This is a genomic window from Micromonospora sp. H61, assembly GCF_018070325.1.
GTDB classification, from domain to species: domain Bacteria; phylum Actinomycetota; class Actinomycetes; order Mycobacteriales; family Micromonosporaceae; genus Micromonospora; species Micromonospora salmantinae.
Map to the genome: position 1 here is coordinate 1 of NZ_JAGPXY010000054.1, position 45,344 is coordinate 45,344.

48 protein-coding genes, 1 tRNA gene and 1 pseudogene are annotated in these 45,344 nt (G+C 69.4%); 25 read left to right on the forward strand and 25 right to left on the reverse strand.

Going from position 1 to position 45,344, the window contains the following annotated elements; translation table 11 throughout:
• Positions 1-17 precede the first annotated feature (17 nt).
• Entirely contained in the window at positions 18-197 is a 180-nt protein-coding gene (locus KBX08_RS23390) for a DUF4236 domain-containing protein (protein ID WP_210785537.1), read from the reverse strand.
• 163 nt (positions 198-360) lie between these two features.
• On the opposite strand from KBX08_RS23390, the gene KBX08_RS33980 reads away from it, so the two are divergent.
• Positions 361-531 (forward strand): hypothetical protein, encoded by a 171-nt coding sequence (locus KBX08_RS33980; protein ID WP_247669924.1) that lies wholly within the window; start codon positions 361-363, stop codon positions 529-531.
• Positions 532-670: 139 nt separating this feature from the next.
• Here KBX08_RS33980 and KBX08_RS23400 read toward each other — a convergent pair whose 3' ends face one another.
• Together KBX08_RS23400 and KBX08_RS23405 are read right to left on the reverse strand one after the other, a co-directional pair.
• A complete protein-coding gene (locus KBX08_RS23400) occupies positions 671-1,126 on the reverse strand; it encodes an Rrf2 family transcriptional regulator (protein ID WP_210785538.1) in 456 nt (151 codons plus the stop codon).
• A 7-nt stretch (positions 1,127-1,133) separates the two neighbouring features.
• The gene (locus KBX08_RS23405) at positions 1,134-2,126 is read right to left on the reverse strand and encodes a helix-turn-helix transcriptional regulator (protein WP_210785539.1); all 993 of its coding nucleotides are present in this window, start codon (positions 2,124-2,126) and stop codon (positions 1,134-1,136) included.
• A gap of 202 nt (positions 2,127-2,328) precedes the next feature.
• Here KBX08_RS23405 and KBX08_RS23410 point away from each other — a divergent pair, with 202 nt between their 5' ends.
• The gene (locus tag KBX08_RS23410; RefSeq protein ID WP_210785540.1) at positions 2,329-3,105 is read left to right on the forward strand and encodes a glucose 1-dehydrogenase; all 777 of its coding nucleotides are present in this window, start codon (positions 2,329-2,331) and stop codon (positions 3,103-3,105) included.
• A gap of 113 nt (positions 3,106-3,218) precedes the next feature.
• Here KBX08_RS23410 and KBX08_RS23415 read toward each other — a convergent pair whose 3' ends face one another.
• Positions 3,219-3,650, reverse strand: a complete 432-nt coding sequence (locus KBX08_RS23415) for an SsgA family sporulation/cell division regulator (protein WP_007457244.1) — start codon at positions 3,648-3,650, stop codon at positions 3,219-3,221.
• Positions 3,651-3,944: 294 nt separating this feature from the next.
• Between KBX08_RS23415 and KBX08_RS23420 the strand changes: the two genes are divergently transcribed.
• From KBX08_RS23420 to KBX08_RS23435, 4 genes are all read left to right on the forward strand, one after another.
• Positions 3,945-4,595, forward strand: a complete 651-nt coding sequence (locus KBX08_RS23420; protein ID WP_374101966.1) for a TIGR02611 family protein — start codon at positions 3,945-3,947, stop codon at positions 4,593-4,595.
• 50 nt (positions 4,596-4,645) lie between these two features.
• A tRNA-Val gene (locus KBX08_RS23425) sits at positions 4,646-4,717 on the forward strand.
• 759 nt (positions 4,718-5,476) lie between these two features.
• Positions 5,477-6,361, forward strand: a complete 885-nt coding sequence (locus tag KBX08_RS23430; RefSeq protein WP_210785542.1) for a hypothetical protein — start codon at positions 5,477-5,479, stop codon at positions 6,359-6,361.
• Positions 6,362-6,747: 386 nt separating this feature from the next.
• Entirely contained in the window at positions 6,748-7,164 is a 417-nt protein-coding gene (locus KBX08_RS23435) for a hypothetical protein (protein ID WP_210785543.1), read from the forward strand.
• A 113-nt stretch (positions 7,165-7,277) separates the two neighbouring features.
• Here the strand turns inward: KBX08_RS23435 and KBX08_RS23440 are convergent, their stop codons facing one another.
• The 3 genes from KBX08_RS23440 to KBX08_RS23450 all read right to left on the reverse strand — a co-directional run bounded on the left by KBX08_RS23440 (position 7,278) and on the right by KBX08_RS23450 (position 10,578).
• The gene (locus tag KBX08_RS23440; RefSeq protein WP_210785544.1) at positions 7,278-7,673 is read right to left on the reverse strand and encodes a hypothetical protein; all 396 of its coding nucleotides are present in this window, start codon (positions 7,671-7,673) and stop codon (positions 7,278-7,280) included.
• Positions 7,674-7,704: 31 nt separating this feature from the next.
• Positions 7,705-9,714 (reverse strand): hypothetical protein, encoded by a 2,010-nt coding sequence (locus KBX08_RS23445; RefSeq protein WP_210785545.1) that lies wholly within the window; start codon positions 9,712-9,714, stop codon positions 7,705-7,707.
• 369 nt (positions 9,715-10,083) lie between these two features.
• Positions 10,084-10,578 (reverse strand): SMI1/KNR4 family protein, encoded by a 495-nt coding sequence (locus KBX08_RS23450; RefSeq protein WP_210785546.1) that lies wholly within the window; start codon positions 10,576-10,578, stop codon positions 10,084-10,086.
• Between the two features lie 158 nt (positions 10,579-10,736).
• Between KBX08_RS23450 and KBX08_RS23455 the strand changes: the two genes are divergently transcribed.
• The 3 genes from KBX08_RS23455 (at position 10,737) to KBX08_RS23460 (ending at position 12,767) form a co-directional block, all read left to right on the forward strand.
• A complete protein-coding gene (locus tag KBX08_RS23455; protein WP_210785547.1) occupies positions 10,737-11,948 on the forward strand; it encodes a transcriptional regulator in 1,212 nt (403 codons plus the stop codon).
• Positions 11,949-12,282: 334 nt separating this feature from the next.
• Positions 12,283-12,462 carry a hypothetical protein gene (locus KBX08_RS33985; RefSeq protein ID WP_307850618.1) on the forward strand — a complete coding sequence of 60 codons (180 nt, stop codon included), beginning with the start codon at positions 12,283-12,285 and terminating at the stop codon, positions 12,460-12,462.
• A complete protein-coding gene (locus tag KBX08_RS23460) occupies positions 12,459-12,767 on the forward strand; it encodes a hypothetical protein (protein WP_210785548.1) in 309 nt (102 codons plus the stop codon). The genes KBX08_RS33985 and KBX08_RS23460 overlap by 4 nt, the downstream gene beginning before the upstream one ends.
• Positions 12,768-13,279: 512 nt before the next feature.
• On the opposite strand, the gene KBX08_RS23465 is transcribed toward KBX08_RS23460, so the two are convergent.
• Complete coding sequence (locus KBX08_RS23465) at positions 13,280-13,864, reverse strand: hypothetical protein (protein ID WP_210785549.1); 585 nt, start codon at positions 13,862-13,864, stop codon at positions 13,280-13,282.
• A 116-nt stretch (positions 13,865-13,980) separates the two neighbouring features.
• On the opposite strand from KBX08_RS23465, the gene KBX08_RS23470 reads away from it, so the two are divergent.
• Entirely contained in the window at positions 13,981-14,388 is a 408-nt protein-coding gene (locus KBX08_RS23470) for a nitroreductase family deazaflavin-dependent oxidoreductase (RefSeq protein ID WP_210785550.1), read from the forward strand.
• A 236-nt stretch (positions 14,389-14,624) separates the two neighbouring features.
• Positions 14,625-15,314 (forward strand): hypothetical protein, encoded by a 690-nt coding sequence (locus tag KBX08_RS23475; protein WP_210785551.1) that lies wholly within the window; start codon positions 14,625-14,627, stop codon positions 15,312-15,314.
• A 166-nt stretch (positions 15,315-15,480) separates the two neighbouring features.
• Here KBX08_RS23475 and KBX08_RS23480 read toward each other — a convergent pair whose 3' ends face one another.
• A complete protein-coding gene (locus tag KBX08_RS23480; protein WP_210785552.1) occupies positions 15,481-16,308 on the reverse strand; it encodes an SAM-dependent methyltransferase in 828 nt (275 codons plus the stop codon).
• A gap of 202 nt (positions 16,309-16,510) precedes the next feature.
• Complete coding sequence (locus KBX08_RS23485) at positions 16,511-18,271, reverse strand: DUF1996 domain-containing protein (protein WP_210785553.1); 1,761 nt, start codon at positions 18,269-18,271, stop codon at positions 16,511-16,513.
• A gap of 194 nt (positions 18,272-18,465) precedes the next feature.
• Here KBX08_RS23485 and KBX08_RS23490 point away from each other — a divergent pair, with 194 nt between their 5' ends.
• Positions 18,466-19,656, forward strand: a complete 1,191-nt coding sequence (locus tag KBX08_RS23490; RefSeq protein WP_210785554.1) for a cellulose binding domain-containing protein — start codon at positions 18,466-18,468, stop codon at positions 19,654-19,656.
• A gap of 78 nt (positions 19,657-19,734) precedes the next feature.
• Positions 19,735-20,808: an arabinogalactan endo-beta-1,4-galactanase gene (locus KBX08_RS23495; RefSeq protein WP_372494840.1), complete on the forward strand. Its 1,074-nt coding sequence runs from the start codon at positions 19,735-19,737 to the stop codon at positions 20,806-20,808.
• A gap of 40 nt (positions 20,809-20,848) precedes the next feature.
• On the opposite strand, the gene KBX08_RS23500 is transcribed toward KBX08_RS23495, so the two are convergent.
• Positions 20,849-21,235 (reverse strand): hypothetical protein, encoded by a 387-nt coding sequence (locus tag KBX08_RS23500; RefSeq protein ID WP_210785555.1) that lies wholly within the window; start codon positions 21,233-21,235, stop codon positions 20,849-20,851.
• 239 nt (positions 21,236-21,474) lie between these two features.
• Between KBX08_RS23500 and KBX08_RS23505 the strand changes: the two genes are divergently transcribed.
• The gene (locus KBX08_RS23505) at positions 21,475-22,476 is read left to right on the forward strand and encodes an aldo/keto reductase (RefSeq protein WP_210785556.1); all 1,002 of its coding nucleotides are present in this window, start codon (positions 21,475-21,477) and stop codon (positions 22,474-22,476) included.
• A gap of 73 nt (positions 22,477-22,549) precedes the next feature.
• Positions 22,550-23,392, forward strand: coding sequence for a helix-turn-helix transcriptional regulator (locus tag KBX08_RS23510; RefSeq protein ID WP_210785557.1), 843 nt, complete (start codon positions 22,550-22,552; stop codon positions 23,390-23,392).
• An 18-nt stretch (positions 23,393-23,410) separates the two neighbouring features.
• On the opposite strand, the gene KBX08_RS23515 is transcribed toward KBX08_RS23510, so the two are convergent.
• Positions 23,411-24,358 (reverse strand): helix-turn-helix transcriptional regulator, encoded by a 948-nt coding sequence (locus KBX08_RS23515; RefSeq protein WP_210785558.1) that lies wholly within the window; start codon positions 24,356-24,358, stop codon positions 23,411-23,413.
• Between the two features lie 214 nt (positions 24,359-24,572).
• On the opposite strand from KBX08_RS23515, the gene KBX08_RS23520 reads away from it, so the two are divergent.
• On the forward strand, positions 24,573-25,772 hold the full coding sequence (locus KBX08_RS23520; RefSeq protein ID WP_210785559.1) for an MFS transporter: 1,200 nt from the start codon (positions 24,573-24,575) through the stop codon (positions 25,770-25,772).
• A gap of 188 nt (positions 25,773-25,960) precedes the next feature.
• Here KBX08_RS23520 and KBX08_RS23525 read toward each other — a convergent pair whose 3' ends face one another.
• The 5 genes and pseudogenes from KBX08_RS23525 to KBX08_RS34775 form a co-directional block, all read right to left on the reverse strand.
• Positions 25,961-27,256 (reverse strand): GAF domain-containing protein, encoded by a 1,296-nt coding sequence (locus tag KBX08_RS23525; protein WP_210785560.1) that lies wholly within the window; start codon positions 27,254-27,256, stop codon positions 25,961-25,963.
• 710 nt (positions 27,257-27,966) lie between these two features.
• A pseudogene (locus KBX08_RS23530) lies at positions 27,967-28,233 on the reverse strand (macro domain-containing protein); the annotation flags it as partial.
• 17 nt (positions 28,234-28,250) lie between these two features.
• Complete coding sequence (locus KBX08_RS23535; protein WP_210785561.1) at positions 28,251-29,114, reverse strand: TIGR03620 family F420-dependent LLM class oxidoreductase; 864 nt, start codon at positions 29,112-29,114, stop codon at positions 28,251-28,253.
• A gap of 116 nt (positions 29,115-29,230) precedes the next feature.
• Positions 29,231-29,878 carry a response regulator transcription factor gene (locus KBX08_RS23540; protein WP_210785562.1) on the reverse strand — a complete coding sequence of 216 codons (648 nt, stop codon included), beginning with the start codon at positions 29,876-29,878 and terminating at the stop codon, positions 29,231-29,233.
• The gene (locus KBX08_RS34775) at positions 29,875-30,981 is read right to left on the reverse strand and encodes a sensor histidine kinase (RefSeq protein WP_210785563.1); all 1,107 of its coding nucleotides are present in this window, start codon (positions 30,979-30,981) and stop codon (positions 29,875-29,877) included. The genes KBX08_RS23540 and KBX08_RS34775 overlap by 4 nt, the downstream gene beginning before the upstream one ends.
• Before the next feature lie 138 nt (positions 30,982-31,119).
• Between KBX08_RS34775 and KBX08_RS34780 the strand changes: the two genes are divergently transcribed.
• Positions 31,120-31,713, forward strand: a complete 594-nt coding sequence (locus KBX08_RS34780; RefSeq protein ID WP_210785564.1) for a CDP-alcohol phosphatidyltransferase family protein — start codon at positions 31,120-31,122, stop codon at positions 31,711-31,713.
• Positions 31,710-32,180: a VTT domain-containing protein gene (locus tag KBX08_RS23555; RefSeq protein WP_210785565.1), complete on the forward strand. Its 471-nt coding sequence runs from the start codon at positions 31,710-31,712 to the stop codon at positions 32,178-32,180. Before KBX08_RS34780 ends, KBX08_RS23555 begins: the two co-directional genes overlap by 4 nt.
• A gap of 13 nt (positions 32,181-32,193) precedes the next feature.
• Here KBX08_RS23555 and KBX08_RS23560 read toward each other — a convergent pair whose 3' ends face one another.
• Both KBX08_RS23560 and KBX08_RS23565 read right to left on the reverse strand, forming a co-directional pair.
• On the reverse strand, positions 32,194-32,856 hold the full coding sequence (locus KBX08_RS23560; RefSeq protein ID WP_210785566.1) for a response regulator transcription factor: 663 nt from the start codon (positions 32,854-32,856) through the stop codon (positions 32,194-32,196).
• On the reverse strand, positions 32,844-34,004 hold the full coding sequence (locus KBX08_RS23565) for a histidine kinase (RefSeq protein ID WP_307850621.1): 1,161 nt from the start codon (positions 34,002-34,004) through the stop codon (positions 32,844-32,846). The genes KBX08_RS23560 and KBX08_RS23565 overlap by 13 nt, the downstream gene beginning before the upstream one ends.
• A 131-nt stretch (positions 34,005-34,135) precedes the next feature.
• On the opposite strand from KBX08_RS23565, the gene KBX08_RS34000 reads away from it, so the two are divergent.
• Complete coding sequence (locus KBX08_RS34000) at positions 34,136-34,537, forward strand: DUF6069 family protein (RefSeq protein ID WP_247669928.1); 402 nt, start codon at positions 34,136-34,138, stop codon at positions 34,535-34,537.
• Positions 34,538-34,580: 43 nt separating this feature from the next.
• On the opposite strand, the gene KBX08_RS23575 is transcribed toward KBX08_RS34000, so the two are convergent.
• A complete protein-coding gene (locus KBX08_RS23575; protein WP_210785567.1) occupies positions 34,581-35,423 on the reverse strand; it encodes a LysR family transcriptional regulator in 843 nt (280 codons plus the stop codon).
• A 72-nt stretch (positions 35,424-35,495) separates the two neighbouring features.
• On the opposite strand from KBX08_RS23575, the gene KBX08_RS23580 reads away from it, so the two are divergent.
• On the forward strand, positions 35,496-36,674 hold the full coding sequence (locus tag KBX08_RS23580) for an MFS transporter (RefSeq protein WP_210785568.1): 1,179 nt from the start codon (positions 35,496-35,498) through the stop codon (positions 36,672-36,674).
• 57 nt (positions 36,675-36,731) lie between these two features.
• On the opposite strand, the gene KBX08_RS23585 is transcribed toward KBX08_RS23580, so the two are convergent.
• Positions 36,732-37,985 carry an MFS transporter gene (locus KBX08_RS23585; RefSeq protein ID WP_210785569.1) on the reverse strand — a complete coding sequence of 418 codons (1,254 nt, stop codon included), beginning with the start codon at positions 37,983-37,985 and terminating at the stop codon, positions 36,732-36,734.
• Between the two features lie 129 nt (positions 37,986-38,114).
• Entirely contained in the window at positions 38,115-38,984 is an 870-nt protein-coding gene (locus KBX08_RS23590; RefSeq protein WP_307850623.1) for a fructosamine kinase family protein, read from the reverse strand.
• A gap of 97 nt (positions 38,985-39,081) precedes the next feature.
• Between KBX08_RS23590 and KBX08_RS23595 the strand changes: the two genes are divergently transcribed.
• Complete coding sequence (locus tag KBX08_RS23595) at positions 39,082-40,119, forward strand: serine hydrolase (protein WP_210785570.1); 1,038 nt, start codon at positions 39,082-39,084, stop codon at positions 40,117-40,119.
• Between the two features lie 42 nt (positions 40,120-40,161).
• On the forward strand, positions 40,162-40,305 hold the full coding sequence (locus KBX08_RS23600; protein WP_210785571.1) for a hypothetical protein: 144 nt from the start codon (positions 40,162-40,164) through the stop codon (positions 40,303-40,305).
• A gap of 109 nt (positions 40,306-40,414) precedes the next feature.
• Here KBX08_RS23600 and KBX08_RS23605 read toward each other — a convergent pair whose 3' ends face one another.
• The 3 genes from KBX08_RS23605 to KBX08_RS23615 form a co-directional block, all read right to left on the reverse strand.
• Positions 40,415-41,005: a DinB family protein gene (locus KBX08_RS23605; RefSeq protein ID WP_210785572.1), complete on the reverse strand. Its 591-nt coding sequence runs from the start codon at positions 41,003-41,005 to the stop codon at positions 40,415-40,417.
• A 100-nt stretch (positions 41,006-41,105) separates the two neighbouring features.
• Positions 41,106-42,320 (reverse strand): cellulose binding domain-containing protein, encoded by a 1,215-nt coding sequence (locus KBX08_RS23610; protein ID WP_210785573.1) that lies wholly within the window; start codon positions 42,318-42,320, stop codon positions 41,106-41,108.
• A gap of 282 nt (positions 42,321-42,602) precedes the next feature.
• Positions 42,603-43,562, reverse strand: coding sequence for a PaaX family transcriptional regulator C-terminal domain-containing protein (locus KBX08_RS23615; RefSeq protein ID WP_210785574.1), 960 nt, complete (start codon positions 43,560-43,562; stop codon positions 42,603-42,605).
• A gap of 93 nt (positions 43,563-43,655) precedes the next feature.
• Between KBX08_RS23615 and KBX08_RS23620 the strand changes: the two genes are divergently transcribed.
• From KBX08_RS23620 to KBX08_RS23630, 3 genes are all read left to right on the forward strand, one after another.
• Positions 43,656-44,153 carry a YcxB family protein gene (locus KBX08_RS23620; protein ID WP_210785575.1) on the forward strand — a complete coding sequence of 166 codons (498 nt, stop codon included), beginning with the start codon at positions 43,656-43,658 and terminating at the stop codon, positions 44,151-44,153.
• A 180-nt stretch (positions 44,154-44,333) separates the two neighbouring features.
• Entirely contained in the window at positions 44,334-44,708 is a 375-nt protein-coding gene (locus tag KBX08_RS23625; protein WP_210785576.1) for a cupin domain-containing protein, read from the forward strand.
• A gap of 91 nt (positions 44,709-44,799) precedes the next feature.
• Positions 44,800-45,216 carry a VOC family protein gene (locus KBX08_RS23630; RefSeq protein WP_210785577.1) on the forward strand — a complete coding sequence of 139 codons (417 nt, stop codon included), beginning with the start codon at positions 44,800-44,802 and terminating at the stop codon, positions 45,214-45,216.
• The last annotated feature ends 128 nt before the right edge of the window (positions 45,217-45,344 follow it).

Here is a 45,344-nt window from a genome sequence, read left to right on the forward strand (position 1 = left end):
CTCGACTCCCGGGATGCTTACGACCGGGACTTGTCCAGCTTCCAGCTCAGCGGACCCGGCAGGTCGACCCGGTGCGCACGGGCCTTGGAGTTCCAGGACCAGCGACCGATCTTGATGCTCCACGAGGAGAAGCCGTTCTCGGTGAAGTTCAGGATGATCGGACCGTACTTCTTGCGCTTGCGAAACATGAGGCCCATCGGAGGTCTCCCCTCGTCACCGTTCCCTGCCGTGTCGAGATCGAACATGCCCGAACCGACAACTTTTGAAACCCTCTCGCTGTCCGCCCTGGACGGTCGTCCACCGGGCACCGCAATCTCTATCCACCAGATAGGTGCTGCGGCACGGTAAACACTGGTCGGGGTGCTCCCGGCCGGCGACCACACGCAGGTCCGCCACTGGCTGAGCGACAGTCCGTCCCGCGCCGGGCAGGCCCGCTTCAGCGCGACCCTCCAGATCGGTCACCTGCTGGTGGGCGTACGCGCCGCCGGGCTGGCCGCCGGCCCGATGGCCGGGTTCGACGCGGCGGGTTGACCCGCGAGTTCGTCCCCGGTAGCCGGCACGAGGCGCTGCTGATGCTCAACCTGGGCCGCCCGGCCCGGACGCCTGGGAGCGGCGGCTGCCCCGGCTCAACACCGAGGAGGTGGTGTGGACGCTGTGAGCCGACCCGAGGTCAGCGCGGCTCCCACGCGTCGGGCAGCGCGGTGAGCTTGCGGACGTGCGCGGGCAGTCGACCGCTGACGATCTCGGCGAGGCTCACCTCGTCGACGACCCGCCGCACGGCGGCGCGCACCGCCACCCACAGTCCGGGCAGGTTCTCCGCCGAGCCCTCGTACCGGGTCTCCTCGGGGCGCAGCCCGCGTACCCCGGCCAGTGGGCCCTCGACGGCGCGCAGCACCGCGCCGACGGTCACCTCGCGTGGTGGACGGGCCAGTGTGTAGCCGCCCTCGGCGCCGCGCTGGGCGCGGACAACGCCGGCCCGGCGCAGATCCGCCAGGACCGCCTCCAGGAACTTGCGGGGCATGTCCTGCTCCGCGGCGATGGCCTGGGTGGACAGCAGCGAGGGGTACGCGGTGGCGAGGCTCAACGCCGCCCGTACCGCGTAGTCGCCGCGCGCGGAGATCTGCACAGTGCCATCATGCCCGCCCGGTGCCGCCCGGCCCTCCGGTGGGCGGCCCGGGTCTCGTGGCGTGCCCGCCGTTTGCGGGTTCGCCCGGGGTGCCGGGGCGGAACCAGCCGCCGTTGACGCCCGTCGACTCGGCCGGCGGTCGAGGTCGGACCACCCGGCCGGCCACCGGTTGATCCCGGGCGGCCCGGAATGCGCCGGGGCTGACGCCGACCTCGCGGGTGAAGAAGCGCCCGAAGTTCGTGGGTTCGGAGAAGCCGAGCCGCCGGCCGATCTGGGCGATCGGCTGATCCGTCGCGGCCAGTAACCGGCCGGCCTGCAGCGCGACCCGCTCGTCGATGACCTGTTTGGCGCTGCGACCGGTGACGGCCAGGCAGGCCCGGGTCAGGGTCCGTACCGAGCAGCCGAGCTCGACCGCGTAGTCCTCCACCCGCCGGGTGTACGGGTAGCCGTGTTCCACCTCGCGGCGGAACCGGTGGAACGTCTCGTCCTCGGGGCGGGCCGGTGACCGGTCGTCGTGGGCCACGGCAAGCCGCAGCAGCAGCACTGCCAGTTGATGCCGGAGCAGCGCGCGGGCGATGGGGCCGTCGGGGTGCCGCCGGCAGTCCACCGCCAACTGGCTCACCTCGCTGATCACCGCGTCCTCGTCCTCACCGGCCAACTGCCGCCAGGTCGCTGTCGTGGTCAGGTCGACGTCGAAGCCGCGCAGCGTCTCGGCATCCCAGGCGACCACTGTGGCGTCGAACTGGGGGCCGGCGCAGCGCAGCACCTGGCCGGGGCGGACCCGCAGCAGTGTGCCGGGCCGGCACGGCAGCAGATGAAAGTCGAGTTCCGCGTCGCCGTGCCCACGCGTGGTGAGAATCAACAGCTCGCGCTCGACGATCACCGGCCGACGCCAGCCCGGGGCGCCGGCAAGATCGGCCAGCGCGAACGTGGCTATCTCGTCGGTGACGGGAGACGCCGTTCCGATCGATGGCGCGGGGGAGGGATCGGTGGAGACCATCGCCTGCGACGGTAGCCCGAACCGCAGGTCACCGCATCCCGATCGACGTTCGCAGCGGGAATCCGCGGCAAGCTGTGGGCTTGTCCCGGTCCCGACGGCCGGGCTACGTTACCCGGCGGTAGCGCCGTCGGTCGGCGATCCACCGGTATCCGCCGGCCACCCGACCGGCCGGCGGCACCCGCCGACTCGCGATGGGATGGGCATGACGCAGCTGTTCTCGGTCGAAGGTAAGACGGTTCTGGTCACCGGCGGCTCGCGGGGGATCGGGCTGATGATCGCCCAGGGCTTCGTCCGGGCCGGCGCACACGTGATCATCTCGTCCCGCAAGGCGGACGTCTGCGAGGCGGTCGCCACCACCCTGTCCGCCGAGGGGCGCTGCGAGGCAATCCCCGCCGACCTCAGCGACGACGCCGGCGCCGAGTCGCTGGCCGCCGCCGTACGCGAGCGCTTCGGCCACCTCGACGTGCTGGTCAACAACGCCGGCGCGACGTGGGGCGCACCGCTGGAGGACTACCCCGAGGCCGCGTTCGACAAGCTCTGGGCGGTGAACGTCAAGGCCGTCTTCCGGCTCACCACCGCGCTGCTGCCGGCGCTGCGCGCCGCCGCCAGCGCCGACGACCCGGCCCGCGTGATCAACATAGGGTCGATCGACGGCATCCGGGTGCCGATGATGGAGGTGTACGCGTACTCGGCCACCAAGGCGGCCGTGCACATGCTCACCCGCAGCCTCGCCCACCAGCTCGCCGGTGAGCAGATCACCGTCAACGCGATCGCGCCCGGCCCGTTCGAGAGCAAGATGATGGCGTTCGCGCTCGACGACCCGGCGAGCCGGGCCGCCATCGAGCAGCAGGTGCCGCTGGGCCGCATCGGGCGCCCCGAGGACATGGCCGGCACTGCCATCTACCTCTCGTCGCGCGCCGGCGCGTACCTCACCGGGGCGGTCATTCCCGTCGACGGCGGCATCACCACGCACGGCTGAGCACCGGCCGACCCAGGAACGCTGCCCGCGTACTCCCTGGGTGTGTGCCGGGGCCGCGCGGACTCGGCAGATCCGCGCGGCCCCGGTATGGCCGGTGTTGCAGGTTCGGGCGGTCAGCGACCGGCGAGCAGCCGGTTCACCGCCGTGTCGACGTCCAGGTGCTCGGCCTCACGGCCGCGCGGGACGACGACGTAGGTCCGTCGAAGGAAACGCACCAGGACGCTGCGCGGCACCTCGAAGAGGGCGTTGCCGTCCGGTGACGAGAGGGCCAGCGCGACGAAGTCGCCGCGCGGTGTGGCCCAGGGCCAGACCCGCACATCCCCAATGCCGGCCGGCTCGTCCAGGCCGGTGACCAGAAGTTCGCGAGCGAACGACCAACTCACCGCCTCGCCCCCTGCCGATTCGGCATGGAACAGGACATGGACCGCATACGGGTCAGCAGGGTCGTAACGCAGACTGGCACGCACCGGCAAGGCGGTGGCGTCAGGTGCGACGAGCCTTAGCGACGTCTCGACCTCTACGGTCGTCGGTCGGATGACACTCATGGACGTTCTCCCCCCGGCACCGCTGCGGAACGCGCGTGTCCCGCTTTTCCCATACTCAGGTGCTACTCCTGGCTACGCTCCGCCATACGCTGACTTCACCCAGTGGTGGGAAGGGGGACGGAAAGGCCGCGTGAATGTGAGCATTCATGTAGGATTTCCGGTTCTGCCCAGTGCGTGATCCCGCCCGGTATCGGGTGGCTCAGTCGTCGACTTACTCCGGTAACGTCCAGTCGGCCGTTGCAGTGACGGGCCCGAGCGACACTGGGGGGTGAAATGGTGACGAAGCAATCCTCAGTGGAGCCGGCGGCGGCGCCCGGCCCGCCGAAAGTCGCGGTCCGAGCAGCCGAAAAGCGGGGGTACGGAGTGCCGATGGAACAGCCCGAACGGGCCGGTCGGCCGGCGTCCGACGCCGGTCGTCCCGGTGATGATGGCGCCGGTCGTGGTGGCGACGCCGCCGTTGGTCGTGGTGGCGGCACCGGTGTTGGTGGCCGTGCCGGCGTCGACGCCGGCCGTGGTGGCGGAGTCGCCGTGCAGGAGCGGCCGCGTCGGCCCCGCTGGCGTGAGCGGATCTCGCTGACCCTCGACCTCATCCGCGCCAACCCCACCGGCCGGATCGCACTCAAGATCTTCATCACCATCGCCGGTGCGCTGGTGGTGACCATCGGCATCGCCCTCATCCCGCTCCCCGGGCCGGGATGGCTGCTGGTGATCGCCGGCCTGGGCATCTGGGCCGTCGAATACCACTGGGCGCGCCGGCTGCTCGGCTTCACCCGCCGCCACGTCCACGGATGGACACGCTGGGTAACGAAACAGTCGCTGCTGGTGCGAATCGTGCTCGGCTCCGTCGGCCTGGTCTTCGTGGCCACGGTGGTCTGGCTGTCCCTCAAGTACAGCCTCGGCATCGACGTGGTAGCCGCGGCAATGCACTACCTCGCGACCCACTGACCCCGGATTTCCGGTCCGGTTCCACGATCGGGTAGAGTCAGTGGCGCTGAGGGCGATTAGCTCAGTGGGAGAGCGCTTCGTTCACACCGAAGAGGTCGCTGGTTCGATACCAGCATCGCCCACTCTCAGATTGCGCAGGTCAGAAGCCCGTTACCGGAGTCATCGGTAACGGGCTTTGCGGTATATGCCCTCACATTGGCAGCAGCACGGCTGCTTCTCGATTCGGGCCGCCATGGACCTGCCCGGTTGAGTGACCCGGGTGCGGTCCCGATCGGGCCTGCTGGCTGGAGAAGTCCTACCGCTACCGACGCCCACCCTCACGAGCGGGTGTCCCCGCGCCGTGGCTCACGGGCTGAGTGATGGCCGCCGGTCCGGTGGTCCGCCCACTCGCCAGTCCCCATTGCGAGGTCGCGTAGGCCGCCCCAGCCCGCGAAGGTTGCGCTGGCCTGCAGTCGCCGTAGCGGGGCGATCGTCCGCGACGCTGTTTCGGTGGCCTGACGGCGCAGGGCGTCGTTCTCCGCGGCGAGATCGGCGATGACGGTGGCCGCGGCGTCATCCTGCGCCCCGATGCGGACTCACCACCTCAACAGCCCGATGCAACGGCGGCTTCCGCACCATCGGGGCTGTGCGGTGTCGGAAATCGGCGCCGCCCAGCTGTAGGCAGCACTTCCGATGGTGACATCGACGTGCTTCGGTAAGCACACCACCACCGCACTTCACTGGGAGTAGAGATGACCCGGACTGTTCGGGACGGCTTCTTGGTCAGTCTGACCGCTGGCGCCCTCACCGCAACGCTGGGCCTGCCCGGCGTTGCCACGGCCGAGCCGAAGCACCGGCCCGTCCCGGTCTGCGCGCTCCGACCACTGCACTTACCAGCGGACATGAATGGTCGAGCTCTGGCGGTCGACCCGACTGGTCGGTTCATCGCCGGTATCGGCTACCGAATCGATGACGAAGATTCGCAGCCGCTACTGCTGCTCTGGGCCGGGCCGCCGCGCCGACCCGGGCCTGGGGTGGGGGACGAACCCCGCCTCACCGTCGTCACCATAGGAGCGCCGGGGCAAGTCGAGAGCATCAATCGGTACGGCGTTGCCGTCGGCAATGCCTTCGTCGACAACGTCTACCGCCCCTGGCGCTACCGCAACGGGCGCCTGGAGTGGTTACCCGTCCTGCCGACGGTCTCCAACACCTTGGCGCTGGGGATCAACTCACGCGGCGACATCGTTGGCCAGGGCGCCGTTGAGCAGACCGAGACGTCCCTGCCGCTGCTCTGGCCCGCCGACCGGCCGGGCACCGTCGAGGTGATCGACGCCCCGTCCAACGCTAGCGCGAGGGAGATCCTCGACGACGGCACCATCATCGGTACCGCCGGCAGCTTCGGCTGGGTACGCCATCCCGACGCGAGGACGGACCGGCTCACCGCCCCCGGGGCCCGGTGGTCGGGGATCTCCGCGGCCCAGGGGACCTGGGCAGTTGGTCGCATCGGCACCGGCAGTGAGGACGGGGACAGCACCCTGGTGCGCTGGGACCTGCGGACTGACGTGGCATCCGCTGTGAACCCGGCGCTGGTATCGACGCAGGACGTCAACAGTCGGGGCACAGTGCTCGGCGACCGAGCCGTCGACCACGGCGACCGGCTCGTCGCCCTGGGCGGCGCCATCCCCGGTGTCCAAGACCCCTTCGGCTGGGGGATCGCCGATAACGGCCTCGTCGTAGGCTCGATCAACGGCTCCCGACTGCGCCCAGCGCGCTGGATCAACTGTTGAAAATAGTCGGCACCACGGCTTGTGTCTCCTCACGTCGGAGGCCATGGATGCGCCGAGGGGTCCTTAAGCACCGGCAGTCACGGAGGCGGCTCCAGTTAAGTGGGCGGGTGGGTCGCCAGGTGGGGCCGAATGGTCGGCTGCTGCGCGATCGTGGGATGGCCTTCGCCACCGTCCGACTCAGCCCCGTTGAGTAACCGGCCCCGGCGGACGTGGCCGAGGCGTTCACAGCATCAGAGTGCCGCCCTGATACGCCCCGATCACCACGTCCTGGCCGCCGACCCGCCCGGCGATCACCTCGTCGATCGGCTGGGGATGTGAGCCGAGCTGCGACATGACGATGCCCTCGTCTGGGGTGAGTGCCCGTCCCTGACTGCGATGATCGACGCGTGACGCACATCCCGGACCTGGCGCCCTATGACTACTACCCGGGCTCCCCGGACGCCATTGCCATTGGTTGGCTGGATTCGAGCATGCCCTTCACTGCAGGAGCCTGCCCGCGAGACGTTCGAGATCGGTTGGTGAGCCTCGGCGCCAGACCAGTACGGCTCATGCGTGGATACCACTACTGCCAGTTCTGCCAGGCGGCGGTCGAGCCTCCGCGCGTGATTCGGGCCGACATTCGGCTCTACGAAGCTCCCGATGTTGCGCGCGGGAACGGCGAGATCTGGCTCACCGGAGCGGACGGGACGAACTTCGCTGCACCGGCGCTGATCGGCCACTATGTTGAAGAGCATCGCTACCTGCCGCCTGATGGCTTCATCGAGGCGGTTCGGAGCGGTGTCTCCACCCCCGGCGTCGCATAGTGGGGATCCAGCTTCTGCCGGCCTCGGCTGGCAAGTAAGCAGCACGGCGACGACGCCGACGAGTTTTGGGCGGCGATGTGCGGGCCTGCTGGCAGACGCTGATTGTCGGCGGGCTACAGGTTGTTGATTCGGGCCAGTAGGTCTGCCTCGGTGAGGTTTTCCAGGACCGCGTCCTGCTTGCGGCCCAGGACCGCCAGCAGCTTCTCCTTTTCCAGCTTCTTGGCCGCCGCTGCCTTCGCCGCCTGGTCCTCCGCGAGGCGGACGGCGATGACGTGCTTGACGACCTCCAGCTTGATTTCCAAGGTTGCCTTGGCCGGATTGGCCTCGGTGGCCACGAACGACTCGGTGTCGACGGCCTTGAGCTCCGCGTTGACCGCCTTGGCCACATCATCGAGGCTGAAGCCGGACCTGGCGGTCAGCGGAAGCTCCCACAGCTGTTCCGTGGTCAGCAGTCCCTTGACCGACGGATAGCGGAACTTCTCCCGTGTGGCCTTCTCGAAAATGGTCACGGTAGCCTCTCTGGAATATCTGGTTAAGGAATCAGAACTGGATGCTGATGAGGCGGCGCCGGCCGCCGGTCATGGTCACCTTGGCGACCACAGAGCTGCGGACCGTGGAGCTGAAGCCGAGGCCGGACAGCTGATCCGCAGACGGCTCGCACTTGGTGCGGTCGCCGAGAACCTCGAACACCTTGCGGTGCGGTTGCAGGTCGCTGCGGAGGAACTCGTTGTAGATCCCCCGCGTCGGCTGGTCGTTCACGCACCCCTTCAGGATGAAGAAGTAGTGCCGGTTGCCGACCTCGTTGTCATCGAAGTAGTTCGGCGAGTACATGATGGTGGACACCGGTACGAACTGTTCGGTGGTGATGCCCCACAACTCCTTGCCCGCACTGCCCGGATGCACGTCCTTACCCGGCCGGAAAGCGGTGATCACCCCGTCGGCAACCGTCATCCGGCCCACCTCGACGGTCTCCTTGTGGCCGACCGCGCGCTCGTGGCTGTAATGCTCGATCTTCCCGTTGCTCTCGGTCTCGATCACGAAGCCGACCTGGGTGCTGTCCCGCTTGCGGTACTGGTTCACCTCGATCCGGTACTCACCGTCGGGGACACGGTCGGTCCAGGTGACGTTCTCCACCGGTTCGCGAGAGAGCGGCCCGCTGGCGTTCATGTCGACGTCCAGCTTGTTGCGCTTCTCCTGGTACCAGATGTGGTCGCCGTTGGGTTCGTACACGTGCAGGTCCAGGTCGTCGTGGTTGAACCAGGACAGGCTCACCCGCAGCTTGCCGGTGACGTTGCCGCCGGCCCGCTTGACCTTCTCCCTGATCGAGTCGGTGACGTTGCCGCCGTACGACCAGCCGAAGTCGTTGTCCCACTTGAACAACCGCGGAGCAGCCGGGTGCTGGCCGGTGGTGAGGCTGACGAGGTGCGGCTCGTAGGTGTTGGCGACCCACAGGTCGATGGTGGCGGCGCCGGGCAGGATGTCCTTCATGAAGGAGACCACGGGAATCTCCTCCGGCTTGGCGTCGCGAAGGAGCGCACCTGACGACCGGATGGTGGCCGCCTGCATGAGTAGCCCTTCGATGCCGTCCTTCATCCGCGCCTGGGTGTCGTTGTCGACCCACAGCACGTTGGTGACCGACACGTCGGACAGTTGGGCGAACCGTCGCTGCAACGACTCCTCGATGCCCAGCTCGGCAATGGTCCTCATGGCGGCCTTGACCATGCCCGGGCTGATCAACGCCGTGGGGCGCTGGTAATTCTGCGGCGCCACCTTCGCCTCGAACGACCGGACCGCCTGCTCCAGGTCGACGCCCGCGGAGAGATCCTGGACCAGGGTGCCGATCACCGTGTTGCGGAACCGGGCCGCCGGGTTCATGGCGTTGGCGAAGACGAAGGCACGTTGGTCGGTCGCCTGGGTCCACCAGTTCTGCAGCGAGCGGAACTCGGTCACCGCCCGGCGATGCTCCGCGCCGCGGTAGAGGGCGTTGTCGTCGACGAGGTCGACGACGGTGTCCAGAGCGTGCCGGGTCAGCTCGGCCAGGCCACGCTGGAAGACCTGCACCGCGGCGTCAAAGTTGCCCTGTGCCGCGCGGACGTCCTCGATGCGATGCCGCTCTTCCACCCGGCCGTGCAGGTGGTGCCACACCTCGACCTGGCCGTCGCGCAGCGTCCGGGTGGTCTTCGTCCCGTACTGCGCCTGAGTGGACCGAAAGAGGGTGGACAACGGCAGCGAAAGAACGAACTCGTCCAGAGCGGCGGCGACGACGGAGAAGACCGGGTCGGATGCCGACACCCCGGACCAGACGGTACGGACCCGCCCGTCGTGGATCTCGACGACGTTGCCGAAGTGCTTGATGAAACCGCGGCAGGTCGAGCAGTCGTACTCGGATCGCTCACGGAACCGCAGATTGGTGCCGGCGGGGAAGGAGTCGAGAAAGGCGAGCCAGAGTGAGTCCCGGTCGAGACCGTCGCCGACGGCGTACAACTCACCCCTGGACATCGTGGACAGACGCGAAGTCACATCCGTCACGAACTGCTGGAAATCGCCCACCGTTCATCCCCCTTGATCGCCGGAGATGCTACGCAGCGGACGCCAATCGGAGAAACGCGTTTGCGACTGTCGCACGGTCACAGGCGGGCGCCGGTGGCCGGCGGTCAGTTGACCGGACGTCGTCGCGTAGCTCTTTCAACGCTCGGTTCCCGTGGGGTTGGTACCCGAGCCGGCCAACAGGACGCGTACGACTGCCACGTGGCCGGCTTTGGTCTACGTGACCGGTCCTGCGATTCGGCGTTGCAGGTCGTCGAGTGTGGTCTGTGCGGCGGCGCTGTTGACGGCGTGCCAGCTGAACCGAGCCGAGAAGCGCGTCAGCAAGCCGTCTGACCTTCTGACCGGCTCCGCTGTAGCGACGCGGACCGGCGATCAGTCCTCGACGTCGTATTCGGACTCGTCGACCAGACCCATCACGAAGGTCTCGAAGTCGGGGGCGAGGACCGTGATCTGGTAGTTCCACTCCTGGTCGACGTGCACTACGGCGGGCTCACCGGGCGAGCGGTAGTCGAGGGCGATCATGTCGTGACCCGCCGACGGGCAGTCGGCGATGTAGATGCCGATGTCGGGGTAGCCCCATTCCGCCACCCAGAAAGCGCTGCCGATCTCGCCACAAAGGCTGAACCCGGCAGTTCGACCGACCGATGCCAACGTGTACACGCCAACGTGGTCATCAGCCCAGGAGGTTCGGCTGGGTGCGGGGTGGGCATCACGGGCGAATGAGCCGCCGTTGTGTCGACGGGCCAGGTCGACGTACGCGGTGGGCAACTGGTAGCCAAGCTGCGCTTCCACCGTCCGCAGAACCGCGTCGGTCAGCGGGTCCTCCAGCGGGCCGGAGCCGTCGAAGACAGTTGCGGGATCGAGCACGGGTCGACGGTAGTCGGCTGGGGTCCGGTGTTGAAGTGCCGGTAGCCCCGTTGCGTTCGGCGTGTGAGGGGTTCTAAGGCGGCAGGCAGGCCGGTAGCGTTGGGTGGCACGGCGGCGTGGGCGCCGACGGTGCGTCGCGCGCTACGAGGAGGTCCGGGATGGATTCCTTGCCGGAGTTGACTTTCGGGCAGCGGTTGAAGGTCTACCGGGAGCGGTCCGGGAAGACCCGTGCGGTGCTCGGAGGGTTGGTGGGGCGCAGCGCCGAGTGGGTCAAGGCAGTGGAGACCGATCGCATCCTGCCGCCGTGCATTCACCTGCTGGATCGCATCGCGCGTGCCCTCAAGGTCGAGGTGTCTGCCTTGGTCGGGGAGTTGAGCGCTCGGTCTGCTGTGGTCAACGGGCCGGAGCATCCGGCGCTGGCCTCGGTCCGGGACGCGGTGAACCGCTTCGCAATCTCGGACGAGGCTTCCCCGGAGTCGTTGACGAGCCTGAGGGAACGGCTTGCGGCGGCATGGCGGGCACGCCATCAGGCGTCGGATCACCGTACGGTGCTGGGCGGGTTGTTGCCGGGGCTGCTGCGCGACGTGCAGCGCGCCGCGTTGGCGTACGAGGGTGATGAGCGTCGGCAGGCTCAGGCCCTGTTGGCGGAGACGTTCGGTTTGACGCAGATGTTCCTTGCCTATCAACCCGCCGCGGAGTTGTTGTGGCGGGTTGCGGACCGAGCGATGGTGGCGGCGCAGGAGTCCGGCGACCCGGAGGCGGTCGCGGGCGCGGGGTGGTTCCTGTGCCAGGTGCATCGGGATGCCGGTGACTGGGACACCGCGATGGCGGTGACCCTGGAGCTACTGTCGGCGCTGGAGCCGCGTACAGCCGACGGGAACATGAACCTGCTGGCGCTCTGGGGTGCACTGAACTTCGAGGCTGCCTACACTGCCGCCCGTGCTGGTGAGGAAGGCCGGGCCTGGCGGTACTGGGATCGTGCCGACCAGGTGGCGCAGCACCTGCCGCAGAGCTTTTATCAGCCGCAGTCGTCGTTCTCACGGATCATCATGGGCGCCCACGCGGTGACCGTGGCGGTGGAGTTGCAGAAGTCCGGGGAGGCAGTGCGGCAGGCACGCCGTCATGACTACGCAGCGATCCCGTCGAGGCCGCGCCGGGCACGCCATCTCATCGAGGTCGCGCGGGCGCACTACGGCAAAGACGACAAGGAAGCGGCCGTGATGACCCTCCGGCAGGCGTACGAGTCGGCCCCGGAAACGATCCGCTTCAACGGGTACGCCCGCCAGATCACCTTGGACCTGCTCGACGGTCCACGTTCCACTCGTGACGACGCCCGTGACCTTGCGATCAAGGTCGGTCTGCTCTCGTGATCCAGGGGTAGAAACCTTACCCATTCCGCTCCGCGACCCACCGTAGCTTCTTGCTCACGGGATGCGGCGGGCGGTGCGGGTATCGCCTGGTCGCCGCGTCTCTCAGCTTCGAGGGCAGGAGGCCGTCCTCGTGCTCGAACGAGGGAGGGTCCGTGCGGCGCGTCTCTTATGACGAGTACCTCTCGGCCACCGCTCTGACTCTCGCCCGCAGGCATCGGCCGGTGTGGTCGTGGCGACACTGGCGGCATATCTGCCGCTGCGGAGCCGACCTGCCGTGCCGTGCCCGGCACCGGATTCCGATCAGTCGCGGCCACTGGCCGCAGGAAGGTGAGCAGTGAGCAGCGGGCAGCAGAAAACGATCATCGCGGTCCACGTCCGAGGGCGGGACGGCATGTGCAGTGGCTGCCGGACGTGGTGGGCGCGGCTCACGTCGTATCCGTGCTGGCAGGTCGAACGGGCGCCCAGCCGGCAGGCACGGGCGATCACCGCTCGCTTCCTGGCGGGTGTGCGGTGACCGTCCACGGCCTGGTCATGCCGATCTGGAGCTGCGGTGGCTGCGGCCTGCCCTGGCCGTGCGCGACCCGGAAGCGCGAGCTGCGGGCGGAGTATGCGGATGCCCCCGTGTCGCTGGCTCTCTACCTCGGGTCCTACCTCGTTCAGGCAACCGAGGACATGCCCTGGACGCCGGCGGGCGTGCTGCACCGCCGGTTCCTCGGATGGACCAGGGAGGCCGACCAAGCCGTGCCAGCAGTACAGCAGCTAAGTACAGCAACCGTGCCGGCCGAATCGAACCGAGAAGCGCGCCAGCAGGCCGTCTGACCTCGCATCAAGCCCGAGCCGACCTGCTCGCCGAGAATTCACACCGAGGCGGTCGATTTCGAGCACGCCCTCCGTTGACAGCATTCAGGGGGCATCGAGCGCTGGGGTTGGTTGACGGACGAGCCAAGGGCATGATCAGGCGGTGACTTCCTGGTCGACGTGGGGTGAGTGGTTGGCGACTTTGCCGCCGGATGTCCGCGACTCTGCTTTATCGCTGGCGGAGAGGTTCAAGGAGCTTGGAGCCCAAGACCCGGAGGGGTGGGCTAGGTCGGAGATCAGCGAGAATATTCCGCAGCTGGCTCGGTTCATGGTTTTGCGCGCCCTGTGGCGGGAGGCGATTTCTCCGTGGATGGATGCCAGTGCTCTGTGCGACGTGGCGGCCGCGTGGCGGCTGATTGAGGCAGGCGCGGTCACCCTGTCCCCGAGGTTTCTTACCTGTAGCGACGCCCCGGCCGCGCGCTCTGCGTGACCGATCACGCGGCCAGGCCCCGGGGCGTCCTCGCCGTCTGGGTCTAGGACGGGAACACCGTGCGGAGCACGTCGGAGACCAGTTGGCGCAGCTCTGGTGGGTTTTCTTCGGCACGAAGGTTCAGCAGGGTGATGAGGCGGCCGCGAACTCCCGGGTGGTCGTTGGCCAGGAATATGCGCAGGCCGGTCTCCTGGAAGGCGTGCCGCAGGTCGGTGCATGGATCGTCCCCGGTGTCGCTGCCCGTGACGCGCAGGTACGTGCAGTACCAGGCGTCAGCCGCACCGATGATCTCGTAGTCGGTTCCCGTTCGGAGATGTTCGAGCAGCCTGGTCTGGACGCGCCGGCGGCCGAAGACGGCGAGCGCTGGTCTGATGTGTCGTTGAGTGTGACTTGGGTCAGGTTCGTAGACGGCCGCGAGCATCAGCGGTTCGAACAACTCCTCGGGCTGCGGCGGTACCGCCTTTCGCATGATCATCAGGGCCACGCTGCTTTGCCAGTGCCGCCGGGCCCGCGGGTCGTTACGCTCGTCGCCGGAAGGTGCCAGCGGCGCTGTGAGGTTGAGAGCGTTGAGTACGTCCACAAGTGACCGCTCGTACCGGTCATAGCGCTCGAAGCGACCCTCACCCACGGCCGAGACTCTACGTCGGCGCACGCGGCGACTGCGGCCTGCGCAAGCAAGCAGTGGGCGCCTGGGACTGTCAGAATCGTGTCGACGGAGCCGGTGCGCGGAGGCGAGGAGAAGGCATGAGCGACTGGAACGACAAAATCATCGCTGAGTTTCGCGACAACGGTGGGCAGGTCGGCGGTCAGTTCGCTGGCGCTCCGCTGCTGCTGTTGCACACGGTGGGCGCCAAGAGCGGCCAGCCCCGCGTGAACCCGATGATGTACCAGAAGGTGGACGGCGGCTATGCCGTGTTCGCGTCCAAGGGCGGTGCGCCCAGCAATCCCGACTGGTACTACAACCTGCTCGCTAACCCCAAGGCCCAGGCGGAGATCGGTACGGACAAGGTCGAGTTGGTCGCCAGAGTGGCCGCCGGGGACGAACGGGAACGGATCTGGAGCGCGCAGAAGGCCGCGTATCCAGGCTTCGCCGACTACGAGCGGAAGACCACCCGCCAGATCCCAGTCGTCGTACTGGAACCCGCGCGGTAGGCACTCGACGTCACGTCGGTGCACCCGCGGCGCGCTCGCCCGCATGGCGTGAACGATCTCGCCCACCTCCACCACGAAGGTGGCCCGGTCACCGAAGCGACGTTTCATCAGCCCGCGAGACTGGCAGCGGCATGCCGCACGACAGTCCATTCGCGAGGCATTGAAAGATGTTGACGTAGATCATCTTGCTGGCTACGGTGAGCGCGCTGTGACGTACTGATGATACGGGGGCCGCAATGTTCGTCGGATCAACGTTGGATGCGCGCACCCGTCTCACTCGCCGTGGTGTTGCCGCATTGGCCGCGTCGCTGGCACTGGCCGCCGGTTCGATGCTGGTGGCACCGCCTGCGTCGGCGGCCGTCCGAGGGCCCTCCGGGACGAAGGCGCCTCTTCAGCCGGCAATCAGCTTCCCGGGCGGCGACAGCGCCGCCGAAGGTGGCCAGATTGCCATCACGTTCGCCGCGAACGGCGACACTCGGGTGACCAAGTTCCGCTACAGCGTCGACAACACGCATCTGGACGGCGAGGTTCAAGCGGCCTCGGACGGCACGGCCAGTGTGACGATCGACGTAGGCAGCGTGACGGGTGAGCGACCGGTGTACGCGGTGGCGGTCGACCGCCGCGGCCGGCTGAGCCCCATGACGCAGGGAAGCTTCACGGTGTCTGCCATCTGGAGCCTCCAGGGCCAAGCGTTCGACACAACCACCTGGCTGCCGTTGGAGGGGGCGACAATTCGGCTGGAGCCGGCCGGGATCGAGGTCGTGACTGGCCCCGATGGTGCCTTCCAGTTCGTTGTCGACCCAGGTCTGTACAACCTCATCGGCACCTACGCTGGCCCGCCCAGCCTTTACGGCAGCCAGCAGGTGGAGCTTGACAACCAGGGGATGCGGTTCGACCTGTACCTCTTCCCGGACTCCGGGAGCTGATGTCCAGCCTCCGCGATGATGGATCGGGATGCCTGGCCCTGGCGCTTGGCGCCGGGGCCATCTTCCTGCCGCCAGGCTGAGGAGGGCGGCTGGACGGTCAGATCCCGACGCGGCGCGTCCGTCGGCGGGCGCGCGCCCGCCGACGGACCTCAACGCAAGACGCCGCCTATGGTTTGCGGGCGAGGAGCCCGACAAAGGTGTGATAGGTGTCGGTCTGCACCGTAGCCGGTGCGTCCGGCTCTGGGCGCCACTCGGCCAGCGGCACCAGCCCCGGCTCCAACACCGTCAGGCCATCGGCGAACGAGAGGATCTCCTCGTCGGTACGCCAGCGGCCGGTGCCCAGCGACTCGTTGAAGACCCGCTCGACCTCGCGGGCCTTGCGGGAGCCCTCCGGGTCTCGCTCGCCCGGGTCGCGGAAGTGCGAGATCGCCACGTAGCTGCCGGAGGGCAGCGCGTCGATCAACGCGGCCGCCACCGCCTTCGGGTCCTCGTCGTCGCCGAGGTGGTGCAGGATCGCGAAGAGCAGCAAGCCGATCGGCCGGTCGAAGTCGAGGAACCGGCGTACGTCCGGGTGGTTGAGGATCGCCTCCGGCTCCCGGATGTCCGCCTGGATCACCGTCGCGGTGCCCTCCGCGGCGAGCAGGGCCCGCCCGTGCGTCAGGACGATCGGGTCATTGTCCACATAGACCACCTGAGCCTTTGGGTTCTGCTCGGTGGCGACCTCGTGCACGTTGCCCTGGGTGGGCAGCCCCGAACCGATGTCGAGGAACTGGTCGATGCCCGCCTCGCTGACGAGGAAGCGAATCACTCGACGCAGGAAGGCCCGGTTCGCCTGGCCGGCTGCCGGCCCGTCCGGTGTGATCCGCAGGGCGTGCTCGGCAACCTTCCGGTCGACCTCGAAGTTGTCCTTGCCGCCCAGGAAGAAGTCATAGACCCGGGCCACGCTGGGAATGTTGGGGTCGATACCGGGGGGTGCCGCCTTGTCGCGGGTCACAGGCGTCTCCATTCGATGGGGATTGGCGCAGGTCGAGGTCTGCGGCGGTGCCGGTGTTCCGGCGAGTGTAACGATCGGGAGGATCGAATTTTGCCCCACTGGTATCGCTCCCAGTGAATCGTCCCCTCGGTAATGGCGACACACCGGGTCGCGGCCGGTAGCCGGCCGCGACCCGTCCCGCCCGAGCGACGCGGCCCCGGCGTCAGGAGCAGTTCTTGCCCTTGTTGATGCAGGTGGCGATGCGTTGCATCGTCTGGGCGGAGTTGACGTTGACGAAGTCGTTGTGGTCGGAGAAGGGGTTGTGGTTCTCCTCGGGGAAGGAGTCGAGGGCGTACTGGCCTTTGACCTGCACGTCGCGGGGGATGTCGTAGGCCACTGTGATCCGCAGTTGCGGGATCGCCCGGAAGCCCTGTGGGCAGCCGCCGGTGGCCTTGTCGGCGAACGCGACGTGGTTGCGGTGGTTGTCGCTGTCGACGTTCCTGCCGTCCCAGCAGCCGGGGAAGTCGTGGACGCGCTGCACCTGGCTGCCGGCGGGGCAGATCGGGTACTTGTCGGAGAGCCGGTCGGTGAAGCCCGAGCAGGTCCAGGTGGCACGGGCGTTGGCCGGGCCACGGCTGGTGGGCTTGGCGTCACCGGTGAGGGCCCGCAGGAACTTCGGCATCGGCACCACTTTGCTGACGGGGTTGCCGCGGTATTCGATCAGCACCTGCGCCGGGCGGACGATGCCGCCGGTGTTGCCGGGCAGCTCAAAGTTGGGCCCCTGCGGGTCGGGCAGTGCGGCGGCGCTGGTGGGTGCGCTGCTTGGTGCCGCCGGGGTGCTGGGGGCCTGGTCCAGTGTGCAGCCGGCGAGCGCTTCGAGACCCTGCGGGCGGGGGGCCTGCCGCCCGATCGCGGTGGCGATCCGGTCGAGCACGGCGACCCGCTTGGCGCGTAGCGGTCCGAGGATGGCGTTGTCGACGAAGGCCGGGCCGCCCTGGCCACGGCTGGTGACGAGGCGTTCGTTGGCTTCGGAGATCTGCCGGTCGAGTTCGTCGAGGTTGCGGTTCACCTCGGCGAGCGCCCGATCGGGTACGCCGGGCACCCTGTCCCGCACGGCGGGGCACTGGATCCGCGGATTCGCGGCCTGGGCCGCCTTCACACTCGAACGGTGGGCGCTGCCGGGCATCCGGGCGTGCATGTCGTCGTAGCTGACATCACAGTCGACAAGCGAGACCAGGCCAGGCTGGTTACCGCCGGCGGTAGTGATCGTGGTGCTGATCTGCCTGATCATCGCGGCACGTCGGGCCCGCAGCGAGTCGATGACCTCCCGGTTGAAGGCGGCGTCGATGCGGCCCCGGCTGCCGGTCATCCGCTGGTTCGCGGCGGCCTGCTGGCGATCCAGCTCGGCCAGCAGTCGGTCGACGGTGCTGCGGGCCCCGGTGGGGACGGCCCGCAGCCGTTTGCCGACCGAGGGGCAGACGACCATCGGCTGGGTCTGGGCGAGGGCCTGCTGGACGCCCTTGCCGCTGCGAACGGTCTTGTCGATTCGCACCACCGGCCAGAAGTAGGACGACTTGTCGCCGTTGCGGCAGGTGGTGCCGGAGGCGTCCAGATCGGCGTCGGAGGAGTTCGCGGTGATGGCCAGGTTGCCGACGAAGTCGTGGACGTGTTCGGCGCCGTTGCGGATGCCGGGCTGGGCCACCGGGTTGTCCGGGCTGAACTTGCCGTTGCCGTTCGTGCCGCAGTCGACGGTGAACCGGCCGGTCGACGCACCGGCGGCCGGCCTCGGGTTCCGCACGTTCGGCGGCACGTTCTCGATCGACACGAACTGGTCCAGGCTGGTGGCGGCATCCGCGGTGCCCTTGCCGCCACTGGAGACGAAGGTGGCGGTGAGCGCGCCGGTGGCCGCCAGCACGAGCGCGGCCATGGCGATTCGGGCCGGCCGGGTCTGGACCAGTGCGGTCCCGTTCTTTCTGCGGTTCATCGGAATCTCCTCAAAGCCGGAAAGGGCTCCGGTGATGTGCTGTCTCCCCTCGGTACGGGCCAACGGGCGGTCAACGGTCAGCGGTCACCGGGCACGTCATGGTTCGGTAAGAAGTCGGGCATGAGCCGCGCCGATCACCGGCCGAGGCGTGAGACACGTTGGCGATCATCGATCTCTTGCTGCATCGTCGAGGTATGACTGGCGTTCGCTCGTCCTCGCTGTTCCGCCGTCTGCGGCCGGGCCTGCTGGCCGCCGTCGTGCTGTCGACGGCGGTGCTCGGCACCGCTCTGAGCGCCGCACCGGCGGCCGACGCCGGCACCGTGACGCCCGCCGCGTACCCGCGGGTCGCCCCGGCACCCGGTGGGGCCGCGGGGTCCGTCGCAGCGCCGGCCGGAACCGCGCCGCCAACGTCGCCGACGCCGTCCGGTACGCCGAGCACCTCGCCCGCCCTGCCGAGTGCGCCCACGAACCTGACCGCCAGCGAGGTCCGGAGCGCGTCGGTCACCCTCACCTGGACGGCCGCCGCGCCCGGCTGCTGCGCCATCACCGGGTACGACATCACGTACTACCAGGAGTTCGGCGACATCGTCTTCAGCGCCAGCGTCGGGGCCGTCACCAGCACCACGATCACCGGCCAGCTTGGGGCGGGCCAGCAGTACACGTTCCGATTGATCGCCCGGGACAGCCTCGGGCAACGCTCGAACTGGTCGGACGCGCTGACAGTGGTCACACCGGTGACGGACACCGGCCCGGACACCACCCCGCCGACCGCGCCGCAGAACCTGACCGTCGGCGAGGTGACCGCCTCGACCGGCACGTTGTCCTGGTCGCCGTCGACGGACGACGTCGGCGTGCTCGGGTACAACGTCTACCGGTTCGACGGCTGGTTCACCTCGCAATTCGTCGCCACCGTGCCGGGTACGACGTACACGACGCCGCTGCCTGCGTCGACGCCGCTGCGGAACCTGTACTACGTGCGGGCCCGGGACGCGGTGGGCAACGTGTCGATCGCGTCGAACACCGTCACTCTGCCCACGACGACGACTCCGACGCCCCCGCCGCCCTCGACCTGCCGGGTGACCTACCGGAACCAGTCCGAGTGGCAGGGCGGTTTCGTGGCCACGGCGACGGTCCACAACGCCGGGGCGGCACCGATCGACGGCTGGGCCGTCACCTTCAACTTCCCGGGAGACCAGCAGGTGACCTCGGGGTGGAACGCCACGATCGGCCAGACCGGGACCACAGTGACCGCTCGTGACGTCGACTGGAACCGCGTCCTCGCGCCGAACGGCTCGGCGACCTTCGGCGTCCAGGGGCGGTGGAGTGTCAGCGACGCGCCGCCGACCGGCTTCTCGCTGAACGGCGCCCCCTGCACGGCGGGCTGAAGGAGCCTCGTGATTACCCATACGGTTGTGCCCCACCACCGCCGCGCCAGGGCCCTGCTCGGGGCGGTTACGGCCGGCATCCTCACCGTCGCCACCACGCTCGCCGGTGCGCCCGCGCCCGTCTCCGCCGCGAACACGCTCACCATGCGGGGTGCCGACGTCTCCTCGTTGCAGCGCAGCCTGGATCTCGGCGCCAGGTACCACGACGCCGGCGGGGTCGCCCGCGACCCACTGGACATCTTGAGGTCCGTCGGCGTCAACTACGTCCGGCTGCGCGTCTGGAACAACCCGATCAGCGGCTACAACAACAAGAACGCGGTGTTGGGCCAGGCGAGGGCGGCCAGGGCGAAGGGCCTCAAGGTGCTCATCGACTTCCACTACTCCGACACCTGGGCCGACCCTGGCAAGCAGTACAAGCCGGCAGCCTGGGCCGGCCACAGCCTGAGCCAACTGCGCACCGACGTCTACACCTTCACCTACGACGTCTGCGCCAGCCTGCGGGGGCAGGGCACCCCACCGGACAGTGTGCAGATCGGCAACGAGATCAACGTCGGGATGCTGTGGAACGAGGGCAAGGTCGTCAACAACGACTTCGTCCCGCTGGCCGGCCTGCTGAAGCAGGGCTACAACGCGACCAAGGCGTGCGGCAGCGGCATCCCCGTGATGATCCATACCGCAAACGCCGACAGCAACGCCAACGCCCGATGGTTCTACGACGGCATCCGCGCCCAGGGTGTGCAGTGGGACATCACCGCCCAGTCGTACTACTGCATGTGGCACGGCACCCTGGCGAACCTCTACAACAACATCGTCGATCTGCGCGGGCGCTACGGCAAGCCGGTGGTGATCGTGGAGACCGCGTACCCCTTCACCCGGAACAACGCGGACAGCGAGCCGAACGCCATCGGCGACGCGACCTGTGACGGCATCAGCGCGACCTGGTCCGGGCAGGCCCAGGAGTTCGACTGGGTGCAGAACACCGCCCGCAACGCTGGCGCCATCGGCGTCTTCTACTGGGAACCGACCTGGTACGCCGTCCGCGGCAACGGCTGGGATCCGGCCAACATCAACGGCACCGGAAACCAGTGGGACAACATGGCCGTCTTCGACTGGTCAGGGCGGGTGAACCCGGGCGTACGGTGGACGCCCTGACCCACTGCCGAACACTTCACGACCAGGCGGCGGGAAAGGCTCAGCAGGTGCGCGGCTGCCAACTCACCTTCGTCGCGAACATGGGCACATACAGGTCCCCGCCGCCCGGGCGAGCGCAGATCGCGCCGGAAAGCTGCGTCCCGAGGTAGTTGTAGGACCAGGTGATCTCGGCGTTGCGGGAGGTGCGGTTGTAGAAGTTGAAGGCCGGGACGTTGCCGGACCACTCGGTAGTGGTCACCAGAGACGGAGTCGCGGTCGGGCCCTCTGCCGGGTGATCCCAGTTGGGCCAGATGCAGAACGTGCCCTGCGGACAGTTCCCGGGCAGCCAGGCTTCGTTCGATGCTTGGGAGCTTGCCGCCGAAGCGGCGGGGGCGGTGGCCAGCACGCTGGCGACGGACGCGGCGAGGGCGATGGATTTTAACAGCACGATTCACCTACTTGCATCGATAGCCATGGATGAATGCCAAAAGGCTACCGGTGGAAATTTGAAGGGTCAAGCAATAGGAGCGCTGATCAAGGTGTCGCCGCCGATCAGCCCCGGGCCTGCGTCGGATCGTCGCCCTGTCGGGCCGGGGATGGGCAGAACGCCGATAACGGCGCCGATCTGTCGCAGGCTGGTGACGAGCGTTCGGAAGACGCTCGTGGCATCAAGGAAGAGAAACCAACATGATCTTGCAGAAGCACGCGATCGGTGGTCAAGGGCTGGTGGCCTCGGTCGAGGGACTCGGCACCATGGGCATGACCGCGATGTACGGCACCCCGGACGACGCCGAGTCCGCCGCCACCGTTCACCGCGCACTCGAACTGGGCGTGACCCTGTTCGACACCGCGGACATGTACGGCCCGCTCACCGGGGAGGAACTGCTCGGCCGGGCGCTGAGAGGGCGTCGCCACCAGGCCCTCATCGCGACCAAGTTCGGCGGTGTGACGTTCGACGATGCCGGCCGCATCATCGGCGGCGCCAACGGGCAACCTGACTACGTGCGCAAGTCGCTCGACGGATCGTTGCGCCGGCTCGGCACCGACTACATCGACCTGTACTTCCAGCACCGGGTCGACCCGAACGTACCGGTCGAGGAGACCTTCGGCGCGCTCGGCGAACTCGTCACCGAAGGCAAGATCCGGTACCTCGGGATCAGCGAGGCGTCGCCGGAGAGCATTCGCGCCGCGCATGCCACCGCGCCACTGTCGGCGGTGCAGACCGAGTACTCGTTGTTCACCCGAAATGTGGAGACCAATGGTGTGCTCGACACAGTGCGAGACCTGGGCATCGGGTTCGTGGCGTACGCGCCGTTGGGCCGTGGTTTCCTGACCGGCTCGGTTCGTGGTCTGGAAGACCTGCCCGAGAACGACTGGCGTCGTACCTGGCCGCGGTTCGCCGAGGAGAACCTCCGGCAGAACCTGCTCCTGGTGGACCGGATCCGCGCCATCGCGGAACAGGCGGGTGTCACGCCCGGCCAGCTCGCGTTGGCCTGGGTGCTGGCGCAAGGTGACCACGTCACCGCAATCCCCGGCACCAAGCGTCGGACGTATCTGGAGGAGAACGTCGCCGCCGCGCAGCTCAGGATTGATGCCGGCTTGCTCGATGAACTCAGCGCCGCCGCTCCGGTCGGTGCCGCCGCCGGGGAGCGCTACGCCGGACCGGCCATGGCCGCGATCCAGGAGTAGCTTCCGACATCGACGGGATCTTCGCGGTGCCTCCAGCAGCGCTGGTGGCACCGCGATCCGGAAAGGGCAGTTCGTGGCGCGAACCGAACTCGGCGACTTCCTGCGGGCTCGCCGGCAGGCACTCCGCCCGGCTGACGTCGGGCTCCCACCACGCGGGCGGCGCCGCACCCCCGGCCTACGCCGTGAGGAAGTCGCACTCCTGGCAAATGTGTCAGTCGACTACTACGAACGACTCGAGCAGTCGCGCAACACCAACCCCTCGCAGGCTCTACTCGGCAGCCTGGCCCGGGCGTTGCGGCTCTCCGTCGACGAACGGGACTACCTCTACCGCCTCGCCGGACATCCCGCGCCGACGACCTCCAGCGTCAGCGGGTACGTCGACCCCGCGATGATGTTCCTCCTCGACGCACTCACCACGGTGCCAGCACACGTCATCGACGACCGGACCACCGTCCTCGCCCAGAACGCCCTCAGCCGCGCGCTGTTGGGCTCCTGGACCGACGGTGGCGACCAGCAGTCGAACGTGACCTGGCGCTGGTTCACCCACCCCGAATCCCGCGCGCTCAACGTGCCGGAGGAGCACGAGGCGATCGGCCGCGCATACGTCGCCGACCTACGCGCAGCCGCCGCCCGCAGCGGCCACGACCCCGTATCCGAACAACTGATCGCCGATCTCACCACTGTCAGCCCGGAATTTGCCCAGTACTGGTCCGACATGCAGGTCGCCCCGCTACAGACCACCCGCAAAATCCTCGTCCATCCGCAAGCCGGACGGCTGGACGTACAGTGCGACTTCGTTCTCAGCACCACCACGGGTCAGCGCCTGGTCATCTTCCGGCCTCAACCCGGCACGGCCACCGCCGACAACTTCGACTTTCTGCGCGCCCTCGGCGAACAATCCTTCGACAGTTCCTGAATCGCTACGCCGATTCCGTCACCGCGATGGCGCGGTGGGCCGCTCCTGGGCGGCGTCTGGTCCCCAACTGGCCAGCAGTCGCAGCGCCTCCTCCGATCGCGACCCGGGCTCGGCGTGGTAGGTGCTCAGCATTTGCTCCGGATCACCGGGGAGCGCGAGTGTCTCGTAGCGCACTGTCAGCTCACCCACGAGCGGATGTGACAGGCGTATGACGCCGTGCGTCTTCTTCTTGACATCGTGGGTGGCCCACAGTCTGCGGAAGTCCTCGCTCTTCAACGACAGTTCGCCGATCAGGGACGCCAGCGACGGGTCGTCGGCATGTCGGCCGGCGCCCAGCCGTAGTTGTCCCACCACGTCGTACGCCTTGGCTTCCCAGTCAGGAAACAACTTTCGGGACGCCGGGTCGAGGAAAGCGATCCTGGCCCAGTTCCGGTCCGATGAGGTACGGGCTGCCCAGTCACCGAAGAGGGCGGAGGCGGTCTGGTTCCAGGCCAGCACATCAGTGCGGGGCCCCCATACGTACGCTGGCACGCCTTCCAACGCGGCGAGCAGTTCTCGTATCTCGGCCCGTACCTGTTGGTGTGGCGGCCTGGGTCGGCGCTGATGCCGCTTGGGCTGGGCCAGGCGCACCAGATGGGCGTGCTCGGCTTCGGAGAGGTCGAGTACGCGGGAGATCGCGTCCAGCACCTCACGCGAGACATTGCGGGCGTTGCCCTGCTCGAATCGCGTGTAGTACGCCGCGGAGACCCCCGCGAGTTGCGCGAGTTCTTCCCGGCGCAGACCGGGGACGCGACGCCGTCGGCTGTAGTCGGTCAGCCCAACATCGGCCGGTTTGCGGCGGGCCCTGCGGGTGCGCAGAAACTCGCTCAGCTCCGCGCGGGGGTCGAGCCCTTGCTGCGGCTTCGGTTCGGTATCCGTGCCCGAAGTGGCTGAGAAATCGGTGTGAGTGACGTGGCGAGCTGCCATATCTCGATTATTCCACGCAGTTCGCACCTCAACCTGTCCCTGCCAGTGGTAGCCACACGAGACGTAGGCCAAGCAGGTGGCTGGCTAGCGCCGCGCCCTTGAAGCACGCTCGATGTGACCTGAAGAAACAGCTTGCAAGCCCATCCGGTGCACGCTGGCTTTCCGTCATCAATCCGCCCGGACGGCCTCGCCGCCCTATTTTCGAAAGAGCACCATGACCATCACCGCATTCAAAGACCTGAGCCCGACGACCGCGCGGCCGGGCCGCCTTCCGGGAATGGCATTGTTCGGCCTTTTCCTGGCCGGCTTTATCAGCATCCTCACCGAATGCCTTCCGGCGGGCCTCCTGCCGGAAATGAGCCGCACTCTGAACACGAGCGTCTCGCTCACGGGCCAGACGGTCACGATCTACGCGCTCGCCACAGCGCTCGGCGCCATCCCTCTCGCGTGGGCGACGGCCAGCTGGTCGCGCAAGCATGTCCTGCAACTTGCCTTGGTCGTGGTCGCCGTCACCAACGCGCTCACCGCGCTGTCCGAGAACTACACGCTGACGATGGTGCTGCGCTTCGTCGCCGGGCTGGGAACCGGACTCATCTGGCCACTTCTCGGTGGCTACGCCGCCCAAATCGCGCCAGAGGGACGACAAGGCCGAGCCATCGCCATCGCCCTCGCCGGAACCCCGATCGGGCTGGCCTTGGGCGTCCCGCTGGGAACCTGGCTCAGCAGCCTCGGGGGCTGGCAACTCGCCTTCTACGCCGCTGCTGCCGTGACCGTCATGACCATGGCCTGGGTCCTGGTGGCCGTCCCGAACCTGCCCGGACAACCGGTAGACGCCCGCTTCAGGATCTCGCAGGTACTGGTCGTGCCCGGGCTGCGGCCCATTCTGTTCGCGCTGGCCACGTACATGATCGCTCACAATCTTCTCTACACGTACATCACCGACCTCCTGCTTCAGCTGGGGATGGCCGACCAGACCGGCTGGGTGCTGTTCGCCTTCGGAGTCACCTCCGTGCTCAGCGTTCTCGTGGTCGGAACCCACATCGACCGACACCTGCGCAGGCTTGCCGTGAGCAGCACCCTGCTCTTCGGGGCCAGCGTGCTCGTCCTGGGCGTCGTCGCGGACGCACCGGCGCTGGTCTACGTCGCCGTCGCCGCATGGGGCTTCGCGTTCGGTAGTTCCCCGAGCCTGTTCGTGGGCGCCACGATCAACGCCGCCGGAGAAGCTGCGAACGTCGCTCAGTCGATCACCATCACGGTCTTCTCGGCTTCTATCGCGACCGGGGGTCTCATCGGTGGCCTCCTGCTCGCCGGCCTGGGCACCGCCTCGATCACCTGGGCGGCACTCATCCTCCTGATCGTCGCGGCCGCAACTGTCATCGGCAGCGCCAAGTACGCGTTCCCCAGGAACGGCTGAAGCCGGGCGGCAGCGGTCGCTTCGGGAGCGAAGCTCTTGGTCGTCATACGCAGCCGTGACCGCGTCACGCCAGTTGGCGGGAGTGGGACGGCTGAGGTTCAGCGCGGCCGCGACGGCCTCGGCATCCCGGTCACGTATGGCGAGCCACTCAAGCTTGTAACCGAAGCCGAGCGCGGCATCGGGAACCATCAGCGGTTGAGGTAGGCGGCCAGGCCACCGAGTTCCTCGCTGGCGATGAACACCGACCGCACGTTGAGGATGGCTTCCTCGACGTGGGCGGGGCAGCCCCACGCCGCGTCACCCCACGAATCGGCGATCTTGACCTCGGCTGGCGCGGTGCACCCGGCGGCGCCGCCGAGCTGGCAGTGCTCGGGGTGCGGCGTGGCGGCCTGCGCGGCCGCGGCGGCACGCATCTGGGTGGCGAGTTCAGCGGCGGCGGTGGCGCGCTGCTCGGCCTCGGCGCGCAGTTCCCGCTCCACGCGCAGCACCTTGGCCAGCTCGTCATTGGCCGACTTGGCGCGTGCCTCGGCGGCGAGTTTCGCCTGCTCGATGTGGTGGCGTTCGATGGCCAGGGCTGCGGTGCCGGCGAAGAGCCGGGTGAGGGCGAGGTCGGTGTCCTGCGGGACGCGCGGGGTGCGGTGATACATCGCGAAGGTGCCCAACAGGCCGCCGTCGCGAGCCAGGATCGGCGTGGACCAGCAGGCCGCCAGTCCGGCCTGGTCGGCCAGGTCCCGGAAGTCGTCCCAGAACGGATCGGTGGCGATGTCGGTGACGATGACTGGTTCCCGCCGGTGGGCGGCGGTGCCGCACGAGCCGACACCTTCGCCGGTCGCGATGCCGTCGATGGCCTTGTTGTAGAAGTCGGGCAGGCTCGGCGCGGCGCCGTGGCGCAGGTGCCGGGCGTCGGAATCGGCGAGCAGGACGGAGACGAGCACCTCCTGCGGTGCGAGGTTCTCGATACAGCGGGCCATCCCGTCGAGCACCTCGGTCAGGGGTGCCTGACGGGCGATCTGCTCCAGCAGGGCACGATGTTCGGCCATCAGCCGTTGGGCATGCTTGACCTGCGTGGTCTCCACGCCGAGCACACGGATCCCGGGCACGGTGCCGTCGGCGTCCCGACGCGGCTCGTAGGTGAAGTCGAAGAACGCCTCCCGGGCCTGCGGGCCGCTGCCCAGCAAGACCCGGACGTCACGGCCGGTGTACGGCTCACCCGTGCGGAAGACCTGGTCCAGGAGCGCGATGAATCCCTGACCGGCCAGTTCGGGCATCAGCTCGGCGATCGCCATCCCGACCCGGGCCCGTTCTTCGCCGATGGTGGCGAAGAACGCCGGGTTAGCCGTCTCCACCAGATGCGACGGCCCCGCCAGAGACGCGAAGACGGCGATGGACTGCCCGAACAACGCCCGCAGGTCCTCCTCCGCTGCCTGCTCGGCATCCGCCGAACCCGCAACAGCAGTAGACCGTTGGTCTGGTACGGCGGTCATGGTGTGGGTCTCGCCTCTCGTCTGCGGATACGGGCAACGACCGACGGCGCCACCCTTAAGTGCGGGTGGCTGCGGTGCGGCGGAGTTGGTTGGGGCCACCGCCGGTGCAGCGTACCCATCTGCCCGACATTCAGGTCCTACCCACCAACCACGCACCGCAACCTGTCGCCCGAACAGCGCGTCGCCCGGGGGGGTCAGATCCGCTGCTTCCACCAGGGGTCGCCGGGATCGGCCCAGGGGTTTGGGCAGGGTTCGACTGAGGAACAGATCATCGGCCGCACCGACGACCCGCCGCAGCTCCCGCGCTGTTTTTCCGGTCAGCGATCGCAGGGCGATGTCCAGCACCTCCCGATAGTCCGAGGTGCAACCGCAGGGGCAATCGTCCAGCAGGTCACGGGCAGGGCCTCGTACCTTGTCGGTCCAGCCCCGAAGTGCGCGGCCGACATCACCGGGATGCAAGCGGTTGTTGTGGCGCTCCAGCCGAACGACGTCGGCGACGGCCTTGCCGGAATGCCGTGAAAGTGTGCACGGGATTCGTGCACCTGTCGACGATTGGGTTTGGCGGCGCGTAGCGCCCCAGGTCGCCTACGCGGCACGGTCCCTTCGCTGTGCGGTCAGGCCGGGAAGTATGCCAGAGGGGACGACGATGGTCCGAGGCCAGACAAAGCCTCGACGGCACGCGCGGTTCCTGCGACGGCCGACAATCAACCCTAAAGCGCCGCAGTCAGCAGTTCGCACGTGGCGTCGTCGAAGGCGACCAGGCGAACACGCTCAACCTTTGCCGGCGTTGCTCTGATGGTCGAGATTGCGATCTTCGCTGCCTGGTCGCTCGGAAATCCGTAGACGCCAGTGGCGATGGCGGGGAAGGCGACGCTGCGAGCGCCAATCTCGTCGGCAACCTCAAGGCTGCGCCGATAGCACGACGCCAGAAGGTCGGCCTCGCCGTGGCCGCCGCCTTCCCAGACCGGGCCAACGGTGCCGCGGGTTTCGGAATTCAGATCAGGGCTGCGGCGAGGGCGCGGAACGCGTCGGCGGGGAACGTCGTGTCGTCGCCGCCGTTGAGCACCTGGATCGCCACCTCGTCCGCGCCGGCCTGGTAGTGCTTCTCCAACCCGGCCACCACCTTCTCGACGCTGCCCCACGGGATCAGGGCGTCGACGAGGCGGTCACTGCCGCCGTCGGCGAAGTCCTCGTCGGTCCAGCCGAATCGCCGCAGGTTGTTGGTGTAGTTCGGCAGCGCGAGGTACCCGCTCGTGTACTGGCGGGCGGTGGCGCGCGCGGTGGTGGCGTCCGCGTCGAGGACCACCGCGACCTCGGGGGCGAGCAGCCGGTCCGGTCCGATTGCCGCCCGGGCTTCGGCGGTGTGCTCGGCAGGGACGAAGTACGGGTGCGCACCGGTCGAGCGGTCGCGGGAGAGTTCGAGCATCCGCGGGCCCAGTGCGGCCAGGATGCGCCGCTCGGGCGGAAGCCCGGCCGCGTCGAGGCCGTCGAGGTACTGCACCATCCGTGAGTACGGCTTGCGGTAGTCGGTGCCGCCGCTTTCCACCACCACCGCGTGGCTGGCGCCGAGACCGAGCAGGAACCGGCCGGGGTGCGCCTGCTCCGCGTCCTTGGCGAACGCCGCTGCCTCGGGGGGCGACGAGTGCCAGATGCTCAGGATGCCGGTCGCGACCCCGATGCGGGTGGTCCCGTCCAGGATCTCCCGGAAGCGGGGGGCGACGTTCTCGCCGAAACCACCGGAGAACCAGATTCGTGAGTAGCCGAGATCCTCCAACTCGGTCGCGGCGTCGATGGCCGCGCCCTTGCTCTCGCTGGCAAGGAAGAACGGTTGCCATACGCTGACGAGTCGTTGTGCCATGCGGCAACCCTACGACCGATCGGTCGCTGACCGCGTCAGCTAGCGCTCCCAGCCCGATGTGAACCGGCCGACAGGGCCGCCGGCAGAGTCTGTGGCCCCCCGCGCCGATCCCTGACTCACGGCGTCAGGCCGGCCTGGATCGCCAGGATGGCGGCTCGTACGCGGTCGCGGCTGCCGGTCTTGGCCAGCACGTTTGTCACGTGGGTCTTGACGGTGCTCATGGACAGGTAGAGGCGTTCGGCGATCTCGTTGTTGTTGAGTCCGGCGCCGATCAGGGCGAGCACGTCGGTCTCCCGAGCGGTCAGCTGGTAGGCCGCCAACTCCACGCGGGTGGCCGGCCCGGTCGCGCGGACCCGGTCGAGGACGGCGCCGGTGACCTCGGCGGAGAGGACCGCCTCGCCGGCCGCGACGGTGCGCACCGCGGCGATCAGGTCACGGGCGCTGGACCGCTTGAGCAGGAACCCGCGCGCGCCGGCGGCGATGGCGTCCAGGACGTAGGCGTCGTCGTCGAAGGTGGTGACGACGATGACGGCCGGGGCGTGCGCGATCGTGGCCAGCTCGCGGGTGGCCTGCAGGCCGTCGAGCACCGGCATGCGGATGTCGACGAGGGCGACGTCGATGCGCGAGTCGCGACGTACGGCGTCGAGGAACTGTCTGCCGTCGGCCGCCTCGGCCGCGACCTGGATGTCGGGTTGGGATCGCAGGATCAGGCTGAAGCCGTCCCGGACCAGCTCCTGGTCGTCGGCGATCGCGACTCGGATCATCTGTTCGCCACCGGCAGGTTGGCCTGCACCACTGTGCCGCCACCGGGGCGCTGGCTCAGCTCCCAGCTCCCGCCGCGCGCGGCAACGCGTTCCCCGATGCCGAGCAGACCCGAGCCGCTCGTGGGTGCGCGGGGCGGCCCGATGCCGTCGTCGCTGATCCGTAGGCGGGCGTGGTCGCCGACGCGGGCCAGTTCGACCCAGGCCGCCGTGGCTTTCGCGTGGCGGGCGATGTTGGTGAGGGCCTCCTGGGCGATGCGGTAGGCGGTCAACACGCCGATCTCGTCCAGGCCCGGCTCGGGGTCCAACTGGACCCGCACCGTCACGCCCTGCTGGCGCAGCGGCTGGGCGAGCAGCTCGTCGATGTCGGACAGGCGCGGCGGGGCGCTCACCGCGATCGACGCGTCCGGATCGCGCAGGTGTACGACGAGCGTGTCGAGTTCGCTCAGTGCGGTGCGGCCACTGCCCGCGATCGCCCGCAGCGCCGCCCCCGGGTCGTCACTGAGCTGCCCCGCCTCGGCCTGCACCACCATCGCGGTGACGTGGTGGCCGACCACGTCATGCAGCTCGCGGGCCAGGTTGGTGCGCTGTTCGAGCCAGGCGGCCTGGCCGCGCAGGTCGTCCGTCTCCCGGGTCAGGGCGTGGCCGCGTGACCACGATCGCAACAGGATCGCCAGGAGGTAGCCGGCCGTCACGAAGAAGAACGGCTGCTCGTACACCCCTCGCTCGTTGAACAGTGCGGTGGTGAGGGCGCCGGCCGCGCCGATCAGGCCACCCACCCACCCCAGCCAGGGGTGTCGGGCCGGATCCTCGCAGACCGAGACGAACACCAGGCCGGCGGCCGCGAGGCCCAACTGCACCGACTCGCCGGTGCTCACGATCGCCACGAACCCTGCGCAGACCGCGAAGACCAGGGTTCGGTAGCGGGGGCGCAGCGCCGTGGCTCCGAGGCCGACCGGCAGCACCAGCCACGCCCAGCCCGCCGGCACGGACACGCCGTCCTCGACGGTGGTGACCACGGCGGCGATGATCAAACCAACCGCACCGTACGCGAGCCGGCGCACTCGCTCGGGGTCGCGCAACCGTTCGCGGATTCCAGTCGTCACCCGCACAGTCTCCGCGACCAGCCGGAAGAGCGGCCAGTACCCAGGTACCGGATCGGCCGGCACCCCGGTACCGCCCTCGCAACCAGATCGGCACCGCGGCACGTTCCGCGAAAACGCTCGCCGGACGACTCTGCGGGAGTGACTCTCGTTGACTCCCGCGCCGCCATCACCGTCGGCCCGCTTCGTACGGTTCCCAACTACATCACCGCCGTTCGCACGGTCGCCGCCGTCACCGTCGGTATCGTGGCCCTCGTCTCCGGGTCGGTGGCATTGATGGCGGTATCGTACGGTATCTACTGGATCGGTGACGTGCTCGACGGCTGGGCCGCCCGCCGACTCGGACAGGAGACCCGGGCCGGGGCCGTCTTCGACATCGTGAGCGACCGCGCGTGCACCGCCGTACTCTGCGTGGGCCTCGTCTCCCTCGTGCCGGACGTCGCGGTCGTGGCAGTGGTCTTCCTGCTCTCGTTCCTGGTGCTGGACACCATGCTGTCGCTGGCGTTCCTGTGCTGGCCGGTGCTCAGCCCCAACTACTTCCACCTGGTCGACCGGCGGGTGTGGGCGTTGAACTGGTCACCACTGGCCAAGGTCGCCAACACCGCCGGCGTCATCGGCGCCATCGCGTTCGGGCAGTACCTGCTCGCGCTGGGCGTCGCCGTCGCCGTCGTCGCGGTGAAGCTGTGGTCGGTCGCAGCGGTGGTCCGGCTGCTCGAACGGGACGGCCGGGCATGAGCAGCCTCGCCGAGGCCGTGGTGGCGCTCGGCTACGGTGTCGCTTCGGCGCTCGTCCCGATCGTCAACGCCGAGGCCTACGCCGTGGTCGCCGGGCAGCGCGGCGGCCATGCTCTCGTCGCCGTGGTCGCCCTGGCGCTGGGGCAGACCGCCGGCAAGTTGCTGTTGTTCGAGTCGGCGCGTCGAGGGTCGGGGCGACTGGCCCAGAAGGTCGCGAAGCGGGGAAAGCCGGGGCGCGCGGCGGCTCGGGCCGCGCGGTGGACCGAGCCGATCCGACGCTGGCTCTCCCGCCGCCGCACCGCCCTACCGACAGTGCTGGCCTCCGCCGCGGTCGGGGTTCCACCGTTGGCCGTCGTCAGCCTCGCCGCCGGCACCGCGGGCCTTCGACGCTGGGAGTTCGCCGTCGCCTGCCTTTCCGGGCGGGTGATCCGTTTCGCAGTGCTGGTCCTGCCGGTGGTGCTGGCCTGACCCCGGGGCCCGGTCAGAGGAGTCGACCGTCGTGGGCGAGCAGGGCGATCTGGGTGCGGTTGTCGAGATCCAGCTTGGTCAGGATGTGCGAGACGTGGGCCTTCACCGTCGTCACGCTCATCAGCAGCTCGCTGGCGATCTCGGCGTTGGAGCGCCCCTGCGCGATGGCCAGCACGACGTCGCGTTCCCGGGGTGTGAGCACTGCCAACCGCTCGTGCGCCCGCTCGTAGGACTCGGCCCCCGACGCGACCCGCTGCATGAGGCGGCGCGTCACGCCCGGAGACAGCATCGGGTTGCCGGCCGCCACCGCGCGGACCGCCTGGCTGATCTGCTCGGGCGGGGTGTCCTTGAGCAGGAAGCCGCTCGCGCCGGCTCGGAGGGCGCGCACCACGTGCTCGTCGGTGTCGAACGTGGTGAGCACGATGATCTCGGGCTGCCGGTGGCGGCGGCGCAGGCGCTCGGTGGCGGTGATGCCGTTCACGCCGGGCATCCTGATGTCCATCAGCACCACGTCGGGCAGGTGCCGATCCACCGCCGTGATCGCCGTGGCGCCGTCGGCGGCCTCGCCCACCACCACGATCCCGTCGGTACCGTCGAGCATCAGCGTGAGCATCCCCCGTACGAGAGGATCGTCGTCGACGATGACGACCCGGATCGGACCCGTCACGTCGGCCACGGCAGCCACGCGGTGAGGTGGAACCGGCCCGTGGCGTCGACGTGGTGGGCGACCCGACCGCCGGTGAGCGCAGCCCGTTCGGCGAGGCCGATCAGGCCGGTACCGGCGCTGACGGTGGCACCGCCGTCGGGCGTGGTCGGGTTGCTCACCGCGATGCTCAGGCCGGCGCCGGGCGCGCCGCCGAGCACCAGCCGGACCGGCTGACCAGCGGCGTGCTTGCGGGCGTTGGTCAGGGCCTCCTGCGCGATCCGGTACGCGGTGCGGCCGACCGTCGGGGGGATCTCGACCGGCGGACCGAACGGGTCGTCGACCTCGATCTGTTGCCCGGCGGCCCGCGCCTCGTCGACCAGGCGCGGCAGGTCGGCGAGGGTCTGCCCGGGTGGTGCGTCGGTCGGCGACTCGGTGTCGTCGCTGCGCAGCAGGGTGATGACCTCGCGCAGCTCGTCGAGGGCGTGGTGTGCGCTGGCCCGGATCACCCCGGCGGCGGCGCTGAGCCGCTCGGGCGGCGCGTCCGGCCGGTACTCCACCGCGCCGGCAGCCGCCGCCAGCAGGGACAGCCGGTGGGCCAGCACGTCGTGCATCTCCCGCGCGATCCGGCTGCGCTCCGCCGCCCGCGCCTCGTCGACCCGTCGTTCCTGCTCCTGCTCGGCCCGTCGGGCCCGGTCCCGCAGCGCCGCCAGCAGGGCGTTGCGGGCCTGCGCCCAGGTGCCCCAGCCGAGCAGGGCCGCGTAGGCGATCATCATCAGCACCAGCCGCCACCCGTACGGCAGGCTGGGCACCGGCCGCCAGAACGCCTGCACCGCCTCGCCCGCCACGCCGACCGCCGCCACCGCCGCCGCTTGCCGAAACGGTCGGTTGCGGGCAATGAACAGCACCGCGAAGCTGGCCACCGGCGTGGCCACCGGAGACAGCGCGACGAGCAGGCCAGCCAGCACGCCACCGATCTGCGGGCGGCGGACGACCACCGGTACGAGGGCCAGGGCGGCCATCGCCAGCGCGACGTCGACGCCGACCAGGCCGGCGGAGCTGGACCGGGTGGCGGACCACAGCATGGTCGCGACGAGGACGCCGATCGCCACGGTCGTCAGGACCACCGGGACGGAACGCCACGTCCGCGGCGGCTTGACCTCGCACGTCGCCGCATCCACACGGCGCACGCTACTGGGCTCGCGGCCGGCCGGACCACCTCCTTTGGTAGTACGCCGGGCCGCCAGCGGGCGTACCCGCCGTGGCGCCTGGACCGACGCGTCCGGCCCGGTCCGGTCCACAGACTCAGACCATGACGAACAACCTTCTCCTGGGACGGGCCGCGGTGGCGGCCGGCGCGATCATGGTGGCGGTGGTCGAGTTCGCGCTCCTGCACTCGGCGGCCGGCGTCGACCTGGCGGTCAGGTCCGCGGACTCGACCCGGCAGATCACTGTGGCCGCCGTCATCGTGGCCACCGCGGTCGCGGCACTGGCCGGCTGGGCGCTGCTCGCGGTGCTGGAACGCCGCACCAACCGCTCCCGCGTCTGGTGGACCTCGATCGCGGTCGCCGTCCTGCTGCTGTCGCTCGTGGTCGGGCCGCCGAGTGGCGTCGGTGGGGGAGCGAAGGCGACCCTCGCGCTGCTGCACCTGAGCGTCGGCGTCATCCTCATCCTCGGCCTGCCCCGGTCTCGTCCGGGAGGGGCGAGCCGATGAGCACGCTGACCGTGCGCAGAGACGTCGACTCCGGGCCAGGTGCTCAGACGATGCGACGGAGCACCGTCTCCACGGCGTCGATCAGCGGATCCCCCTCGGTCCGTGGGTGCCGGGCGAGACCGACCTCGACGTCCGGCAGGACGGGCAGGGCATCCGTGTCACGGCAGATCATGACCGGTTCGAGGTTCGCGGGCATGAGCGCCGCCACGCCGAGCCCGGCCCGCACCGCGGCGAGGACCCCGACCAGGCTGTTGCTCTCGAAGGCCACCCGCCAACGCCGATCGGCACGCTCCAGCGCGTCCAGCACCGACGTACGCCAGGAGCACGGGTTGGAGAAGAGCACCACCGGCAGCGGATCGGCGCTCACGTCCACACCCTGCCCGGTCGCCCAGACCAGCGGGGCGTGCACCGTCCAGCGCGGCGGCCCGGGAATGTCCGGTACCGCGTCGAGCACGAGTTGGACGCGGCCCGCGTCGTAGGCCTCCCGCATGGCGGCGTTGGAGCAGCTGAGCACCTCCAGCGTCGCGCCGGGATGCAGTCGGGCGAGGTCGGCGAGGGCCTGCGGAAGGTGGGACGCGGCGAGGTCTTCGAGCAACCCGACGCCACAGTGGCCGGTGAGCGCGCGTCCAGTTTCGGCGAGTGCCTGTGCGGAGAGCGAGAGGATGCGTTCGGCGTACGGCAGCAGCTCCTCGCCCGTCCGGGTCGGCGAGACACCGGACGACGACCGGTGCAGCAGCGGACGACCGACGACGCTTTCGAGCTTGCGCAGCTGCTGGCTGAGACCGGGCTGGGTCTGCCCGAGCGCCGTCGCCGCACGGCTGATGCTGCCCTCCCGCACGGCGGCGACGAACGACCGCAGCAGGGCGGTCTCCAGGTCCCTGGTCATAAGCAATCATTATGCCAGCCTCAACGAAATGGCCTCTTCTTATGGCGGGCGGGCGGAACTAGCGTCAACCGGGTGACCAGCTACCGGCAGGTGCTCGCCGTGCCAGGGATGGCACCGCTGCTGGGCGTCTCGTTGCTCGCCCGCACCGCGATAACGGCCGATGTGATGGCGCTGACCCTCTTCGTCGTCCTCGGCCTGGAACTGAGCTACGCGGCGGCCGGTGGGGTCGCGGCGGCCCTGACCGCCGGAGTGGCGCTGGGCGGGCCACTGCTCGGCCGCATGATCGACTCACGGGGCCTGCGCCTCGTCCTGCTGGTGACCGTCAGCGCGCAGGTCGTGTTCTGGCTGGGCGTGCCGGTCCTGCCGTACGGGTTCCTGCTGGTCGCCAGCTTCGTGGCGGGCCTGTTGATGGTGCCGGCCCAGGCGGTGAGCAGACAGGCGATCGCCGCGATGACGACGGGGCAGCAGCGCCGGGCCGCGTTCGCGCTGGAATCGGTGCAGGGCGAGCTGTCGTACATCGTGGGCCCGGCGGTGGTGATCCTGGGCGCGGCGACGGTGTCCCCCGACGTGGTGGCGTGGGGGGTCGGTGCCGCGATCCTGGCCGGCGGTGTCGGCATCGCCCTGCTCAACCCACCGATGCGCGCCCAGGACGAGACGGACGCCGCCGCGGCGGAACGACCCCCACGCCGGCAGTGGCTGGACGCCAGGATGATCGCCGCGCTGACGATGGCGTTCGGGACGACGACGCTGCTCAGCGGCGTCGCCACGCTGCGGGAGGCAGGTCAGGTGTCCTGGGCCGCCGTGGTCGTCGTGGTGTTCGGCGTGTCGTCGGTCATCGGCGGGCTGGTCTACGGCGCGCTGACCCGGCCACTGCCCACCTGGCTGCTGCTCGCCCTGCTCGGGTTCGTGACGATTCCCGCCGGGCTGGCCCACGACTGGCGGTGGTTGTGTGTGGCCGTCGTCGGCAGCGGACTACTCACCGCGCCGACCCTTGGCACTGTGGCCGACGTGGTGAGCCGCCTGGCGCCGCCCGGTGTGCGCGGCGAGGTGACGGGTCTGCAATCGTCGGCGCAGAGCGCCGGTTTCGCGCTCGGAGCCCCGCTCGTCGGCGTGGCGATCGACCTCTCCGTGCCGGCGGGCGGTTTCGCGACGGCCGGCCTTGCCGGCCTCGCCGCCGCGGGCACCGGATACCTGCTGTCCCGCCGCTCGCCTGCGCGGACGGCGGGAACGAGTACGCCGATCACCGCGTAGACACGGGTGATGTGGATCGACAGTAGGAACGCGCTCACGCGCTGCTCGGTTCGTCGGTCACGCGCGTCCGCGACAGCCGCCAGGCTTCCCGATCGCAGGCGAGTCGGACCGGCGTATAGCTGGGGGACTGGCGACGGTCGGCTCCGGCGCGACGACGCGCCCGCGACGTGCGTCCACGGCGAGCAGCGTGAGGGCGGCCAGCGTCAGCAGTCCGCCCGCGAGCGCCAGCGGGCGTGCCCCCGAGGTGGGCAGGAGGGCACCGCCGAGCAGTGATCCGCCGGCGATGCCGGCGTTGAAGGCGGTGCTGACACCGGCCGACGCGATGTCGGTGCTGCCCGGGGCCAGTTGCAGCATCCGGTTCTGCACTGCGGAGCCGAACGCCGCGTACGCGAGGCCGATCCCGGCGAGAAGCGCGACCACGCCCGGCTTGAGCGCGCCGAGCACGTACAGCCCGAGCAGCGAGGCCGTGCCGATGCCCAGCGGCGTCAGCAGCGAAGCGATCGGTCGGGTGTCCAGCGTCCGGGCCGCGACCAGGGTGCCGACGACGCCCGCCGCGCCGGAGACGAACAGCAGCGGCGCCAGCACCGCGTCGGCGAAGCCGCTGACGTCGAGCAGGAACGGTGTCACGTAGGTCTGCAGGGTCATGAAGCCGCCGATGCCGAGGGCGGTGGCGATCAGCAGTACGGCGAAGCGCCGGCCGTCCGGTGCGCTGCCCCGGGCAGCGCCGCCGGCGGCCGGAGGATAGGAGGGGAGAAGGAGCAGCACCGCGGCGGCGATCGCCACACCGATCCCGGCCAGCACCGCGAACGCCGCGCGCCAGCCGGCCTGCTGCCCGAGCCAGGTGCCGAGGGGTACGCCGAGCACCGGGGCGAGCGTCGCCCCGGTCGCGAACAGCGCCACCGCCCGGCCGCGCACCGCGACCGGGAACGGCCCGATCACTGTCGCCGTGGCGACGGACCAGAACAGCGCCTGGGCGAGGGCGGTCACCAGGCGGGTGCCGGCCAGCACTGCGTACGTCGGTGCGAGCGCGGCGGCGGCGTTCGCGGCGGCGAACAGGAGCATCGTGACGCCGAGCAGGTGCCGCCGGGGGACGCGCTGAGTCAGTCGGGTCAGCGGCACGGACGCCAGCACCACCACGACGGCGTACCCACTGACCAGCAGGCCCACCTGTGAGCGGGACCGGTCCAGATCGGGTGCGATGCGGGTCAGCAGACCGACGGGCAGCAACTCGGTCGTGATGAACGCGAACGCGGCGAGGGAGAGCGTGACGAGCACGGCCCTGGCCCTTCGCGGCGACACCTCCGGTGCCATGGTCCACCCCCCATTCCAGGTGGTCACCGTAGTGGAGGGCACGACTCCCGCTCCGCGCGCGGGCCTCGGCTACCGTCGACCGGATCGGCTGGCCGGGCCGGTCGCCGCGATCGGCGGCCGGCCCTGTGGTCACGATCGCGTCCGGAACGGGGCAAGGACGGCGCGGATCTGATCGGCCGCGCCCCAGTCGTCGTCGAACTGGGCCAGCACGGCGAGGTGCTGTCGCAGCTGGATGACCGGCATCCGGGCCTCCCAGTCGGCGTCGAGCGAGGTCAGCTCGGCGTAGACCTCGAACATCCGTCGCGCCTCGGGCGGGGGCGAGGTGGACCACACGTGCGCGAGGTCGACCTCGGCCCAGACGTACGACACGGCCGGGTCGATCAGCGCCGGCTCTCCGTCCGCGGTGGCCAGGACGTTCTGTGCCCACAGGTCGCCGTGCGTCAGACACGCCGGACGCTCCGGCAGCAGGTCGGGCAGTCGGTAACAGAGCCGTTCCAGCGCCGACCGGTCCTGCGCGTCGAGCGCCGCCTCGACGCGGGGCTCGTCGAGCCAACGCAGCAGCCGGTGCTCTGCGAAGAAGGCGAAGCCGTCGTCGTTCCACGTGTTGACCTGCCGGCGACGGCCCAGCCAGTTGTCGTGGTGCCAGCCGAAACGGGGATGGGTCGTGCTCAGGTGCAGGCGGGCGAGCAGGTGTGCGAACTGCTCCCAGAAGGCCTCGCTGCGTGGCCTCTCGCGCAACACCGACAGCACCAGGACGTCGCGATCCGCCAGGATCACCTCGGGTGTCGCCACACCGCCCAACTCGCGCAGGGCGGCCAGCCCTTCGGCCTCGGCGACGAAGACGTCGTCGGCCGGCGGGTCGGCGAAGCCCTTGACGAACACCGGTGGGGCGTCCCGGCGGGTGGCGATGCCCGCGAGCGCCGCGAGCCCGCCGGTCACCGGCTGCACCGAGACGACCTCACGCATGCCGGCCAGGTGCAGACGCTCCAGCAGGGTCACGGGACGCTCCTCAGGTCCGGCGTACGAGGTCGCCCGATCCTATGTGGCTGGTCACGGCTCGCCCCGCCGGTGGTGGGGGTGTTGGACACTGCTGGGCATGGGTGACGTGTCGGTGGATCAGCAGCGGCTGGAGCGGATCGTCCGGGAGTTCGGCGCTCGGTGGACGACGGCCGCCGCCGACATCGAGACCTACCAGGCGGCACAGGTCTCCGACGCCAGTCACCGCGAGGTGGTCGGTCCGCTGCTTGCTGCCAGTGGGGCCAGTGGAGTTGTCCGGGTCGGGGGTCGGGAGGTCGCGGCCTGGGGCGACCCGGACGTCCCGGAGATGGCGTTCAGCGTCACCAAGTCGGTCGCGTCGGTGGTGGCCGGCCTGGCCTTCGACGACGGGCTGTTGGTGCCGGACCAACCGGTGCACCAGGTCGTCGACGTTCCCGAGTTCCGGGGGCCGCACAACGAGCAGATCACCTGGCGTCATCTGTTGCAGCAGTCGAGCCAGTGGGAGGGCGAGCTGTGGGGTAAGCCGACGGCCGTCGACGCGCAGAGCTTCCGCGAGCGGACCGAGGTGCACGGCACACCCCCGGGCCAGGGGTGGGCGTACAACGACGTACGGATGAACCTGCTCGCGTACGCGCTGACGCTGCTGTTTCGCAGGTCGCTGCCGGAGGTGCTGCGGGAGCGGATCATGGACCCGCTGGGCGCCTCCGACCGGTGGTCATGGCACGGGTACCGGACGAGCGTCGTCGACCTCGACGGCCGCCGGGTCGAGGTGGTCTCCGGCGGCGCGCACTGGGGCGGGGGACTGATCGTCCCGGCCCGGGACCTGGCCCTGATCGGGCAACTCTTCCTGGACCGGGGGACCCATGCCGGGACCCGGCTGCTCAGTGCCGAGTGGGTTGACCAGTCCTGGGCCCCGTGCCCAGTGAAACGGGAGTACGGCTATCTGTGGTGGCTCAACGATGAGCAGGTGCCGTGGCCCGGAGCCCCGACGACCGGCCGCAGCGCCCGGGGCAACGGCGGACGACACCTGCTGTGGGTCGACCCGGCCCGGGAACTCGTCCTCGCCTCCCACTGGACCGAAGAACCGCTCGATCTGATCCGGGAGGTCTCTCGTACCGTCACGCGCCCCACCGGCTGACGGGAGTTGATCCACCGGTGGGCGCGGTCGAGGATCGATGTCGTGGATCTGCCTCGGGACCGGGTCTCGCTGCTGGGCGAGCCGGACCGGCTACCGGGTTGGTTCGTCCGGACCGACGACCAGCCCCACGTGCTCGAACTGCGCCAGGAAGGGGTCACGCAGACCGCGAGGCCAGCAACCGAGTAACCGGATGGTGCCGACGGTCCGTGCCCGATCGGCAGGCCGGCCAGTGGCGTTCCCAGGAAGGCCGCTTCGATCTGGTTGAGGTCGTCTCGCACGCCGACAGCTTTGCCGATCACCCGAAGTGGTCGGCCAGCTTCGTCAGTTTGCTGACGTAGGCCGGCCAGTCGTAGTCGTCGGGGATGTTGGTGTTGGTCCGCCGGAGGCCGATCGCCGCGTCGTGCTGTTCGCGCATGATGTCGGCGTGCCCGGCGTGCCGGGCGAGATCGCAGGTCACGTGGATGATGATCCGCTGTAGCGTCACGTCCTGCCGACCTGGCCGCCACCACGGCACCTGCCCCGGCGCGTCGAGCGGTAGCTGGTCGATCGTCTGGTCGGCGAACGCGCCGACCCGGCGATACAGGTCGATCAGCCCGTCCTTCGTCTCGTCCTCACTGGCGTACCAGTCTGCCTGCGGGTCCTCGTCGAACGCCGCAATGGGGACCAGTTCGTCGGGCGTCGGGAATTCACGACCGAAGGTGGGCCCGAAGTAGCCGGCTTCGACATTGAGGCAATGCTTGAGCGCACCCAGCAGGTTGTTGCCGGTCGCCGTGCGGGGCAGCCTGACCTCCCGTTCGCTGAGCCCGTCGAGCTTCCAGACGAGGTCTTCGCGGTTCTCCCGGAGGTAGTGGTGCAGCGCGGCCTTCGCATCGTTCAGATCAGCCATGCGGGCCAGTCTTCCCTATCCGCCGGGCCCGGTGGCCCGGGGCCCGGCGGGCCGGTGCCGGGGCACCGGCCCACCGATCGACTCGATCTACCCCGGGGCGTCAGCCTCCGGTGCAACTCGCTGTGGTTCCGCTGCCGCTGCCGCTGCCGGTGCCCTGGAAGCCGAAACTGGTGGCCTGACCTGCGGCCAGTCGCCCGTTGTAGCTCTGGTTGGCGACAGTGATGGTTCCGCTGGTACCGCTGCTGACCCCGTTCCAGAGCGAGCTGACCGACGCGCCGCTCGGCAGGGTGAGGGTGACCCGCCAGCCGGTCAGCGCTGTGGTTCCCGCGGTGACGCTGACGTTGGCGACGAACCCGCCGTTCCACTGGTCCTGGACGGAGTAGGCCGCGGTGCAGCCGGGGGTGCCGGTCGGTGGCGGGGTGGTGGGCGGCGGCGTGGTCGGGGGCGGGGTGGTGGGCGGCGGCGTGCCGTCGTCGAGTGTCAGGTTCTTCTGCTGGACGCTCCACTGGCTGCGGCACAGACCGCAGTCGGCGCCGACGAAGTTGCGGCCGGCGGTGGCGTCGCCCTTCAGGCGCCACTTGAGGTAGAGAGTCGCCACCCGGCCGAACTCGCCGCCGTTGGCCTGGTCGTAGGTGCCGCCATGCCCGACGTTCAGGTTGCCCATGAAGGCGGGCAGGCCCGCGGGCAGCTTGCCCCAGTCGTCCATGGCGTTCGGGTAGGCGATGTCACTGGGCCCGCCGACGAAGTAGGCGATCGGCTTGGTCAGTCTCCTGAGCTGGTAGTCGTCGGCGTCGTTGAGCAGACCGCTGCTGAAGATGCCGGTCGTGGTGACGCGCGGGTCGTTCGACACGGCGTACGCCTCCAGGCCTCCGCAGGAGAAGCCCGCGACGGCGACCTTGCTCGTGTCGATCTTGTTGTAGTACTTGCTGCCCTGCCGGGAGTTCTCCGCGACCGCCCAGTCGACGGACTGGGTGAGCATCTGGGAGGTGGTGGAGCCGGATCCGTTCGGGGCGCCGTTGGCGATGGCGAGGAAGCCGTGGGAGGCGATTTCGCGAAGGAAGTTGCCCTGGGAGAGGCCGTTGGCCGAGCAGCCGCCGTTGCCCCACACGAGGATGGGCAGGCGTTCGGACGGGAGGGTCTGCGGCCGGAAGATGGTGTGGTTGGCCAGGGTGGCCGAGGTTTCGTAGTCGGCGGGGTAGGGGCCGGACCCGCCGATGGCGGCGGACGCCGGTGTCCCGCCGAGCGCCATGATCACGGAGGTGACCGGGACGATGGCGGCCGCCAGCCCCGCGTAGATCCTTGCTCGCCTTCTCATTGAATCCTCCAGGAACAGTCACGGTGGCGCTCCCCGCGGTGGCGGTGGTGTCACTCGCGCCCCGACGACAGTGGTCAGCGCTGGCCACGGGTCTGGTCGACGTGGGCGCGTCGCGGCCTGGGCGACGGCCGTGCCCTCGGTCGCCGCTGCCCGCTCATTCAGCGCCGGCGACCGCCCGGCCGCGGTCCCTACAGGCGCTCCGATGGGAGCTGTATGCAGTTACTATCACTGTCGCAACGAAAAGTGTCAATGTATCGTCGGCTCTGACCGGCCGGGACGTCGTCAGCCGGCGAGTGGGCCGCTGCCGTGCTTTCCGCCGGTCGGCTCCGGCCGTGAGGGATCCCTCGACGCCTGGAAGTGGGTGATCCACAAGCCGGCATCCGGCCAGTGCGGCGTCGCCACCTCGACCAGACGCGCCTGAGCGAGCGAGCCGAGCGTGGTGTGGATGTCCAGGAAGGTCTCCCTGGCCTCCTGGCGAGGCCAGGGCTCAGGCAGCAGGTGCGGGGGGAGATCCGGGTCGACGTCGGCGAACTTCCGCCAGGAATCCATCGCCGACGTCCGAGCCACCAGCGCCCGGGCCGGGCCCACCTTCCCGTTGCGCGCGGCTGCCCGCAGCTCCGCGTACTGCTCGATGAAGGTCGAGTACGCGGAGGCGAGACTGGCCAGGTCGTACGCGGAGGCCGGCCCGTGTGGCCCCGCCTCCTCGTCGAACCGGGCGTGCAGGACCGACCAGCGGGCACCCCCGACGTGGTGCAGCAGCTCGCGCAGCGCCTCGCGCGCCGGCACGGCGTCGGATCCCGGCCGGATCCACACACTGTCGTACAGGCCCACGAACCCCAGTGCGGTCAACGCCCTGCGGAGCGCATGACGGGACGCCTGGCCGGCGTTCGGAACGGAGAAGGAGGCCAGCACCCATTCGCCGGTCCAGGGCGCCGGGTGGGAGCCGAAGTTCAGGAAGTGCCGCATCCGGGAGCGGTGCTTGGCGATCGCCTGCGGCGTGAGGTGGTAGACCGGCGACCGACCCCTCCTTCGCGTCGCAATGAGACCACGCTTGACCAGCCGGGACAGCGCGGCACGGGCGCTGGACTCGCTGATCCCGAACTCCCGCAGAATCGCGATGACCGCCGTCGACGGCAGGTCGGCGTCAGAGGAGTCGAGGTATTCGCCGAGCACTGTCGTCAGCAGATGCTGGGGGCTCGACCCCGCCTGGGCCCGGGGCACTCGGACGTCGTCGGCGTTCACCTCATCAGACTGCCGCACCCGGATACCCGCGGCATGTCCGGTGCGGCGGGGCAAGGCGCCTTCCGGGGCGGGTGGAGGCACTATCGTTCTGGCGTGCAGATCCGTTTTGACGTCCCCGCCGATCCCGCCTACCCGAGCCGGGTGGCCGCCGCGCTCGGCAACGTCCGGCTCCGCAGATTCGGCTACATCGGAGCGGTCCTGGCCACGGTCGGGGTCATCGGTCTCGTCGTCTCGCGGGGGTTCGGGTGGGGCGAGCGGAGTTCGCCGCTGTGGACCGCGCTGGTAGTGGCCGGCGTGCTGTCGATGCTGTACCGGCCGTGGGTGCTGGCGCGCGCCCGACGCCGCTCCGGTAGCTACGCCGTCGAGGGCGCCTACGACATCACCGATGACAACATCATGATGCGCAGCGGCTCGGAGTCCGGCGGCATCGCCTGGGACGGGGTTGCCCAGGTGCGGGAAGCCGGAGATTTCTGGGTCGTGTACGTGGGCCGAATGCCGGCGACCGTGATCCCGCGCTGGCTGATGTCGGCCGAGGACGCCGAGACGTTGCGCGCCCACATGACCGAACGAGGGCTGCTGCCCCGTCGGTGAACCAGCCTGCCGCCGGCCCCTGGGGGATCGGACTACCGCGTCCGAGCCGGTCGCGAAGGAGCACCGAGGAGCCCTTCGTGTCGGCATCTCCGCACCTGACGGTCGGCGGCTACCTATTCTCGACGGGGATGTACCAATCCGAGTAATGGCCGTCGGCCCGACGCCTGACAGGAGGCCGTCATGAGCACCAAGGATCGACCTGAGGGGATCAGCCCCACCGCGGTGGAGTCGGCACCCGGGCTGTGGCGGATCGATCTGCAACGGCACGACCTCAGCGTCCCCGGGCGAGAGGTCATTCAGACTCGGGTGGAGTTCACTCCGGATTCGCCACCGTTCAAGCATTTCCACCCCGGCGAGGAGATCATCTGCGTTCTGCAGGGAACCCTCGAGTATCGGCTGGAGGGGCAGCCACCCATGGTGTGCAATCCCGGCGACGCGCTCACGGTTCCGTACGGTGTGCACCACCAGGCCCGCAACGTTGGCGACGGTATCGCTGTCGAACTGGCCACGTACGTCGTCGAGAAGGGGAAACCACTTCTCACCAAGGTGGATTGAGATCTCCACGGCCAGCCGTGGCCAGCGCGTCACCCCCCAGCGCCCGGGGGTGCCAGGACAGCGGCGGCAGCGCGACTCATAAGGTGAACGGATGTCGGTCAAGCAGGTCCAAGTGACATTCGACTGCGCCGAGCCTGTGCGCGTCGGTCGTTTCTGGTGTGAGGTGTTGGGGTACGTCCCGCCGCCGCCCCCTGAGGGGTTAGCCACCTGGGACGATGTCGATTTCGAGCAGGGTTCGTGGTTCGCGTGCAGTGACCCGTCGGGGGTGGGCCCGCGGCTGTACTTCCAGCGGGTGCCCGAGGGCAAGGTCGTCAAGAACCGGGTGCACCTCGACGTGCGGGTCGTCACCGGGCTCGTGGGCGAGGAGCGCCTGGCCGCCCTCGAGGCCGAATGCGCGCGGTTGATCCCCCTCGGCGCGGTACGCGGGCAGCTGTTGCTCGCCGACGGCGAGAACGAGTCGTGCCTCAACATGCAGGACGTCGAGGGCAACGAGTTCTGCCTCGACTAAAGCGTGTTTCAGGAGTCGTGGTGGCTGGTGAAGGTCCCGGCGTGGCGGTGATCGACAATTGAAGAGGTCTCCGGTATCTGGTTCTGCGACCAAGCAAGAACTTCATACCGGAGACCTCGTGGCCGCCT

Bases quoted from the DNA above. Each gene is read 5' to 3' on its own strand.
- KBX08_RS23625 (WP_210785576.1), top strand. From the start codon at position 44,334: ATGAGCACCAAGGATCGACCTGAGGGGATCAGCCCCACCGCGGTGGAG.
- KBX08_RS34000 (WP_247669928.1), top strand. From the start codon at position 34,136: ATGACGAACAACCTTCTCCTGGGACGGGCCGCGGTGGCGGCCGGCGCG.
- KBX08_RS23525 (WP_210785560.1), bottom strand. From the start codon at position 27,256: ATGACCGCCGTACCAGACCAACGGTCTACTGCTGTTGCGGGTTCGGCG.
- KBX08_RS23605 (WP_210785572.1), bottom strand. From the start codon at position 41,005: ATGGCTGATCTGAACGATGCGAAGGCCGCGCTGCACCACTACCTCCGG.
- KBX08_RS23585 (WP_210785569.1), bottom strand. From the start codon at position 37,985: ATGGCACCGGAGGTGTCGCCGCGAAGGGCCAGGGCCGTGCTCGTCACG.
- KBX08_RS23575 (WP_210785567.1), bottom strand. From the start codon at position 35,423: ATGACCAGGGACCTGGAGACCGCCCTGCTGCGGTCGTTCGTCGCCGCC.
- KBX08_RS23630 (WP_210785577.1), top strand. From the start codon at position 44,800: ATGTCGGTCAAGCAGGTCCAAGTGACATTCGACTGCGCCGAGCCTGTG.
- KBX08_RS23455 (WP_210785547.1), top strand. From the start codon at position 10,737: ATGGATTCCTTGCCGGAGTTGACTTTCGGGCAGCGGTTGAAGGTCTAC.
- KBX08_RS23410 (WP_210785540.1), top strand. From the start codon at position 2,329: ATGACGCAGCTGTTCTCGGTCGAAGGTAAGACGGTTCTGGTCACCGGC.
- KBX08_RS23470 (WP_210785550.1), top strand. From the start codon at position 13,981: ATGAGCGACTGGAACGACAAAATCATCGCTGAGTTTCGCGACAACGGT.
- KBX08_RS23415 (WP_007457244.1), bottom strand. From the start codon at position 3,650: ATGAGTGTCATCCGACCGACGACCGTAGAGGTCGAGACGTCGCTAAGG.
- KBX08_RS23485 (WP_210785553.1), bottom strand. From the start codon at position 18,271: ATGAACCGCAGAAAGAACGGGACCGCACTGGTCCAGACCCGGCCGGCC.
- KBX08_RS23535 (WP_210785561.1), bottom strand. From the start codon at position 29,114: ATGGCACAACGACTCGTCAGCGTATGGCAACCGTTCTTCCTTGCCAGC.
- KBX08_RS23475 (WP_210785551.1), top strand. From the start codon at position 14,625: ATGTTCGTCGGATCAACGTTGGATGCGCGCACCCGTCTCACTCGCCGT.
- KBX08_RS23405 (WP_210785539.1), bottom strand. From the start codon at position 2,126: ATGGTCTCCACCGATCCCTCCCCCGCGCCATCGATCGGAACGGCGTCT.
- KBX08_RS23390 (WP_210785537.1), bottom strand. From the start codon at position 197: ATGGGCCTCATGTTTCGCAAGCGCAAGAAGTACGGTCCGATCATCCTG.
- KBX08_RS23555 (WP_210785565.1), top strand. From the start codon at position 31,710: ATGAGCAGCCTCGCCGAGGCCGTGGTGGCGCTCGGCTACGGTGTCGCT.
- KBX08_RS23595 (WP_210785570.1), top strand. From the start codon at position 39,082: ATGGGTGACGTGTCGGTGGATCAGCAGCGGCTGGAGCGGATCGTCCGG.
- KBX08_RS23610 (WP_210785573.1), bottom strand. From the start codon at position 42,320: ATGAGAAGGCGAGCAAGGATCTACGCGGGGCTGGCGGCCGCCATCGTC.
- KBX08_RS23515 (WP_210785558.1), bottom strand. From the start codon at position 24,358: ATGGCAGCTCGCCACGTCACTCACACCGATTTCTCAGCCACTTCGGGC.
- KBX08_RS23430 (WP_210785542.1), top strand. From the start codon at position 5,477: ATGAATGGTCGAGCTCTGGCGGTCGACCCGACTGGTCGGTTCATCGCC.
- KBX08_RS23490 (WP_210785554.1), top strand. From the start codon at position 18,466: ATGACTGGCGTTCGCTCGTCCTCGCTGTTCCGCCGTCTGCGGCCGGGC.
- KBX08_RS23505 (WP_210785556.1), top strand. From the start codon at position 21,475: ATGATCTTGCAGAAGCACGCGATCGGTGGTCAAGGGCTGGTGGCCTCG.
- KBX08_RS23520 (WP_210785559.1), top strand. From the start codon at position 24,573: ATGACCATCACCGCATTCAAAGACCTGAGCCCGACGACCGCGCGGCCG.
- KBX08_RS23540 (WP_210785562.1), bottom strand. From the start codon at position 29,878: ATGATCCGAGTCGCGATCGCCGACGACCAGGAGCTGGTCCGGGACGGC.